The organism is Calyptranema fuscum S582 (genome assembly GCF_055793305.1).
On the sequence record NZ_JBSLYH010000031.1, the window covers coordinates 1 to 57,671 of the forward strand.

General features: G+C 48.9%; 55 protein-coding genes, 1 tRNA gene and 2 pseudogenes (1 of these 58 running past the window's edge). 15 read left to right on the forward strand and 43 right to left on the reverse strand.

What is annotated here, in order from left to right:
* The 4 genes from ACR6Z4_RS19775 to ACR6Z4_RS19790 form a co-directional block, all read right to left on the reverse strand.
* The coding region (locus ACR6Z4_RS19775; RefSeq protein WP_479719037.1) for a reverse transcriptase N-terminal domain-containing protein at positions 1-196 on the reverse strand (196 nt) is incomplete at its 3' end.
* A 624-nt stretch (positions 197-820) separates the two neighbouring features.
* Positions 821-1,015, reverse strand: coding sequence for a hypothetical protein (locus ACR6Z4_RS19780; RefSeq protein WP_479719038.1), 195 nt, complete (start codon positions 1,013-1,015; stop codon positions 821-823).
* 147 nt (positions 1,016-1,162) lie between these two features.
* Entirely contained in the window at positions 1,163-1,717 is a 555-nt protein-coding gene (locus tag ACR6Z4_RS19785; protein WP_479719039.1) for an HNH endonuclease, read from the reverse strand.
* A 74-nt stretch (positions 1,718-1,791) separates the two neighbouring features.
* Positions 1,792-2,007: a hypothetical protein gene (locus ACR6Z4_RS19790; protein WP_479719040.1), complete on the reverse strand. Its 216-nt coding sequence runs from the start codon at positions 2,005-2,007 to the stop codon at positions 1,792-1,794.
* A 99-nt stretch (positions 2,008-2,106) separates the two neighbouring features.
* Here ACR6Z4_RS19790 and ACR6Z4_RS19795 point away from each other — a divergent pair, with 99 nt between their 5' ends.
* Positions 2,107-2,526, forward strand: coding sequence for a hypothetical protein (locus ACR6Z4_RS19795; RefSeq protein ID WP_479719041.1), 420 nt, complete (start codon positions 2,107-2,109; stop codon positions 2,524-2,526).
* Between the two features lie 3 nt (positions 2,527-2,529).
* On the opposite strand, the gene ACR6Z4_RS19800 is transcribed toward ACR6Z4_RS19795, so the two are convergent.
* Both ACR6Z4_RS19800 and ACR6Z4_RS19805 read right to left on the reverse strand, forming a co-directional pair.
* Positions 2,530-3,789 (reverse strand): SidA/IucD/PvdA family monooxygenase, encoded by a 1,260-nt coding sequence (locus ACR6Z4_RS19800; RefSeq protein WP_479719118.1) that lies wholly within the window; start codon positions 3,787-3,789, stop codon positions 2,530-2,532.
* 91 nt (positions 3,790-3,880) lie between these two features.
* Positions 3,881-4,315: a Fur family transcriptional regulator gene (locus ACR6Z4_RS19805; protein ID WP_479719042.1), complete on the reverse strand. Its 435-nt coding sequence runs from the start codon at positions 4,313-4,315 to the stop codon at positions 3,881-3,883.
* Between the two features lie 61 nt (positions 4,316-4,376).
* On the opposite strand from ACR6Z4_RS19805, the gene hemB reads away from it, so the two are divergent.
* The 3 genes from hemB (at position 4,377) to ACR6Z4_RS19820 (ending at position 7,441) form a co-directional block, all read left to right on the forward strand.
* Positions 4,377-5,411, forward strand: a complete 1,035-nt coding sequence (hemB, locus tag ACR6Z4_RS19810; RefSeq protein WP_479719043.1) for a porphobilinogen synthase — start codon at positions 4,377-4,379, stop codon at positions 5,409-5,411.
* 65 nt (positions 5,412-5,476) lie between these two features.
* The gene (locus tag ACR6Z4_RS19815; protein WP_479719044.1) at positions 5,477-6,592 is read left to right on the forward strand and encodes a metal ABC transporter solute-binding protein, Zn/Mn family; all 1,116 of its coding nucleotides are present in this window, start codon (positions 5,477-5,479) and stop codon (positions 6,590-6,592) included.
* Between the two features lie 9 nt (positions 6,593-6,601).
* Complete coding sequence (locus ACR6Z4_RS19820) at positions 6,602-7,441, forward strand: metal ABC transporter ATP-binding protein (RefSeq protein ID WP_479719119.1); 840 nt, start codon at positions 6,602-6,604, stop codon at positions 7,439-7,441.
* On the opposite strand, the gene ACR6Z4_RS19825 is transcribed toward ACR6Z4_RS19820, so the two are convergent.
* A complete protein-coding gene (locus ACR6Z4_RS19825; RefSeq protein ID WP_479719045.1) occupies positions 7,400-7,774 on the reverse strand; it encodes a four helix bundle protein in 375 nt (124 codons plus the stop codon). The genes ACR6Z4_RS19820 and ACR6Z4_RS19825 overlap by 42 nt on opposite strands.
* Before the next feature lie 73 nt (positions 7,775-7,847).
* Here ACR6Z4_RS19825 and ACR6Z4_RS19830 point away from each other — a divergent pair, with 73 nt between their 5' ends.
* From ACR6Z4_RS19830 to ACR6Z4_RS19845, 4 genes are read left to right on the forward strand one after another with little or no spacing between them, the layout of a single operon-like run.
* A complete protein-coding gene (locus tag ACR6Z4_RS19830; RefSeq protein ID WP_479719046.1) occupies positions 7,848-8,681 on the forward strand; it encodes a metal ABC transporter permease in 834 nt (277 codons plus the stop codon).
* 37 nt (positions 8,682-8,718) lie between these two features.
* A complete protein-coding gene (locus ACR6Z4_RS19835; RefSeq protein ID WP_479719047.1) occupies positions 8,719-8,991 on the forward strand; it encodes a hypothetical protein in 273 nt (90 codons plus the stop codon).
* The gene (locus tag ACR6Z4_RS19840) at positions 8,992-10,047 is read left to right on the forward strand and encodes a CobW family GTP-binding protein (RefSeq protein ID WP_479719048.1); all 1,056 of its coding nucleotides are present in this window, start codon (positions 8,992-8,994) and stop codon (positions 10,045-10,047) included.
* A gap of 45 nt (positions 10,048-10,092) precedes the next feature.
* Positions 10,093-11,013: an alpha/beta fold hydrolase gene (locus ACR6Z4_RS19845; RefSeq protein WP_479719049.1), complete on the forward strand. Its 921-nt coding sequence runs from the start codon at positions 10,093-10,095 to the stop codon at positions 11,011-11,013.
* 15 nt (positions 11,014-11,028) lie between these two features.
* Here ACR6Z4_RS19845 and ACR6Z4_RS19850 read toward each other — a convergent pair whose 3' ends face one another.
* Entirely contained in the window at positions 11,029-11,277 is a 249-nt protein-coding gene (locus tag ACR6Z4_RS19850; protein ID WP_479719050.1) for a hypothetical protein, read from the reverse strand.
* A 179-nt stretch (positions 11,278-11,456) separates the two neighbouring features.
* Here ACR6Z4_RS19850 and ACR6Z4_RS19855 point away from each other — a divergent pair, with 179 nt between their 5' ends.
* Positions 11,457-12,428: a CobW family GTP-binding protein gene (locus ACR6Z4_RS19855; protein WP_479719051.1), complete on the forward strand. Its 972-nt coding sequence runs from the start codon at positions 11,457-11,459 to the stop codon at positions 12,426-12,428.
* A gap of 22 nt (positions 12,429-12,450) precedes the next feature.
* Positions 12,451-13,527 (forward strand): WD40 repeat domain-containing protein, encoded by a 1,077-nt coding sequence (locus ACR6Z4_RS19860; protein WP_479719052.1) that lies wholly within the window; start codon positions 12,451-12,453, stop codon positions 13,525-13,527.
* A gap of 5 nt (positions 13,528-13,532) precedes the next feature.
* Here the strand turns inward: ACR6Z4_RS19860 and ACR6Z4_RS19865 are convergent, their stop codons facing one another.
* The gene (locus tag ACR6Z4_RS19865) at positions 13,533-13,676 is read right to left on the reverse strand and encodes a hypothetical protein (RefSeq protein ID WP_479719053.1); all 144 of its coding nucleotides are present in this window, start codon (positions 13,674-13,676) and stop codon (positions 13,533-13,535) included.
* Positions 13,677-13,955: 279 nt separating this feature from the next.
* On the opposite strand from ACR6Z4_RS19865, the gene ACR6Z4_RS19870 reads away from it, so the two are divergent.
* Complete coding sequence (locus tag ACR6Z4_RS19870; RefSeq protein WP_479719054.1) at positions 13,956-14,387, forward strand: hypothetical protein; 432 nt, start codon at positions 13,956-13,958, stop codon at positions 14,385-14,387.
* Here the strand turns inward: ACR6Z4_RS19870 and ACR6Z4_RS19875 are convergent.
* The 24 genes and pseudogenes from ACR6Z4_RS19875 to ACR6Z4_RS19990 form a co-directional block, all read right to left on the reverse strand.
* Positions 14,384-15,217: a precorrin-8X methylmutase gene (locus ACR6Z4_RS19875; protein ID WP_479719055.1), complete on the reverse strand. Its 834-nt coding sequence runs from the start codon at positions 15,215-15,217 to the stop codon at positions 14,384-14,386. The genes ACR6Z4_RS19870 and ACR6Z4_RS19875 overlap by 4 nt on opposite strands.
* Before the next feature lie 9 nt (positions 15,218-15,226).
* Positions 15,227-15,454, reverse strand: coding sequence for a hypothetical protein (locus ACR6Z4_RS19880; protein ID WP_479719056.1), 228 nt, complete (start codon positions 15,452-15,454; stop codon positions 15,227-15,229).
* 63 nt (positions 15,455-15,517) lie between these two features.
* Positions 15,518-15,829: a hypothetical protein gene (locus ACR6Z4_RS19885; protein WP_479719057.1), complete on the reverse strand. Its 312-nt coding sequence runs from the start codon at positions 15,827-15,829 to the stop codon at positions 15,518-15,520.
* 24 nt (positions 15,830-15,853) lie between these two features.
* A complete protein-coding gene (locus ACR6Z4_RS19890) occupies positions 15,854-15,994 on the reverse strand; it encodes a hypothetical protein (protein WP_479719058.1) in 141 nt (46 codons plus the stop codon).
* 35 nt (positions 15,995-16,029) lie between these two features.
* Positions 16,030-17,415 (reverse strand): cytochrome P450, encoded by a 1,386-nt coding sequence (locus ACR6Z4_RS19895; RefSeq protein WP_479719059.1) that lies wholly within the window; start codon positions 17,413-17,415, stop codon positions 16,030-16,032.
* Between the two features lie 122 nt (positions 17,416-17,537).
* Positions 17,538-17,921, reverse strand: coding sequence for a hypothetical protein (locus ACR6Z4_RS19900; RefSeq protein WP_479719060.1), 384 nt, complete (start codon positions 17,919-17,921; stop codon positions 17,538-17,540).
* A 172-nt stretch (positions 17,922-18,093) separates the two neighbouring features.
* Positions 18,094-18,381 carry a hypothetical protein gene (locus ACR6Z4_RS19905; protein WP_479719061.1) on the reverse strand — a complete coding sequence of 96 codons (288 nt, stop codon included), beginning with the start codon at positions 18,379-18,381 and terminating at the stop codon, positions 18,094-18,096.
* Positions 18,382-18,524: 143 nt separating this feature from the next.
* Positions 18,525-19,316: a CPBP family intramembrane glutamic endopeptidase gene (locus ACR6Z4_RS19910; protein ID WP_479719062.1), complete on the reverse strand. Its 792-nt coding sequence runs from the start codon at positions 19,314-19,316 to the stop codon at positions 18,525-18,527.
* Positions 19,317-19,344: 28 nt separating this feature from the next.
* The gene (locus ACR6Z4_RS19915; protein ID WP_479719063.1) at positions 19,345-20,070 is read right to left on the reverse strand and encodes a lysostaphin resistance A-like protein; all 726 of its coding nucleotides are present in this window, start codon (positions 20,068-20,070) and stop codon (positions 19,345-19,347) included.
* Between the two features lie 41 nt (positions 20,071-20,111).
* A complete protein-coding gene (locus tag ACR6Z4_RS19920) occupies positions 20,112-21,233 on the reverse strand; it encodes an extracellular catalytic domain type 1 short-chain-length polyhydroxyalkanoate depolymerase (RefSeq protein ID WP_479719064.1) in 1,122 nt (373 codons plus the stop codon).
* A 175-nt stretch (positions 21,234-21,408) separates the two neighbouring features.
* On the reverse strand, positions 21,409-22,164 hold the full coding sequence (locus ACR6Z4_RS19925) for an SDR family oxidoreductase (protein WP_479719065.1): 756 nt from the start codon (positions 22,162-22,164) through the stop codon (positions 21,409-21,411).
* Positions 22,165-22,401: 237 nt separating this feature from the next.
* Positions 22,402-23,295, reverse strand: a complete 894-nt coding sequence (locus ACR6Z4_RS19930) for an NmrA family NAD(P)-binding protein (protein ID WP_479719066.1) — start codon at positions 23,293-23,295, stop codon at positions 22,402-22,404.
* A 356-nt stretch (positions 23,296-23,651) separates the two neighbouring features.
* Positions 23,652-24,347, reverse strand: a complete 696-nt coding sequence (locus ACR6Z4_RS19935; protein ID WP_479719067.1) for a stage II sporulation protein M — start codon at positions 24,345-24,347, stop codon at positions 23,652-23,654.
* A 53-nt stretch (positions 24,348-24,400) separates the two neighbouring features.
* A complete protein-coding gene (locus tag ACR6Z4_RS19940; RefSeq protein WP_479719068.1) occupies positions 24,401-25,072 on the reverse strand; it encodes a CPBP family intramembrane glutamic endopeptidase in 672 nt (223 codons plus the stop codon).
* A gap of 31 nt (positions 25,073-25,103) precedes the next feature.
* Positions 25,104-26,069 carry a zinc-dependent alcohol dehydrogenase family protein gene (locus tag ACR6Z4_RS19945; protein WP_479719069.1) on the reverse strand — a complete coding sequence of 322 codons (966 nt, stop codon included), beginning with the start codon at positions 26,067-26,069 and terminating at the stop codon, positions 25,104-25,106.
* A 35-nt stretch (positions 26,070-26,104) separates the two neighbouring features.
* On the reverse strand, positions 26,105-26,506 hold the full coding sequence (locus tag ACR6Z4_RS19950) for a RidA family protein (RefSeq protein ID WP_479719070.1): 402 nt from the start codon (positions 26,504-26,506) through the stop codon (positions 26,105-26,107).
* A gap of 466 nt (positions 26,507-26,972) precedes the next feature.
* The gene (locus tag ACR6Z4_RS19955; protein ID WP_479719071.1) at positions 26,973-27,260 is read right to left on the reverse strand and encodes a hypothetical protein; all 288 of its coding nucleotides are present in this window, start codon (positions 27,258-27,260) and stop codon (positions 26,973-26,975) included.
* A 119-nt stretch (positions 27,261-27,379) separates the two neighbouring features.
* A pseudogene (locus ACR6Z4_RS19960) lies at positions 27,380-27,565 on the reverse strand (helix-turn-helix domain-containing protein); the annotation flags it as partial.
* 44 nt (positions 27,566-27,609) lie between these two features.
* Positions 27,610-27,771: pseudogene (locus ACR6Z4_RS19965) on the reverse strand (cupin domain-containing protein); the annotation flags it as partial.
* Positions 27,772-27,871: 100 nt separating this feature from the next.
* On the reverse strand, positions 27,872-28,429 hold the full coding sequence (locus ACR6Z4_RS19970) for a DsbA family protein (RefSeq protein WP_479719072.1): 558 nt from the start codon (positions 28,427-28,429) through the stop codon (positions 27,872-27,874).
* A gap of 222 nt (positions 28,430-28,651) precedes the next feature.
* A complete protein-coding gene (locus ACR6Z4_RS19975; protein ID WP_479719073.1) occupies positions 28,652-29,311 on the reverse strand; it encodes a response regulator in 660 nt (219 codons plus the stop codon).
* Positions 29,308-29,679 carry a four helix bundle protein gene (locus ACR6Z4_RS19980; RefSeq protein WP_479719074.1) on the reverse strand — a complete coding sequence of 124 codons (372 nt, stop codon included), beginning with the start codon at positions 29,677-29,679 and terminating at the stop codon, positions 29,308-29,310. Before ACR6Z4_RS19980 ends, ACR6Z4_RS19975 begins: the two co-directional genes overlap by 4 nt.
* Positions 29,680-29,711: 32 nt before the next feature.
* A complete protein-coding gene (locus ACR6Z4_RS19985; RefSeq protein ID WP_479719075.1) occupies positions 29,712-36,659 on the reverse strand; it encodes a PAS domain S-box protein in 6,948 nt (2,315 codons plus the stop codon).
* A gap of 708 nt (positions 36,660-37,367) precedes the next feature.
* Entirely contained in the window at positions 37,368-37,769 is a 402-nt protein-coding gene (locus ACR6Z4_RS19990) for a YybH family protein (RefSeq protein ID WP_479719076.1), read from the reverse strand.
* A gap of 734 nt (positions 37,770-38,503) precedes the next feature.
* Between ACR6Z4_RS19990 and ACR6Z4_RS19995 the strand changes: the two genes are divergently transcribed.
* A complete protein-coding gene (locus tag ACR6Z4_RS19995; protein ID WP_479719077.1) occupies positions 38,504-40,921 on the forward strand; it encodes a CHASE2 domain-containing protein in 2,418 nt (805 codons plus the stop codon).
* 363 nt (positions 40,922-41,284) lie between these two features.
* On the opposite strand, the gene ACR6Z4_RS20000 is transcribed toward ACR6Z4_RS19995, so the two are convergent.
* From ACR6Z4_RS20000 to ACR6Z4_RS20010, 3 genes are all read right to left on the reverse strand, one after another.
* Positions 41,285-42,592 carry a hybrid sensor histidine kinase/response regulator gene (locus ACR6Z4_RS20000; protein ID WP_479719078.1) on the reverse strand — a complete coding sequence of 436 codons (1,308 nt, stop codon included), beginning with the start codon at positions 42,590-42,592 and terminating at the stop codon, positions 41,285-41,287.
* A 74-nt stretch (positions 42,593-42,666) separates the two neighbouring features.
* A complete protein-coding gene (locus tag ACR6Z4_RS20005; RefSeq protein WP_479719079.1) occupies positions 42,667-45,558 on the reverse strand; it encodes a hybrid sensor histidine kinase/response regulator in 2,892 nt (963 codons plus the stop codon).
* Positions 45,559-45,628: 70 nt separating this feature from the next.
* A complete protein-coding gene (locus tag ACR6Z4_RS20010; RefSeq protein ID WP_479719080.1) occupies positions 45,629-46,156 on the reverse strand; it encodes a diheme cytochrome C in 528 nt (175 codons plus the stop codon).
* 501 nt (positions 46,157-46,657) lie between these two features.
* Between ACR6Z4_RS20010 and ACR6Z4_RS20015 the strand changes: the two genes are divergently transcribed.
* A complete protein-coding gene (locus ACR6Z4_RS20015; RefSeq protein WP_479719081.1) occupies positions 46,658-47,170 on the forward strand; it encodes a GNAT family N-acetyltransferase in 513 nt (170 codons plus the stop codon).
* A 165-nt stretch (positions 47,171-47,335) separates the two neighbouring features.
* Here the strand turns inward: ACR6Z4_RS20015 and ACR6Z4_RS20020 are convergent, their stop codons facing one another.
* The 3 genes from ACR6Z4_RS20020 to murA form a co-directional block, all read right to left on the reverse strand.
* Positions 47,336-47,536 carry a hypothetical protein gene (locus ACR6Z4_RS20020; RefSeq protein WP_479719082.1) on the reverse strand — a complete coding sequence of 67 codons (201 nt, stop codon included), beginning with the start codon at positions 47,534-47,536 and terminating at the stop codon, positions 47,336-47,338.
* A 169-nt stretch (positions 47,537-47,705) separates the two neighbouring features.
* Entirely contained in the window at positions 47,706-48,296 is a 591-nt protein-coding gene (locus tag ACR6Z4_RS20025) for a GAF domain-containing protein (RefSeq protein ID WP_479719083.1), read from the reverse strand.
* Between the two features lie 90 nt (positions 48,297-48,386).
* Positions 48,387-49,772: a UDP-N-acetylglucosamine 1-carboxyvinyltransferase gene (gene murA, locus ACR6Z4_RS20030; RefSeq protein ID WP_479719120.1), complete on the reverse strand. Its 1,386-nt coding sequence runs from the start codon at positions 49,770-49,772 to the stop codon at positions 48,387-48,389.
* Between the two features lie 201 nt (positions 49,773-49,973).
* On the opposite strand from murA, the gene ACR6Z4_RS20035 reads away from it, so the two are divergent.
* A tRNA-Leu gene (locus ACR6Z4_RS20035) sits at positions 49,974-50,057 on the forward strand.
* Between the two features lie 276 nt (positions 50,058-50,333).
* Entirely contained in the window at positions 50,334-51,119 is a 786-nt protein-coding gene (locus ACR6Z4_RS20040) for a TrmH family RNA methyltransferase (RefSeq protein ID WP_479719084.1), read from the forward strand.
* A 22-nt stretch (positions 51,120-51,141) separates the two neighbouring features.
* On the opposite strand, the gene ACR6Z4_RS20045 is transcribed toward ACR6Z4_RS20040, so the two are convergent.
* From ACR6Z4_RS20045 to ACR6Z4_RS20060, 4 genes are all read right to left on the reverse strand, one after another.
* Positions 51,142-51,363, reverse strand: coding sequence for a hypothetical protein (locus tag ACR6Z4_RS20045; RefSeq protein WP_479719085.1), 222 nt, complete (start codon positions 51,361-51,363; stop codon positions 51,142-51,144).
* A gap of 627 nt (positions 51,364-51,990) precedes the next feature.
* Positions 51,991-53,691, reverse strand: a complete 1,701-nt coding sequence (locus ACR6Z4_RS20050; RefSeq protein WP_479719086.1) for a serine/threonine protein kinase — start codon at positions 53,689-53,691, stop codon at positions 51,991-51,993.
* Between the two features lie 436 nt (positions 53,692-54,127).
* The gene (locus ACR6Z4_RS20055) at positions 54,128-54,298 is read right to left on the reverse strand and encodes a hypothetical protein (RefSeq protein WP_479719087.1); all 171 of its coding nucleotides are present in this window, start codon (positions 54,296-54,298) and stop codon (positions 54,128-54,130) included.
* Positions 54,299-54,386: 88 nt separating this feature from the next.
* Positions 54,387-57,671 carry the 3' portion of a LamG-like jellyroll fold domain-containing protein gene (locus tag ACR6Z4_RS20060; RefSeq protein WP_479719088.1) on the reverse strand. Its footprint extends 1,866 nt past the window's final position, so 3,285 of the gene's 5,151 nt are visible here — the last part of the coding sequence; its start codon lies off the right edge, out of view; its stop codon occupies positions 54,387-54,389.

A 57,671-nucleotide genomic window follows, 5' to 3' on the forward strand; every position in this document is an offset into this window, starting at 1 on the left:
CCTTCCGCACACTTCGTAAGCGATTGGATAGGCTTCTCAGCATTAACCGTTGCAGCGAGCGGACTTGTTTCAGATTCCCTGCAATAGTAGCCCGGTAGATTCGCTGTCTCAGATTTCGCACAATCTTGTTGGTTTGTCGCCAATTAATAGCGTTCCAAAATTGCCCTTCTGTTACGTTTACAGTTTGTGGCTGCACCTAACTTTTCCTTCAGGTTGAAGCTAATCTCTTCTCATGTCTCTACGGGTGATTCACCTGTCCTACGTCAGCACTCTTTCGAGTTGGGTATTGCCCTATCCATCCGGTTATGGGTTCCCGTTACCTTTCGGTTGATGGCATTCGCTTCTTAGGACATCCTTTCCCCCCTGAGGAGTTGGGCGCACTTTACAGCTTGCTTACTGCTTTTGCAGACCTTATTGGGGTTGCCACGTTCCACATAGGGAAGATGCGGACTGGTTAGGCTCTGTCTTTACTCCGGGAAGTGTGCGGGTGCCCGTTCACAGGAATTGAAAGACCTGTTTTCCTACTCCCAACAGCCTCGTATCAATCGCTTTCGAGACTTCCTCGTAACGAAGTTTCAGATGACAGTTCACTTTCGTTAGCCGTGCAGCCCTTACCCTAGCCCTCAGATTCCTTGCGATTAGATTCTGATTAGACATTTGTTTCCGCTATGGCACATCTCCATTACTAGAAATGCACTGGAAACCGGGTACAAGTTTGGGCACTAACTTGAGAGTTTAATACTCTACTTCGTTTTATCTATGCGACTTCGTGTCGCTCTTCAGTTTTCAAGGTTCAGGGTTGCTGATGGATTAGCAGGAATTAGAGAAAGCAACGCCGTTCCAGATAATAGGTTTGCTGAAGTTGGCGGAGTACTTGTTGGTGTTGAATGAGAGATAAATTTCTCCGATTGGATGAGTCATCTTGAAGTGACCTAGAAGTGCCAGAACAATGAGTTTTTAAGAACTCTGAAAGCTTCAAGAGAACGTTGTTTTGAGTTAGGGAGTGAGTGGTCATTGGATTGCCTCCTCTGTATCTCATCTCATGCTACAAACATGATACAACATGCTACAATGTGTCAAAGGGGTACTACAACTTTTTTCGAGAAGGGAGAGGGCGATCGCTCCAAAGTAGTTAAATCATCCTCTCCCAGGGGTTTTGAGGTCAGAGTTCAATGGCTTGCTGTTCTTTCCAGAACTGCTCAGCAAATGCAATGGCAGGGTGCATCGGGGCTTTGGGTTTGGTTCTCAAGACCATTCCGGTTTCGTGTAAGAGGCGTTGGCGAAGCCTCTCTGAAAGAGAATCGCCCTTACTGGAATTACACTTCTCGCACGCAGTCACTACGTTGTCCCAGGTATGGCTTCCGCCTTTTGAGCGGGAAATGACGTGATCCAGCGTCAGGTGCTTGGTGCTGCCGCAGTACTGACAGGTATGGTTGTCGCGGCGGAAGACCTCCCGACGATTTACCGGAGGTACTTTCCAATGCCGCTCTGGATTACCACTGGTCAACCGGATGTGATCAGGGATTTGTAGTACGACGCTGGGCGAGCGTACCTCCCATTGCTGAGTGCTACTGAACTCCAGAGTCTCTGCTTGTCCGGTAACCAGCAGGACAACTGCCCGTTTAAGGTTGATTCGCGCCAGGGGCAGGTAGTTCTTAGAGAACACCACGACCTGGTTCTGAAGTATTGGAATCTTCTGTCGCTGTTCGGTCTGCATCAGTTTTCTCCTCAAAAATAACCCCCGCCTCTGAGTACCAGGAGCGGGGGTTGGGGAAGTTAATATGGCTTTCCCTATGTCGGTGCCAGGGTCGCCCTGCACCTCCCGCTGCTCGTCAGTTGATCCGGATTGAGTCGTCCGGCAATTGTGCTATCAATGCCTTCGCTGACGGATTTACCGCCGCTAAACCAATACGTCCCCTCAAACGCAAACAGCGCCGCTGCCCTACCCGAACATTGTTGGGGTCGAACATGGACGCTGCTTAAGGTGTTATGAAGGATGCGTATCATGGAAGGCTGTAGTATTTGTATTACAAATCCGAATGTCTACATACTACTCTTGTAGTATTAGATTGTCTACCCGGGAATTGAAATTTAGGATGTTCGGTTATGGATACACGCAAACGGGGTAGCACTTCGGAAATGCAGGTGACTAGTATCCGACTGGAACCGGAACTGAAAGAGCGATTGCGGGAGATTTCTGGGGAACAGGGCTATCAAACCCTAATTCGAGAGGTGCTTTGGCAGTTTGTGGAGCAACAGATGGGGGCGGATGAGGTGCGACCGTATTCAGTCGAGGATAGGCGATTACTCCAAAGGGGGAACTGCTTCGCATCGCCCTCTCATCTCCCACTGTTATCTCTGTCGGATATTCGAGCGACGTTTAGGGCGATTGCACAGCAACATGAGCAATGTGCGATCACAGGGGAGACTATTCATCCACAACAGATGATGTGGTTAGGGCTGACAATCGATGGAGCAATTGTTCCGCTCCTCCTTGGAGATAGCTTGAGCCAATCAAGGGTCTGAAATCTACACTCGTGAGAGGCTGGGTTTTGTGAGTGCTGGAACAATGCGATCGCTTGTTGCTCTTGCGCCTGATAAATTACGTGCGGTGGGACCCACTTGTAATGCCGCTAACCCACCCATGACAAATAGTTCACAACCTTGCCAGCGCAGATATTCATCGACAACGGGTAAACCATTCACGATCTCAAGGGAATGAGTGTTTAAAACCTGTTGGAGCAAGGGATGAGTTGTTGTATCTAATTGGCTTCCGGTTGCAAGCCAGATGCGTTCGCAATGCGTGTGCGAAGCACAATCGATACGTTGATGATGAATACACTCATGCACCGCTGAATTGGTGCAGCAAATTTGCCAAGCGTTGTTTATCCATTGAGCTTGGGATACCTGGCACTGTTCGTAGAAGGTAATCTTCCCATCCCGTTGCAATCGCCGGAGTTGGGTCAGCATGGCTGGAGTCATGGACCCACCATTGCGTGCCTGCTGAATCATCTGCCAGCGAGAGAACCAATTGGGTTCTGCCCAGAAATCTTTGAGGTATTTGGGACCCAGCCAGCCTGGGTCAGCATCAAATAATTTCTCATAAACGCTGCGACGAGACATCAGCATCACCTCTGCGCCCCGTTGAATCGCGCCGACCGCTAAGTGCCCACTGGTTAATCCACCCCCAATGATCAGCACCCGTTCTCCTTGGAGATGCAATCCTCTCAAATCGACTTGGTGAGAGTGGAGTAAGCGATTCTTGGGATAATTCTGCGAAATCTGCTCAACCCATTCTGGGAGATGAGGTCGTCCTCCACCGTTGGCAATCACCACCCGACGAGCAACGATCGTTTGACCATCCGATAATTCCAGATGAAAACGAGAATGGCGATCGCTGAAGGGTTGAATTTGTAACACCTGAGCCGGATATACACAAGTTTGCAGTTGCCAGCGATGAATCACCTCCTGACAAAAATCTTGAAACAGCCTGGTTCCTGGTAAATCGTAGGGCGCAAAGAGTTCGTTGGAGCGGTGTTCGGCAAAGGTGCGAAGGGCATGGGGGTTAGGAGCAGGATGATGCGCGGCGGGCGACCTGAGGTGAGGAATCTCCAGTGCTGCAAATTGATAGTTCCACTGGCGCATCCACTGACCACTGGGGTCGAAGACGATGAACCGTCCTCGCATTGATTTTTTCTTTTGCAATAGATGTGTGACCAGAGTGAGCGCATGAGGTCCGGCTCCAACAATGGCAATATCAATGGAGTGAGGTAAGGGAATTTGGGACATATTCACAAATGAGCGATCGCAAGCAACACAAATAACCATCCAAAAAGCGACTTAGATTGAGAGTCCGAAGCAGAAAATTTCAAAAGGTTGATCAACCCAGTTGCATTTGGCAGGGAGAACAAACGCCAAAGAATTCCAGGGTGTGATAGTAGATTTTGAATGAGGCAGAATGCTGCAATTGTGCCTCTAGTTCTTGAACCGGGCAGGTTTCTAACGGGAACGACTGACCACATTGCAAGCACGTTAAGTAGTGTTTGTCCTGCTCCATTGGGCTGTAGAGAAGCTCTCCGTTTGTCCCAGCACGACTCAAAACCAACCCGTGTAACTTCAAGGTTTCTAAAGCACGATAAACCGTCGCCAGACCGATCGCCTGCTGTTCTTGCAACAGACGGTATAAGGCTTGAGCCGAAATTGGATCAGACTGTTGCTCCAGTCCAGACCATACGGATTGTTGCTGCCGAGTCAAGCGAGGCAAGGATTGTACGGAATGGGAGTGGCTTTTCTGGAAGTAGGAGTTCCGTTTCACGGGACATACTGTAGAATGATAATCATTCTCATTCTACAGTATGTCACCCTCTGAGTCTTCTATGTTGGACAAATCAGTTCTTCAAGCTAGCAATGCCAGGCCACTCCAACATCCTGTTCCTCCAGTGACTCATCGTCCCCGGCGGTTGCGCCGGACAGAAACGTTGCGCCGCATGGTACGGGAGACTATATTGCGGGTCGAAGATTTGATCTATCCGCTGTTTGTGATGGAAGGGGAAGGGCAACGGGAAGAAGTAACATCAATGCCCGGTTGCTACCGTTATACGCTGGATCTGCTACTGGATGAGGTAAAGCAGGCGGATGAGTTGGGGATTGGGGCGATCGCCCTATTTCCCCTAATCCCCTATAGTCAGAAAGACAATGCTGGAACCGAGAGCTATAACCCGGATGGCTTAATTCCTCGTGCGGTGAGAGCCATTAAACAAGCTGTCCCCAATATTCTGGTTATTACCGATGTTGCCCTCGATCCTTACAGCAGCGAGGGGCATGACGGCATTGTGCAAGATGGCAAAATTCTCAACGATGAAACCGTTGCTGTGTTGGTGAAACAGGCACTCGTTCAGGCAGAAGCCGGAGCCGATTTTGTGGCTCCTTCGGACATGATGGATGGGCGCGTGGGTGCGATTCGCAAAGCACTGGATGCAGAAGGTTGGATCAATGTGGGCATCCTTGCCTACTCTGCCAAATATGCGTCTGCCTACTATGGTCCGTTCCGGGATGCTCTGGATTCTGCACCCAAGTTTGGTGATAAGAAGACCTATCAAATGGATGCCGCGAATTCGAGAGAAGCCATTAAGGAGGTGGCTCTCGATATTGCAGAGGGTGCCGACATTGTGATGGTTAAACCTGCGCTGGCATATCTGGATATTATTTGCCAGATCAAGCAGCACACTCATTTACCTGTTGCAGCCTATAACGTCAGTGGTGAATACGCCATGATTAAAGCCGCTGCGGAACAAGGTTGGATTGACGAGAAAAAAGTGGTTCTGGAAACGCTGACCAGTATGAAGCGAGCCGGGGCGGATTTGATTTTGACTTACTTTGCTAAAGATGTGGCGTTGATGTTACGGCAGTGACAAGGGTCGGGAATGGTTGTCCGCCTGATATTTTCAGGATTTTTAACTACACAAGGATGGTTTAGATGACCGATCTAAAAACACATCAATTGAATGGAATTGTGCGTCGATTGTCTATTGCTGTGATATCTTCAATCGCGCTCAGCCTGGGAAGTTGTGCATCGAATGCACCCTCAACAAACTCGGATTCACCAGCACAATCGCCGACCGCCGCAACAACTGATGAGTTGCAGGTGGTGACAACGTTTTTACCGATCACTCAATTTACAAAAGCCGTAGCGGGCGATCGGGCAGAAGTGACCCAACTGTTACCCACCAATGTCGGTCCCCATGATTATCAGGCAAAGCCGGAAGATGCTCAGAGATTGGCGAAAGCCGATGTGTTGGTACAGAACGGGCTGGAGATGGAGGAGTTTCTGGAGGATCTGGTTAACAATGCTGGGAATGCCAACCTGAAGGTGATTGATTCCAGTCAGGGCGTACAGACGATTACGGCGGAATCGATTGAAGGGGAGGCTCACGACCATGACCACGATCATGGTGCAAATGAACAGGCAGAAGCCGGACATGGACATGATCATGGGGAATACAATCCTCATATCTGGCTTGATCCAAAGCGGGCAATTCAGCAGGTCGAAAATATTCGGGATGGACTGATTGCAGCTGATCCAGCAGGGAAAGACCTTTATACCGCCAATGCAGCCGCTTACATTCAGAAGTTACGAGATCTGGATGCAGAAACCACCCAACTGCTACAACCCTACGCCGGAAAGACTTTTGTTGCTTTTCACGACTTCGCCCCTTACTTTGCTGCGAGTTACAACTTAAAAGCTAATTTTCTGGTGGACGTACCTGAAGAAAACCCATCACCAGATGATGTGAAACGGGTGATAGATACCGTGCAGGCGACCAATTTAAAGACGCTCTTGACTGAACCTCAGGGTGGGCAGGATGCCTTTGCAGCCCTGGCAAATGATTTGAATGTACGCGTCAGCACGTTTGACCCAATGGAAACGGGAGGACCTGAAGCCCTGCAACCCGACTATTACCTGATCACCATGCGAAGCAACGTGCAAGCCCTGACGACTGCATTTACAGGACAATCCACCCAATCTTTCCTGCCGCTCTGGTCAACTCAACCGATCGCACTTGTGCCCAAACGAGTTGGGATCAGGTTTTAGGAGGTGAGTTTGCAAGACATCGTGTTATCAGTCGAACAACTCACGGTTTATCGGGAAACCTTTGCAGCCGTGCAAGATGTTTCGTTCTCTCTGGCAGCAGGAACCGACACGGCGATCGTTGGTCCTAATGGAGCAGGCAAAACAACGCTTGTGCAAGCGATTCTGGGGATTCTGCCCCGGCAAGCAGGACACGTTTGCATCCTGGGACAACCTCTGTCTCGACAAGGTTTTCTTTCACCTTCCATTCGTCAACAGATTGCTTACTTGCCACAAAACTTTTTGTTCGATCGCCGTATTCCCATCACCGTCGAAGAACTGGTGGGACTGGGATGGGATAAGCTGGGCATTCAAGTCCCCTGGTCGAACCGCCGAAAACGTCAGTATGCAGTGCGCGAAGCACTCACCAGAGTTGAAGTAGACCATCTCCGCCATCATCTGATTAGTGGATTGTCGGGTGGTGAAACGAAGCGTGTCCTTCTGGCGTACTGTCTGGTGCGTCCCCGTCGCCTGTTGATCCTGGATGAAGCTCCGGCGGGATTAGATGTGCGGGGGGAGTCAGAATTCTACCAATTGCTCTATCAACTTAAACGAGAGCAAGGCTGGGCAATTCTGCAAATTTCTCATGATTTAGATATGGTGCGCCGAAACTGCGATCGCGTCCTCTGCATGAACCGCACCCTGCTTTGCCAGGGAACTCCAGAGATTGCCCTTTCACCCGACAACCTCTCTGCTGCCTATGGTTCAGAGTTTGTTCGCTATCATCATCGGCATCAAGGGGGAAGTAGGGAGTGGGGGGTGGGGACTAATTTATTGAGTTTTTTGGAGGGCGCGGAGGAGGGCACGGAGTAATTTACCTGTAGATTCACATTGAGCGAGGAGTGGTTGCCCTATTTGCATGGTGATTAATTCAACCCGGATAGCAAGTAAAAGATGAGTTTCTAATTCTTTTAGAGAACCCTGAGCAATCCGAAGAAATTGAATGTATTGATTTCGATACTCCCGTCCGTAGCCTTCAGCAATATTGGCTGGAATTGAAACCGCTGCTCTCCGAATTTGTGAAACCATGCCATAAACTTCTTCTTTCGGAAATGTTTTTGTCACGCGGTAGCAATTTTCTGCCAAAGTCATCCCCTGCTGCCAAACCTCCAAATCCTGATAAGACTGAATTTTACCATTCCCCATCTTATACACCCCAAAAAACTATTCCTATTTCCTATTCTTCCCACTCCCCACTCCCCACTTCCCCATTTCCCATATGCCTACCGAACTCACCCGCATCATCGAACTCTTCTCACTCCCCTTCATGCAACGGGCACTCCTGAGCGGTATCTTGACTGGCATTATGGGTGGGCTTTTGGGCAGTTTTACTATTCTGCGACAGTTATCGTTTTTCAGCGATGCGCTGGGGCATTCTGCCTTACTCGGTATCAGCATTGGCTTTCTACTGGGACTCAATCCCTCGTTTGTGCTGCTACCGTTCGCGGTTGTTTTTGCTTTAGCTGTGTCTTACCTACTGGAACGTACTCGTTTATGGACAGACGCGCTGCTAAATATCATTTATTCCTCCTCGTTGGCGATCGCCATCATTACCCTCAGTTTTGTCGGGCAGTACAAAGGCGGGCTGAATAACCTCCTGTTTGGCGACATTCTGGCAGTTCGAGAATTTGACCTAATCCTGAGTGGGTTGTTGCTCATCGTCTGTTTGATGTTCGTTGGATTAACCCTGCGAACGCAGATGTTGCTAACGCTGCACGAACCGTTGGCGATCGCCCGTGGAGTCTCCGTATCCATTCACCGAACTGCATTTATTGTCTTGCTGTCATTGGTCGTAGGAATTTCGATTAAGGCGATCGGGGTGCTGCTCGTCAGTGCTTTTGTAGTGATTCCTGCCTGTGCTGCCCGATTGCTCAGCCGTACCTTTACTCACTATGTCGCTGTATCAGCAGGGTTAGGCGCAATGAGTGCAATGGTTGGGATGCTGATTTCAGCCGGATTTAATTTGCCATCAGGTCCCAGTATTGTGGCAACCCAGTTAGTGATCTTTCTATTTGCAATGGCATTGCCACGTTTTAATGCACTGACTCAGTAGAGAAGATTTACAGACAGATTATTTGAGGCAATAAGGCATGAACCTATTTACCCAGAATCAATCAAAGACTGAACCCGCTAAAGTTCAACAACTTAAAACCTGGATTGATGAATTACTACGACTCGATCAGGAAACAACCATCTCGATTAGCCAACTTCAATGTAAAGAACCAGGATGCCCGCCAATTGAAACAGCAGTAACTATTCTGACGCAACCGATTCAACAATTCAAAATTCACAAAGCGATCGCTGAGATTGAGCAAAGCGATTTAGTTCAAGCGTTCAAAAGCAATCATCAACAGGAGAAATGAATGGTTTCTAGTCAAGCATCCTTACACATTCCTAAGCGAGGAATGCCAGTGACCATCATCACTGGATTTTTAGGCAGTGGTAAAACCACCTTACTCAACCAGATCCTTAAAAATCGGCAGGATCTCAAAGTTGCGGTGCTGGTGAACGAGTTTGGCGATATAGACATTGATAGTCAACTGCTGATGTCGATCGATGAAGATATGGTGCAACTCAGCAATGGCTGTATCTGCTGCACCATCAATGAGAATTTAGTTGATGCGGTGTACAAAGTTTTGGAACGGGAAGACGCGATCGATTATCTGGTGATTGAAACAACAGGAATTGCCGATCCACTTCCCATCATGCTGACGTTTTTGGGTACAGAGCTACGAGATCTGACGCGTTTAGATTCCGTCTTGACTCTGGTTGATGTAGAAACCTTCACACCAGACCATTTTGATAGCGATGCTGCACTCAATCAAATTATTTACGGGGATATCCTGCTGCTTAACAAAACAGATCTAGTACCTATGGAACAGGTAGATGAGTTGGAGCAGTATATTCATAGCGTGAAACAGGGAGCTAGACTAATTCGATGTCAACGAGGAGAGGTTCCCTTACCGTTGATTTTAGATGTTGGGTATAACGATCCAGAACACTATGCAGACTTGCTGAATCAACCGGAAACGAAACATACTCATCACCATCATGATGCTCATCACCATGCTCATCACCATGCTCATCACCATCACCACTCCGAGCATTTAGAGAATGATGGATTTGTAGCGGTGTCCTTTGTCAGCGATCGCCCCTTTTCTCTCACAAAATTTCAAAATTTCCTTGACCATCTCCCTACTAATGTCTTTCGGGGAAAGGGCATTCTCTGGTTTCAAGAAAGCCAGATGAAACACATCTTTCAACTGAGTGGGAAGCGATGTAGCCTGGAGGTGGAATCCTGGACAACCCCACCCAGTAATCAAATCGTACTGATTGGACGGAATCTTAACCCGGAACAGTTGCGGCAAGAGTTAGCACAGTGCCAGGAGTTTGAGCCAACGAAGTTGAGTATCCGCTAAACACGGCATTCAATATTCTCGATTAGCAATGTATGAGGTGCAACCATGACGACAACACTCAGGTCTAAATCGGCTCAAATTGGCGGAACTGTTCACACATTCCAGTGGCAATGGCAGGATCAGACTTTTGCGATCGCCTACGAAACACGCGGCAGTGGCAATCCAGTTCTGCTTCTCCCTGCCTTTAGCACCGTTTCCACTCGTGGCGAAATGCAGGGAATTGCCGAACAGTTAGCCCCACACTTTCAAGTGGTTGCAATGGACTGGTTAGGTTTTGGACAGAGCGATCGTCCTGCCCTAGATTATCAACCTGCCCTCTACCGCCAACTCCTACAAGATTTCCTTCAATCTCAATTTGATCAGCCTACTGCTGTCGTTGCGGCGGGTCATGCGGCTGGGTACGCGATGCAAGCTGCTCAACAGCCAAACCTTGTCTCAAAACTGGCACTGATAGCGCCCACCTGGAAGGGACCATTATGCGCGATGGGTGCGCCAACACCTGTACGGGATGGGGTGCGGGAACTGGTGCGATCGCCCGGTCTGGGGCAATTCCTCTACGGGTTAAATACGACTCCCAGTTTTCTCAAATTCATGTATCGTCGCCATGTGTTTGTGAATGAAGCACGGCTTACCCCAGACTTTATAAAAGCAAAGCACCAAATTACTCAGCAACCGGGGGCACGGTTCGCCCCAGCCGCCTTTGTGACGGGCACCCTGGACCCGATGGCTAATCGAGACGAGTTTTTGACAGTGGGGCGATCCGTTACGGATCAGCTTCGCTGCACGCTCACCATGCCTACTCTGGTTGTCATAGGCGAACAATCCCCACCTCAATCAAAGGCTGAAATGGAAGCCCTGGCGACATTATCCAATATTGAATCCGTTCGGCTGCCGGGAACACTGGGTATGCATGAGGAAGAGGCGAGTGAAGTGGCAGCGATCGTATTACCGTTTCTACGAGCTTAATTTCCAGCATTAAACTCAGAACCAGGGAATGGAGTCGAAGAAATGACCCATTTGCCGGAGAGTGCTAAATATGCCGACAATTCCTCCCAGCACCCCAAACGCAATAAGGGAAAAGATCTGGGTTGTCGTAACGTCTGAAAGATAATACCAACCATAGGAGAGGGGGATTAAAGCCAGGAAGCAGCCAATGACAGCACCCCAGAAAAATCGGATCGCTGCATCAGCTACCTTGTTGGCTGGCGGGTCGGATGGTGTAGGTGGCATTGGAAATTACTGCATCAGTGAGTTGTCGGTATTCTGACACACCTTCTCACCTGCTAAAGTTCGGTTTCCTCACCCCTAAATTGCCAGAACTCCGCCTCAACCCAAAACACTTGCTGAATCCTGGCTTTTACTTATAATTTGAGAATGATTATCATTCTTTAAGCAAAAAGGCATGACCGATGGTAACTGCCGATATTCCAAGTTCTGTCCCTGTAACCGTCCTTACGGGTTATTTGGGTGCTGGGAAGACGACACTTCTCAACCGCATCCTGACTCATGAACATGGCAAGAAAGTTGCCGTCATCATCAATGAGTTTGGCGAGGTGGGCATTGACAATCAGTTGGTGATTGATGCAGATGAGGAAATCTTTGAGATGAATAACGGCTGCATTTGCTGTACGGTACGGGGTGACTTGATTCGTATCATTGGCAATTTAATGAAGCGCCGCAACAAGTTTGACCATCTCGTGATTGAAACCACTGGGTTGGCAGATCCCGCTCCTGTAATCCAGACCTTTTTTATGGACGAAGATGTGCGATCGCAAACCAGCCTGGATGCCGTTGTCACGGTTGTGGATGCCAAGCATATTCACCAGCACTGGGATGCGGATGAAGCGATCGAGCAACTTGCGTTTGCTGATGTAATCCTGCTCAACAAAACCGATTTAGTAACGCCTGCCGAATTGGATGAATTAGAGCAACGCATCCGATCGATGAATGCAATGGCGAAAATCTACCGCACCAAAGATGCTCAAGTGGAAATGGATAGCATCCTGGGAGTCGGAGCTTTTGATCTCAGTCGCGCTCTGGAAATTGACCCCAATTTCTTAGGCGAGGATGCTCACGAACATGATGAAACTGTAGGTTCGGTGGCAATTGCGGAATCCGGTGTGTTGAACTTTGAGCGACTGAATACCTGGATGGGCGAACTGTTACGCAATCAGGGACCCGATATTTTCCGGATGAAAGGCATTCTCAACATTGAGGGCGAAGACAATCGATTTGTATTCCAGGGGGTTCACATGCTGTTTGATGGCAGAGCCGATCGCCCCTGGAAGCCCAACGAAACCCGCAAGAATGAACTGGTTTTCATCGGTCGCAATTTGGATGAAGGGGAGTTGAGGGAGGGGTTTCGGGGGTGTTTGGTGTAGGAGTGGGGAATAGGGGGTGGGGATGGCGAGGACGATTAGTCAGCAGGAGTTTAAGCAGGTTTGGCGGGGTGGATTGTCAGATTATGTCACTGCGATCGCTTGGTCAACCGATGGGCGCTCCTTAGCAGCTTGTTCGGCGGCTGGAGAAGTGGTATTGATTAGCCTGCCGGGTTTCCAATCTACTCTTCTCCAGAGGGAAACGGGGTACTCCGTCGATTGCCTTGCTTTTTCCCATGATGGGCAATTTTTGGCGATCGGGGGGCAAGATGGGCAGGTCAAAATCTGGTCGCTTCAATCGGGTGCGCCAGAACTGATCACCACGTTAGAAAACAAATCCGTTTGGGTCGATCGCCTGTGCTGGTGTCCGACAACCCATGAGCTTGCCTTCAGTCTGGGCAAGTATGTGCAGATTTGGGATGCTGATACGCAGAACGTTGTGACGACGCTTAACTTCGAGGCTTCAACGGTTCTGGATTTAGATTGGCGTAGAGACGGGAAATATCTGGCTCTGGCAGGCTATCAGGGGGCAAGAGTCTGGAATACAAACGATTGGGATGCAGAAGCAGAGGCATTAGACATTCCCTCAGCAACGGTGGCGATCGCCTGGTCGCCCGATAATCAGTTCATCGCTGAGGGTAATCTCGACAGTACTCTAAGCGTAATGGAGTGGGGTAATCCGGCTCCGTGGCTGATGCGCGGCTTTCCGGGTAAAGTGCGGCAACTGGCATGGTCTGAGGTTCCTACCAGTATCGGTGCGCCACTGTTGGCATCCTGTAGCGGAGCCGCTGTTGTTGTGTGGGAGCGCGATCGCGATGAGCGCGTGGGTTGGGCAAGCCGGATTCTGGGTAATCATCAAGGGATGGTGCAGGCGATCGCCTTTCAGCCGAATTCCCTTTTACTGGCATCGGCAGTAGAGGATGGTTGGGTTGCCCTTTGGCATCGGGGCACCCGATTGATTCAATCGCTTACAGGTGCATCCAGTGGCTTCTCCTGCCTTACCTGGCACCCGCAGGGACATCAACTGGCGGCGGGTGGGCTAGATGGCGAGTTGCTGGTCTGGTCACAGGCTCTCCGGGGTCAGGGGTTTGGTAAACGATAAGTCCCTTAACCCTCAGACTCATCTAAATGCTCGACCACAGCCTGATAGAAACTGAAGACATGATCATCCTGCAAGTGGTAAAACACATGCCGTCCTTGCTCACGAAACCTAACCAGGCAAATCGTTCTTAACGTCCTCAGCATCTCCATCTGATCGCCCCTTGCCTTCAACGGGGTGTTCCTATGCCCGATGCACCGAAGCCGAAGAACTTCTATAGATTTCCTGCTTTCTAAGCAAATTGATTCATAATCAGGTGCTGGAGTATTTGTTCAGTGCAGTCAGTTTAGTGATATTACGCTAAATTTGTCTTGGTTTGAGTGTGTTGCTCCAAGTTAGCAAGATCTCAAATGACAAATTGAATCTATACTAAATTCAACTTTCAGTTTGAGGAGCCTGTTTACATGAATCTTCGCCTAAGCTTAAAGTTAATGACAATTCCAACCCTAATGGGTTCAGTATTGGCTTTTGGAATTCTGGCGCAATTAGCATCTGCGGCTGACACAAGTTCTTCAACTGTGCTTACCAGTCAGTCTACTTGTGATTTGCCCTCTGACCGTGAACTTGAATTATCAACAGTTCGACATCAAAAAGGGATTGCGATCGCATCAGCGGACTTAGCTTCTGGTGAAACTGCAATGCTTGATTTTAGCGAAGCAGAGAGCGACGCTGCTGCTGAGTTGTTTGGTTGCGATTGTCCTTCTTGTATTAATGCGTTGCGACAACTGCAAAGTCAGCCGTTGCTTGACAATGGCAGTAGTACTGGGCATTGTTTAACTTCCTTACAACGCCGTGTGTCACCTCAGAGGATGCAAGAAGTACTCCAGAATTTAGAGATGAGAGAAGCTGAACAAGCTCGTTAAGTTTTCCAATAACAGTGACAATCAGGTTCTGCAATTAAGGATACTACGAGCGAATTCAGTGCTGTCGCTGCCAGTAGTCCACCCCCTAACGCCTCTTCGATCGTAATAAAAGGCTCACCCGATCGCATCAATTGACGTTTGGCGATCGGGGCATGGCTGAACCCAATTGGCATCCCGATCACCAGGGTAGGCTGAATGGCTTGACACACGGCTAACAAAATGGAGGGTGCATAGCCGATCACCAGAATGCATCCATCGGGGCACTTGCTCAATGCCTCCTGCCAGTCCTGATACTGCCAAAAGGCTTGCTCTGCATCGGGTGCCGTCGTGACATGAGGATCATTGATCAGGGGAGTTACCTTACAGCCCAGATACCGCAAGCAGGTGTGATCCGACGCTGCTGCCACCATTGGCACATCAGTTATCACCAAACAACCTGCTTTGAGTGTCGCTCGACTGGCAGCGATCGCCCCTTTCGAGTCAGCCACCCCTCTGCCGTAAATGCGATCGCCGACAATTGTTCCAGCAAATGGGTTGTATTGCCATTGAGAGCGATCGCCGACTGGAGCGGTATCAAGGTGGGATTGTAGCCAGATTGTTTTCGTTGCAGTTGTCGCTTGATGATGACAAATGACGGAAGGATGCTCCGGATCTCCGATCAAGTGTGGCTCGAACCCAAGAGCAGTGAGTTTTTCAGAAATGCAGGTGGCGATCGCCTGCTCCGACTCAACCGATGGAATCGAAACAAGCTGCTGAAGGAATTCAATAATGTCTTGAAGGGGAATTGGAAGAGGGATTAAAGCCACATTATGAAACCCGTGAACAATCATCGATCGCTGCTAAATGCCATGCTCCTCTAAATAGGCTTTAATTCCTGCTTCCAGATCTTGAAGTGCATCTTCCATGCTGGGGTAGCTATCCTTGCCTTCATAAACAGTGCCACCAAGATCGTATGCTCGGACAAAGGCAGAAATCATCTCATGCTGCCCAATTTCGATCCAGCCAATTTCTTCAACAAAACGGTGGATGATTGGATACTGTTTTTCAAAAGCAGTGAACTTTGGCATTGGTTTTTCGGATTTGATCTCATTGCCAAAATTCTAACGGTCTTATGATCAATTCTGCTGATATCAAGCAGACAGGGGAAAACCTGCTGCCAATAACCAACCGAAGAATAAAGCAGAGCCGATCGCATAGATCCATGCTCGATTCAACAAACCTGCAACCAGAGACAAGATTCCCATCAGAGGCGGAAATAGTGGCAACAGCAAAAACATAAATCCCAATTGAGGGAGAAAATTGAGCGTCAACACGAAGCCGCCAATCAAAGCAACGCTCTGTCCCAGCCACCAGAGAAGGCGTTTGCCGACCCCAATATTCTCTTGCACGATTCCCGCTGCCAGAAACCACGGGAAACAGGCGATCGCCACCGGCACCCACACTCTGAGCCGAATTGGAATCAGCCACTACTGAAGCCAAGTCATCTGTGCCAATGCACTAAAGGCAATCCAGAGGATGGCAAACAGCAAAACTCCCAGCCCAACGGCACGCAGGGTAGGGCGAGGTAGACGCGCCAGCACTCCCAGCCAGGTTAACCCAGCAATCAAAAAGAGGATGAGGAACAGTGATACTTAACTTGATCCTAATGCCCTCTGTTGCTATGACGAACGCCTGTCACTTTCATCCGGAGACGATCGGAGGGAGCAACGGTAATACCGCGACGGATTGGGCGGATGGGTTTGGAGTTAACCAGCGACATCTGGAAATGAGACACCATTTGAAACAGCACGAGTTTCATTTCAAAGAGGGCAAACGCCGCACCAATGCAGCGGCGATCGCCGCCACCGAAAGGTAAATACTCGTAGGGTGAATATTGCCGCTCTAAAAACCGTTCAGGTCTAAATTGCTTCGGTTCTGGATAGACGGACTCCCGGTGGTGCGCCAGATAGATGGATGGCATAATCACCGTTCCCGGTTCCAATTCATAGCCTGCAATCTCGATCGGTTGCTTAACAGTCCGTGGAAACGCACTGAGCGCGATCGGATATAGCCGCAATGTCTCCTGACAGATCGCTTGCAGATAGGGTGAGCGGGCGATCGCCATTGGGTCAGCATCAGTGCCCAGTGCCTCAATTTCTGCCAGTAATTTGGTTTTCACATCTGGCAGGGAGACAATCCAGTATAGTGCCCAGGCTAAGGCAGAGGCAGTCGTTTCATGCCCAGCAAACAGTAGGGTAATCAGTTCATCCCGTAACTCCACATCACTCATCGGTTGCCCTTCAGCATCACGGGCTGCCATCAGTAGTGCCAGAATGTCTGTTCGGTCGCTGTCAGGTTGATTGCGGCGATCGCGGATCTCGGCATAGAGCAAATCATCAACCTGCTGCCGTCGTTGCAAAAATTTTCCCCAGGGACTCCATCCCCATTCCTGCTGTAAGAACGGGTAGAACAAAAACATCGCACCCAGGGGTGAGCCAAAGCCGTCCAGCATCCGGCTCATAGTCTGACGCAATTGCTCATACCGTTGTCCTTCCTCCAGCCCAAACACCGCCCGCAAAATTACTTGCAGGGAAATGGACTGCATGATTGGGCGCACTGCAAAGGTGGTGCCAACCTGCCATGAACGGATGACTTCAGTGGTGATGGATTGAATGACCTGGGCATAGGAACGCATTCGATCGCCATGAAACGGGGGCATCAAAAGCTGCCGCTGCCGTTGGTGTGCGGCTCCTTCCAGCAAGGCAATCCCGTGTTCTCCAATCAGTTCTTGCAGGATTTGATTACCGCGTCCTGCACTGAGCTGCTCAGGCTTGGCAGTAAAAATAGCTTCTAATGCCTGGGGACTGCTGAAGTAAACCAGAGCAGGTTTTGCATCGGGTTGAGAGACGCGGTAATCATCCCCATAGGCTTGACGGCGTGCTTCGATTGTTTCAAGCGGTTGAAAGAGAAACCGCAACCCCCAAAGGCGACGCTGCCAGATAGAGGTTTTAGGCGGACCATTGAGCGATCGCAGAGAAGTACTGACCATGCGTTTAAGTTCATGAGGACGAGCGAGGGCTGAACGTGCCAGCCCCATCTTCCAGGGTAAGATCTCACACCGCTTTCTGGGCACTTCCTAATGTTATTGAGTCCGTCAGCTACCCCCAATAACTAACCTTTGTTGAATTCCAGTTGCCCGACGTACTCGTATTGCCCATACTGTTGATTGCCGCTAAACAAGCGCACTTCGTAAGTGCCGGTACCCGGTAAAGAACAAGACAACTGAGAGGCTTGGCTGATTTGCTCGGAACAGGTTTCAGCTTGCCCACTTCCCTTGACCCCATAACTCGCCATTAACCATCGCTGATTTGGAGTTTGAAGCTGGATCACAGCATTGTCTCGAACATCCGTTTGCGATCGCGTCGATGAGATGAGTTTCAATCCTTGAGCAAAGAAATTAGGGTGCAACATGGGTTGCCGTAGAAAGTCTCCGCGAGACATGGGTTGCGGTAAAAGCTGCCAAGCTGGATCATCAGGAAAGTGGCTAATAATCATGACGTCTGGTGGCGGAAAGAGATAGCTCGCGCTATATCGTTTAGTGAAACCTGGCCACCCGACCCACCAGCCCCAGCGCCCCTCCCAGCCAGTTTTAGCACGTAGAATCCAAGCGCGAGGTACAGGAACGTGAATAAGGTAAATCGTTTCATTATTTCTTCTCCGGTGAAGTTTATTCTCTGTACCAGACACGCACACATTGAAAGTAATTGACTGTAACGCCCTGGCTGATCATCACTGGGTAAACACCATGACTGACCGTTACTCCGTAGACATCATCGTTTGTGCCTTCGATGCGATCGGGTAACACAACAGTTTCAACGTTGATCACCTGGATCGTTGTACTTGCAATCCACTGATTGACCTCCCTCACAACCTCAGAGAAGGATTCGTAATCGGAAGCTCCGCCAAAGGGGCCTCGTTCAGTAATCCGAGGCGCAAAATCTTTGTACTGAATCATTTGATTGACCACCTTAAAACTGTAGAGTTGAGCATCAATTCAAGTAGTGGGCATCGCCCACCATCTTTAAAGCCTTTCTTTGTAAAACCTTTCACGGTAAAGCTTTGTGGGCAGCGATAGCCCTATGGGATCCATTTCAAAACTTAAGCCAACCTTGCCAGTAAACCGCTAAGAACAGAGGTAAAAGCATGAACGCTGATGTGGGCTAACATTGCAGCTTCTAGCGAATATTGCCAAAAGAGCCAGCCAAACGCAATTCCCGCAATCCCATTCAGTAACAATGCTCGAGTAATCACAACGGTCGTGAGGGGAACGATCGCGGCAGTCGCTGGCAGGTGTAGTAGTCCAAATACTAACGCGGCTAGAACGATCGCACCTTGATAAATTCCTTGGCTCGGCATTGTAACGCCTTGTTTTAGACCTTTCCACGCAATCCAAACAAGCAGCGACATTAAACCCCAACGCATCAAAATTTCCTCAGTGATGCCGCCATAGGACATTGCTGTGAGCAAATTCAACCAACTTCGTTCTGTATTATTGGCTGCCCGTAGTGCTTCAGGTAGGGCAGGTTGCATCAACCGATCGAGCAAAAAGAGAACAATCGCCGCCGCTGCGCCCAAACCCAAGCTCCACTTCATCTCAACAGCAAAAGATAGAGACTTAGCGGTATGAAACACCCAATGATCAATCAAATGAGAGCGTAATCCAACGCGATAGGCACAGCCAATGCCGATCAGAATGCTGATTGCCAGTAGAATTGAATACTGTAGTCCTTGCAGAAGCATTAAAATCCACAATGGAGGCACTGTTTCCAGTTTTTCTGGAGATAGTTTTGCTAACTGTTGCTCGATTAAAGGAATAGACGTGATCGTGAACATCACAATTCCCACACTGCCCAATACAAATAAAATCCCGAATTGTTTCAGAATTGCCATTGGTTTAATCTCCAGATGATCTGTCCTATTAGCCCGTGCTGCTGAACAACACCATCAACAGGAACGAGGGCAGGTTAAAAACGAAGTGGACGACGAGACCGGGCCAGATCGATCCGCTGCGGCGGAAAACCTCGGCAGTGGCGAGACCAGCCACCACAGCAGCGGGAAAGATGTTGTTGATCCCATGCATGAGAGCGAAGATCACAGTGCTGCCCACGACCCCAACGAATGGACCGTAGCGCAGCAGCGCGTTGGTGACAATGCCTCGGTAGAGCAGTTCCTCACCAAGCGGTGAGAAGACGGCAATGAACACCGTGCTCAAAACTAGAGACAGTAACCCGCCGCCAGCGCCATCTCCGTAAACATCCTGGACATTGTTCGTGTCCCCAGTGATCTGAACCCAAGCTAGCATCGCCAGACTCTTGAGCACGAAGGCAACCAGTCCTACTCCGACGCTGATCAGGAGCCAGCGTCCGGAGGTTCGACGCACGCCGAAGGCACTCAGGGAACGAATCCGCAGCCGCGCAGCCACTGCGAACGCGATCAGCGTGGCGACGCCAGTCCATGCAGTCAAGATCAGACCGTGAACCACGGGGTCAAGACCGAATTGCTCGAACAGCCGGACGCCTCCGAACCCTACGATTAAATAGACGACGAGTCCGACGATAATCTCAGGCCAACCCGGACGGGAGACTCTGTTTGGTGCGATCGCGACAGGGGGCTTTTGTGGGTGGTTAGAAGATACTTTAGACATGGTGATGACTTCCTTTAATTGAGTGAAGTTAGTTTCAACACTCAATTTCTTTCAGATTCGTATGGAGTTTCTTGCGGATGGCGCTTGGCAAAATTCCAGACTATGGCACTGGCATCGGGACCGGCGTGATCGATGTAAATGCCGTTTCCAGCAGGACCTGACCAGGCATGTCCCATATCCTGGACGAGGTACAACTCGACGACAGACGCACCATCCGGCGCAGCGAGGGTGGTGTGTGTGTAGGAATGCCTGCCCTGTTGTGAAGGCACCGTCGTCGTTTTTTCGACCAGGTTTAGGCTGTCGTTGAGTAAACCATCATCCACAAAGTCACCCACCGCAATCCAGTGTGCAACCAGACGGGTGGCAACTATGGGCGGAACGACGGTATCCTTCTCGCCCTGGATGACGAGCAGCGGCACCTGCCGCGCCCGATCGCCCATCTGCGACCACGCCTGACGTGCCGTGTAGTCCGGTGGCGTGGAATCGGGGTCGTCTTGGTTTACCTGGTTGAGTCCGTACTCACCCCCTGCGATCGATGTTGCCGTTGCAAAAACATCGGGGTAGGTCGCAGCGAGAATAACGGCAGTCCCCGCACCCGACGAGGCACCCGCGACATGCACTTGGGCTGGGTCTGCGTTGTACTTCTCGACCACCTGTCGGGCAATGCTAGCAAGCAGCGCCGGTTCTCCGCTGTAGCGGTGCTGCTCCCGTGGGTCAGACGAGTTCCAGCAGTTGATCGCGCTGCGGAATATCCGTTGTGTCGGGTAGACGACGATGAAACCTTCGCGGTCAGCCAAACTGTTGAACTGCGTCGTGGCCTTCATCGAATTCCATCCATAACCCGTCATGCCGCAGCCGTGAATCGCCATGATTACGGGCAGTTGAGTCATGCCATCGTACTGAGGCGGCAGGTGAACCTGATAACGCAGGGAACCGGCATCGCTTTCGTACAGGTGATTGTGGTCTCCCGCCTGCGTCCACCAGGGTAATCCGAACTGGAAAGCCGCAGTGCCAATGCCGATGATGGTTAGAACTGCGACGAGGATGCCGGAGATGATCCAGGGCGATCGCCGTCGCCTACGAGATCGGTCTGACCGGGGTTGAGCGGACCAAATTGCCTTGTCCAGGTTTTGTTCTCGCGAGTGATCAGAAAAATCTTTCATAGTGATCGATTCCTTTCATCCAGGTGCTGAACGTTCAGGACGCGTCTGCGAACACCATCACCGGAACTGTGGGCAGGTTGACAACAACATGAACATGGAATTAGTGGATCTATTTCAGTGTTACTTGAGTGAGTCGCTTGAAGTGCTGTATCAAACGTGTCGCACTGTCGATCGACTACTGCGCTACAAACCCACCATCCACCATCAATGTTTCACCTGTTACGAATGATGCCAGGTCAGATGATAAAAACAGGACTGCATTTGCAACTTCAAGCGGTGTTCCAATTCGTCCGATCGGGTGAAGCCCTGTTATGTAAGCTTTGGCTTCATCCTGCCCACCTGTCGCTGCTTCAAACATATCTGTTTCGATTGCCGCTGGTGCAACGACATTGATGCGAATACCCGCTTTGGCATATTGGAGCGCAGCCGCTTTTGTTAAGCCTACTACTGCATGTTTACTCGCGGTGTAGAGAGGTACGCCAGGAAGTCCAATGACTCCATTCGCAGATGCCGTATTGATGATTGCACCACTTCCCTGTTTCAACATCTGAGCAATTTCATACTTCATCGACAACCAAACGCCTTTGACATTGGCGTTCATCATGCGATCGTATTCTGCTTCTGTTTGCTCAATCAAAGAGGGATTTTCGCCGACCGTTCCTGCATTGTTAAATGCAATATCTAACCGACCAAAAACGCCAACCGCTTTATCAACCATTGCTTCAACATCGGCTTCTTTCGTAACATCTGCTTGCACAAAAATAGCCTCTCCGTCAGCTTCTTTGATCAATCGAACTGTCTCTTCACCTTCATCCATTCGACGACCCACCACTACCACCTTTGCTTGTTGTTGGGCATACGCGATCGCCGCTGCACGACCAATTCCTGAAGTTCCGCCAGTGACTAACGCCACTTTGTCTTGAAGTATCATCGTGCTTCTCCTAGCATTAATTTCGTTGTATTGATTTGAAGCGTACTGAGTTCCAATGCTTGATTTCTTCCAGATTCTTATGGTGTTGACAACATAATCTTTCAAACACGCGATCGCTTGTTCATGTAGTGGTTTTCTGGGTGATTCAGCACCTGCATTATTGAACGCACAGTCGAGTCGTTCATAGGTTGCGACTGTATGACGCATTAATGCTTTGTTCGGCGACTATTATCGGCTTTAACTTAGACTATTGCTGCTCAACCAAGAATGGACAACTTCATCGATCGTGGTTTTTCCTTGAATCCTGTTTATCCCATTTCCCTCGAAGACTAGCGTTCCATCGTTGAAGGCGCGGATCATCTCACTATACGAGCGGACAGAGGCGGGGCTGTTCCCCATTTGTGCCAGCACTGAAGACCATTCACGCTCAGACAGGGCAATCGCTTGAACATCGCGCTCTAGGGCTTTGCTAAAACTGGCGGCAACGTCATTTGGACTTAAAGGGCGTGAACCGTGAAGTTCCCAGACCTGTGTGCTTTGCCACTCTTGCATCAGCATATCTGCACAGGTCTGACCGATGTCGATCGCGGAGACCATCGGCATCGCCCGATCTAGCGGAGCATAGAAAGACGGCAACCTCCCGGTTTGTTTTGCCATCGGCAAAAGCGATCGCCAGTTTTCCATAAACCCCGCCGCCCGCACGAAGCCAATCGCGACCTCAGTTGGCAAGCTTTTGAGTTTTTCTTCCATCCTGTAGGCAGTCAGAATGTTGCCAGTTCCTCGCGGGAGATGCCCTCCAACGGAGGACAGAGCAACAATTTTCGACAAGTGTGCTCGTCGTGCCGCTTCAACGATGGCTGAAATCACTTGCTCAGCCCGTGCGAACAAATCATCTGAGGCATAATCAGGCGGATTCAGAACATACGCGCCTGCCACACCCTCAAAAGCGCGAGCTAAGGCATCTACATCGGCAATATCTTCGACAATTGCAACCTCAGCCCCTTGCGCTTTCCACGCGGCACCTTTGCTTTCATTGCGCACCGCTACACGCACCGTTGCATGTCCTAGCAGGGCATTTGCCGTAGCTGAACCAGTCTGTCCTGTCGCTCCCAAAACAACATATTTAGCCATGATCATTTTCCTAAGGATCGTGGATTAAATTAAGATCGAATATTGAATCGTTTGGAGGGGCGAACGGCCGTTCGCCCGTACGACACATCACCGGAGTTATTTAATTCTTATTCCTAAGTGATTGGTCTGAATAGATTCACAGTAGCGGTAGCAGTAAGATTGCTAAATACACAGACCTCGCAGCCCACCATTCTGTAAAACCTCTCACAGTAAGGCTTTGTGGGCAGTGCCCACCCTACTGGCTTGAACGGATTCCGATCGCATGATGCCAGCATTGTGAATGACCACATTTAGATTCGGGTGGTCAATCTTGAGCTAACGCACCGAAACAATGGTGGGCGGTGCATTACTACTGGCTACAACAACCATTGGGTCAGCGGATGAACCAGGTAGCGGAGCGAGAACGCCTCCCAGATCGCACCGACGATGAACAGTGGGAGTGTGGACAGACTCAGCCAACCGAGCTGTTCCAGCCCACGGACGTAACCCTGACGATGGCTCCGAGTCCCGATGGTTGCGGGGCGAACCCAAGACCGACCCAGGATGTATGCGCCAAACATCAGGAGGGCGTAAGCTTGGAATTCGATGAGTATTGTCAGCGAGTGCGGGATCAGTGCCACCGCCATAATCTTGGTAGTCGGAGCCATCACTAAACCGAGAGTGAACGTCTTATACGCAAATATGGCGATGCCAGCGAAGGGAACGATCAGCGAAGGGAGTACGATTAATAGTGCGCCGCTTGTGACGTTGACTCCCAGGATGGTCAGCGAGAACAGCCACGGGTTATTGAATAGCGATCGGACAAGATCCGCCGTTCCGTTGTCTTCCTGGATGGCTACCTGAGTTGCGTTCAGGTTGGGGAAGACCATCGCCGCTACCAACCCGATGATGACTAAGCCATACACAATGGCGTTGATGGTGAGGTAGGCGCGAAAATTAGTGCGAATGATTTGAAAGGGTTTGCGAAGCAATCGCCGAAGCGGGTGTTTGGCACTGGGAGTAAGTGGTCGTTGTGGAGACTGGTCTTTGGTGGCGATCATTTTGCGTGACATGTTTTAGCTCCGATATTTGGTAATAGATGCAGTGATGCTTGCCAGCAAAAAGCTTAGGCAAATCTTGCCAGCAAAAGACTAAGAACAAAGGACAAGGCATGAAAGCTGACATGGGATAACATCGCAGCCTCAAGCGAGTATTGCCAAAAGAGCCAACCAAACGCGATGCCAGCGATCCCATTGAGTAATATCGCTCGGACGATCACAATTGGAGTGAGAGGAACAATCGCGGCAGTTGCGGGCAGGTGTAAAAGTTCAAATACCAGCGCGGCTAGCACGATCGCACCTTGGTATATGCCTCGGTCTGGCAACGTAATGCCTTGTTTTAAGACCTTCCACGCAATCCAAACAAACAGTGACATCAAGCCCCAACGCATTAGAATTTCCTCAGTGATGCCGCCATAAAGCATTGCTGTCAGCGAACTCAGCCAATTTGATTCTGTGTTGTTGGATGCCTGTAGCGCTTCAGGAATCCCAAATTGTTTCAAAACTGCCATTGATCTAATCTCCGTTGGTAGCATCACCGTCCGATCGTTTGATTCTCCAACTAGCTCGTCGAGTAATGTATTGAAGATGCGGTGGAAGGTTATCCCTTGAAATGGATCGGTTCGCTGTGAGTTAACCATTAGCGATCGAAAATTAACTCGCTGTATATCCACCATCGTTGGCGTAGCCTCTCCTACAGGAGAATCGCCAAGGACAACCTGTGATGTAGCTCGTAGCATCAGAACAGAGAAAAATAGCAGCGCGTTTTTATCACTCAGTCAATTGCAGAACAATCTTGCCTCGCATTCTTCCCTGTTCTAAACGTTGATGAGCTTGAACGATGTCGCTCCAGGGCAGAACTGAATCAATGACGGGTCGAATCTGATCGCGTTCAATCAGGTTCCTCAGTGCGTTCAATTTGTCTCTATACTGAGGGCTGAAAACGAAGTGAATCGTCAAGTTTTTACCCCAGGCATCAAGCAGTGTTTGAGGAGTTGCAGTATCGACAATTGTGACCAGTTTTCCAAATGGACGAATCGCCTCTGAGCTACGTTCAATCGTGTTTCCTCCAACCGTGTCTAAAACCAAATCAACACCCCGACCATTCGTTTCTCGCCCAATCACTTCAATGTAATTTTCATGCTTGTAGTCGATGGGATAATCTGCACCCAGCTTCTTAACGAAGTCAAAGTTTTCTGCACTGCATGTTGTATATACATAAGCACCCATTGCTTTCGCCAGTTGAATTGCGATCGAACCGACTCCACCCGCTCCAGCATGAATTAGAACTGTTTCACCGACTTGTACATTCCCTCTAGTTACAAGGCAATCCCAAGCGGTTCCTCCTGCCAACGGCAAGCAAGCTGCCTCAACATGGGTCAAATTAATCGGCTTAACTGCAACAATGCTTTCCTCTGCAACGTGGTATTGAGCATAACTACCAAACTCGCCAAAAATCTGGGGTGAGTAGTAAACTTCATCTCCAACCTGGAAATGAGTGACTGCCTCTCCAATCGCTTCAATCACACCCGAAACGTCAACTCCGATAATTGCAGGGAGACGAACTAAATCTTTGTAGTCACCTCGACGGGTTTGATAATCAAGGGGATTGAGCGAGGTTGCATATACTCTTACCAGAACTTGGGTCGCTTTTGGAACTGGTTTCGGTATGGTTTGAAATTCAAACACCTCAGCGCTACCAAAAGCGGTCAGTACCGCAGCTTTCATGTACTCCATATCAGCTTCCTTGCGTCTAAAATGATTGATAGGTTTTAGTTGATGATTGCAGTAACGCGGATCTCAATCCTCATCGTTGGCAGTCCAAGCGCCGCGACTCCTACCTGCGTCCAAATGGGGGCATGATTGGGCATGTAATGGCGATATAGCCTGACCATCACCTCATTAACTTCTGGGGGTAACCCACCAGCATGGTAAGAATTGATATGAACAACATGCTCCCAACCCGCACCAGCAGTTGCCAGGGTTCGCTCTACGTTCCGAAACGCCTGGGCAATCTCGTTCTCAAGCAATTCGGGAATTTGCAGATTGTCATCCCAGCCGCCTTGTCCTGATGTCTCCACGCGATCGCCAATTTTTACGGCTTGCGAGTAATGCAATTCATTCAGCATGTATTTCCCATAACCAGGGGTAACAAAAAACTCGGGCTTATTCATGGTGTTCCTTTTCTTCCAAATTCTTACAATGATTTGTCGAACTCTTATGGTGCAGAGCGAGTTCGTAGGGTCATCCGATTTAGACATCAATGTTCAGAATTCACTTGTCATGCAATCACAATGATTTCTGCAAATAGTAAGACAACGATTAGCCACGAAAACACTTGTAAAATGGCTTCTATTGCCCAGTTCTGACTCTGATCTCCCAGATCATCCAAATAATATTGAATCCAACTCCGAGCGCGAGGTACAGGAAAGTAAAAAAGGTAAGTCGTTTCATTTCTTACTTCAATAGAGGTTATCCTGTGTACCACATACGCACGTATTGAAAGCAAAGGATTCATAATCGGAATCTCTGCTGAAGGGTTCTCGTTCAGTAATCCGAGGCGCAAAATCTTTGCACTGAATTGTTTTATTCACCACCTTAAAACTATAGAGTTGACCCTCACTTTGTACTGGATTACTTCTAAGGACTGGTAAACGGCTTACATTGAATCGCTTTCACATTTCGCCGATAGTTCAACTCTGGCTCGAAGTTAGTGGGACAGAAGACATAAACATTGTCCTGAGATTGGCTAATAACTAAACGGTAGCTGGGTGGAATTCCCTCGGAACCTTCGATCACTTCGATTCTGGGAATCACTTGTGGACTGACTTGAGCGAAGGATAGAGAATTGAACGGTAACAGTACGCCGGACAGAATTGTGATTGTAATTGCGATTATGGTTGTGGTTGAAAGAATCTTTCGGTTCATTAGAAATCTCCTGCGGTTTGTGCTCCTGTACTCAGGATTGTGTAATGTTCCTATTGATTTTGATGAGTAAAGCTTGCATTGTTTTCACCACCATAATTTCAACCCAGTTTCCGACGAAATTAAACTAATCCTATTCGCAATGCAACAACCGCTGCCTGCACCCGATGATTGACACCCAACTTGTTCAAGATTCCACGGACGTGAGTCTTTACCGTGCTCTGACTAAGGTAGAGTATTGTGGCAATTTCAGGATTGCTATGTCCTGCAACAATTAGCTTTAAAACTTCATGCTCTCGACTAGAGAGTTTTGTTGGTGTAATGACAGTTGAAGAAGTGAGTTTTGCTGTGTTCATACATCCTTCCTGAAAATCAACGGTTGATGAATTGTTTCGTCTTCTTTGCGCCAAGCTGGATCAACTAGACAAACGAAAACAAGGGGTTCGTCGCTGTCGTTGTGAAGGAACTGGATGGCATGTGGAGGAATGTAAACCGCATCACCTGGTTCAATGCGGCTCAAGTTCAGGATTTGTGAATTTCGGCAGAGAAAGGGTCACTGATTATTTCTGCTGAAGAAAGTCCAGCAACACGGGATTGACCTGATCAGCTTTAACTTAATGACTTGCAGCAACGATGGCAGTCATCAACTCCGTCGTGTTCCAGCGCCCGCTATACCGACTTCCATTGATAAACAGGGCTGGGGTAGTCGTCACTCCACTTTCTATTCCGCCTTCAATATCTTCATTGATGCGATCGACATGCACTTGCTTAGACAACTCTTTGAGAAATTGAGGAATGTCAAGCCCTAAATCATTGGCGTACTCAACCAGATAACCATTCTCCAACCTTTGTTGATGGTCAAACAAAGTATCGCTCATCAACCAAAACTTTCCTTGGGCAGCGGCGGCTTCGGCGACTTGGGCTGCCCGTTGAGCATGGAGATGAATCTGTGTTTGTGGAAAATGGCGGAAGATGAAGCATAAATAATCTTCTCCAAAAGCAGCACTCAGTTTTTGTTTAATTCCTCTAATCAGCTTGTAAACGTCCGCACTTCTGGAGTCTTGATAATCTCCATACATCACCAGCACGACCCTGGCACTCAGCACACCTTGCATCCAGTCTTGGTTTGAAGGTGGGATAAGTAAGGAACTCTGGCTACGATCGTTGCTCATCTTTCTACATCCGTAGCAGACAGGAAACCTTGCAATTCACTTGCTCGATTCACTTGACTGCATCTCTATTTGCATAAATTCAATATAGGAGATCGCTTTCAAGCCGTCGTCTATAGTGAGTTAACTCTTTTACAGTACAAATTGATAGAGTAACTATGCGATCGCAACGTATAAGGCTGGCTCTAACTTAAGGTAGAATCCGAATTCGATCGAAAGTACAGCCTATAAACTAACAATGCCGCGTTTAACAGCAACAATCACAGCTTGAGTGCGATCGCTCACATCTAACTTATTCAAAATCCGATTGACATGGGATTTAACAGTACCTTCACCGATGCTCAAAGCAGCCGCAATATCGGCGTTACTCATTCCCTGAGCCAACGAGCGGAGTACCGCCAGTTCTCTTTCACTCAGTTCTGGATTGCTGAGCCGCTGTACCAACTTTGCTCCCACATCGGGCGGAATGTACTTCTGACCCCGATGAACGGTACGAATCGCATTGAGAAGCTCGTCCGGTTCAGTTTCTTTCAACAGGTATCCTTTTGCGCCTGCCTGCAATCCTCGATAAATATCTTCGTCACTATCATACGTGGTCAGTACAATAATCCGAGCCGATTTAGCAGCAGTACAAATTACGCCGATGGCAGCAACTCCTTCCACTTCCGGCATTCGCAAATCCATGAGTGTAACATCCGGTTGATGTTCCCCAAATAGCGCGATCGCTTGTTCCCCATTTTCGGCTTGGGCAATCACCTGCATCTCTGGATCACGGTTAATAATCGTGGCTAATCCTTGCCGAAAAATGGCATGATCGTCCGCAATCAGAACCTTAATTGGGGGTGTGGGGTGTGGGGTGTAGGGTGTGGGGTGTGAAGTAGTCAATTGTTATCTGTTCCTCTTTGAAGACTTTGACGAAGACGGTAGAGTAATCGTCCTACGCTTTCACACAAACTCATCAATTCAGTAATGTCATTCATGTAATTTAAGTTATTGGCAAGCAGCAGCAGAGTTTCCAGTTCTTTGAGACTTCCATTGGCAATACCAAGAAACTGGATGTATTCCTTACGATGATTTCGTCCATATCCCTCAGCAATATTGGCAGGCACAGAAACACAAGCTCTACGAATTTGCGAAGTTAATCCATAAATTTCATGCTTAGGCATCACTTCTGTTGCTTGATAAACTGCCTTTGCCAATCGCATTGATACTTTCCAAACCTCCAAATCCCGATAACTCTCTAACTTACCCATACCCCGCCTCCTACACCCTACACCCTCACACCCTACACCCCAACGACTACAATAATCTCTGTTCCCTGCCCAGGTTGACTTCCAATCGTCAGTTGTGCGCCGATGCGCTCTGCCCGTTCGCTCATGCCGAGTAAGCCAAAACCCTCAGAGGCTGGAATATTCCCGACTCCAAAGCCCTGCCCATTGTCTTTCACGCGCAAGCAAACCTGATCGCGATCGTAGATTAGCTCCACTCGAATTTCGTCAGCATTGGCATGTTTAATCGCATTGGTTAAGGCTTCCTGCCCCATCCGCAGTAGGTTACTCTCAACTTCAGTGGGTAGAGAATATACTGCACCCTCGATCTCATAGTATAAAGTGGTATCCATTGCAGCAGTTCTGATTTGAGCGACGAGACGATGGAGAGCACTCTGTAAACTGCCCTCCTCTAGAAGCTGAGGACGAAGTGCACCGACCGATCGCCGTGCTTCAATCAGTCCAGTTCGCGCCAATTCTTTGATCAGGTCTAAGTGTGCCCCAGTTGCTTCTACATCATCCGTTAGCACCTGTTTTGCCGCTCCCACCTGAGCCAGAATGCCTGTAAACGCCTGAGCGAGTGTATCGTGAATTTCACGCGCCATGCGGTTGCGCTCCTCTAAAATTGAGGCTTCTTCTGCTTGCTTCAGCGCCGTAATATCTCGCGCCAGCCAAATCACCTGCTCGTGGCGGAACGGTGCAATGCGAGACGAAATCCAGGTTTCTCGTCCATTCAGAAACATACTGTACTCGACTGTGAGGATTTGTTGGGTTCTCAGCACCTGCTGAATATACCCTAGAAATTCATCGGCTTGTTCCTTTCCGAGTTGATGCATGGTTTTACCAATCATCTCCTCAGTGGGTTGACATTGCAGATGCGGATCCACTACGGTCATTTCGAGGATTTTCCCTTCAGCAGTCAGTACAAATAACGGATCGGGAATGGCTGCAATTAAAGTTCGTAACTCTGTTTCTGAGGCTTGTAGAGCAGCTTCTGCCTGTTTGCGATCGTCGATATCCGTATAAACTCCCAACGCTCGGATGGGTTCACCAGATTCATTCCAGGTAACAATTTTGCCGACAGAAAGAATCCATTTCCACTGACCATCCCGGGTACGCAGGCGATACTCTGCTTGATAGTTGGGGACTTCTCCAGTCATAAAACCACTGTAAACTGCAAACATTGATTCTCTGTCATCAGGATGTAAACTCTCAACCCACCTAGATTTGGTCTCGCGAAATGTTGCTGGATCGTAGCCCAGCATTAAAGCGTATTCTGGGTTAACCACGATTTCTTCAGTTTTGAGATTCATATCGTAGAGTCCCTGATTTGAAGCGGTTAATGCTAAGCGTAGTCGTTCTTCACTCGTTTGTAGAGCCGCTTCTGCTTGTTTGCGTTCGTCTTCGACGCGCTTCGCTTCGCTAATATCTACAACCACCCCTTCGATGTATCCATCGGTTGCATTCAGATAAGAAGAGAAAAGTACCCAAAACAATGTCCCATCTCGTTTCCGCATCTGGGCTTCAAAGTTTCGCACTTCCCCATCCCGCTTCAGCAACTCAAGGAATTGTTGGCGATCGCTGGGATTGGCATAGTAGCCTGCGGTGTGCTCAATCCCAATGATCTCCTCTGGTGAGTCAAAGCCATACAGATTGGCAAAGCGCTGATTGGCATCGAGAAGTAATCCATCTGAGAGGCGGGTTCGGTAGATGCCGACCTGCGAGTTTTCAAAGATAGTTCGGAACTTGGCTTCACTTTGTCGTAACGCAGCAGTTCGTTCTGCGACCTGTTGCTCTAAAGTGCAGTTGTAGTCAGCCAGGAGTTTCTCGGCTTGTTTGCGCTCTGTAATGTCCTGAAACGTAGCGATCGCATAAGTGATATTGCCCTGTTGATCAAAAACGGGTGTTCCCCGTGCCTCAAGTAGAATTGAGACATGATCTCGACGAATTTCTATATCTTCAGTCCTAATGCGTTCGCCCCTTAATGCCCGCACAATAGGCAAGCTCTCCGCTGGATAGATTTGATCCGTTCCCGCTACATAAAGCTGATAAGCCTCTGAGATCTGCTCCGGTGCTAGGGAAGTATCAGTTTCTTTGCCCGTGAGTTGATTGCCGCATTGGTTGATGTAGTAAGGGCAACCCGCCGCATCTACGATCGCAATTCCCACCGGAATCGCTTCAAGGAACTGGGTGATCTTGCTTTCCTTAGCCTGCAGTTCTGAGTAAAGGTTGGCATTTTCGATGGCGATCGCTGCTTGAGTCGATAATAGCTGCAAGACCTGCGATCGCTCTGGTGTAAATACTCCAGCTGCTAACCGATTCTCTAAATACAATACACCGACCAGCTTGGCTTGATTTAGCAGCGGCAAACAGAAAATAGATTGAGGCTGATTCTGTTGAATGTATGGCTCATTAATAAAAGCACCTTCACGAGTCGCATCATTTAAGGTGACAGGCTTCAGAGTCCGAATCACATATTGAATGATTGATTCTGGCAATCGATCGGCAATTGGAATAGACTGCAACACCTGAGTCGCACAAGCATTCTCATCGGCATTGAGTTCACAAGCTGCTTCAATCGACCATTCTCCTGAGTTTTCTAAAATCAGATATCCGGTTTGTGCGCCAGCATTCTCAATTAAAGTTTGCATCAGTAATCGCAGCAGTTGCTTCAGTTCAATTTCACGAGAAATCGCCTGTGAAGCTTTCATCACTGCTGCTAAATCGAAAGTAGTATGGAAGGGATTAGTGATAGTTTCAGCAGTAATAGGAATTGACGTGGAAGCGGCTCTAGACGACTGGGAAAAGAACTGTGGATAGCGAGTTTCTAAATCTTTAACTTTAGCGGTTGCGCCCCAGCGATCGTAGCAATAGTGCGCCTCTTTCATGTAGGTTTGAGCAATTTTCTCTCGACCTCGCGCCAGATAATGTTTAGCCGCTAATTCATACGCTAATGCTTCTTCCTGGATATACTCATGTTCAGCAGCACCTGCGATCGCCCGTTCATAAAACTCTTCAGCCTCAAAGAATTGCCCTGAGACTCGCGCTTTCTCTGCTTCGACTAAATAAAATTTATGGAGATAATTCATTGGGGCATGACTCGCCCATTTTTGCATCTTTTCTTGGTTGGAGCTAACATAACTTAGCCAAGCTGCTTTTTCAGAGTTTGAAGCCTCAAGCGATAGGCTCAAAAGCGCCAGAGAATGATAGAAACAGAATATAGGCAGAACCGTTACTGCTGTCACCTCTTCAAAATGTTGCCCTGCCGAAATAGCAGTCTGTACAGCTTGATGGTGTTCTCCAAATAGATAACACAACATGACTTTGTGCAAATAGAGTATTTGGATTGCAGTTCCATCTTTAATTGCAATAGCGTGTGGCAACGCCTCCTCTTCATTACATAGCCTACCGATTAAGCGACTGGGATTCTCAGCCCTGTCTAGCAAATTAAGAATGGTCTGCCGCAATATTGCCAGCCAATTCGAGGGGCTTTCTCGTCTGATTTGATCGATCGCTTTGCTGTAGGTTGATGTTTTTTGTTCCAGTTGGGTGAGTTCTTCTCCAGCAAGAAACGGGTAATAGCACACGTAATATGCAGTATAACCAGCAGTTTCAAAGTCTCCAGTTTTCACTCCATTTTGATAAGCATCAACCAGCATGGGTATTGTGTTCCTAAGATGCACCTTCCAGTGCATGATATGGACATTCGAAAACATTAAGGTCCTAGCATTTCCTCTGGTATTCAATCGTTCTGCCAAACTGAGAGCCAATTTGCCGAACTCATAACCGAATTCAATATCTTGAACAACTCCACATAGAACAAATCCGTAGCCAGCATAAAACACTGATGACCAGACAGCATTCCCGTAGTTGATTGATAAATTTACCGCTTTGCAAGTAATCAATATAAATAGTGCTGGTGACCTGATAAATGCAGCAGACCTCATACTCGCCAGAATTGACATAGCTGCCAGCGGTTCTGGTGCAGTCATCTCTGTTAAACTAATCAAGTTTTCGATTTCTCGTTCAGCGAGTAATGCAGTCGTTGACTTCAATTCCCTTTGAACATCTGCCTGACTTGGATTTTCTATTAAATCTAGTCCCAAAAGCTTTAACGCTTTTGATCCAGTTTTTAACGCTTCTTTCAGGTTGCCCTGTGACAAATATCCTTGAATTCTGCTGTCGTAAGCCTGCACTTTGTCAACCACTGTCCTAGCGCGATCAAGTACCACTTCTACCAACTGTTCCATCTCATCAAAGCGACCCTGAAGATACGCCGCTTCTGCTGCTTCTGAATACAGCGCTAAGGTCAGCTCATACTCACTCTGCCAACTCTCTGTATCAAGAAGTTGAAGACCTGTAGTGCAATACTTAAAAGCTGCTTCATAAGCCGTTGCTGCCTTTGCTTTCTGACCTGCCATTAAATTCAATCTGGCAATTTCAGTTCGTTCTGATCGAGCAGTGACTAGCTCAAGTCCTTGATTGAGATGATCGATGATTTCAAACAACCGATCAGATCGTTGCTCTGGTGAAGTTTTTTCGAGCAAATTGCGACCGATTTGGAGATGAACCACTTGTTTGCACGACTCATCAATTAGGGCATAAGCGGCTTGTTGAACGCGATCGTGCAGAAACTTGTACTCTCGAACCAACAAATCTTCGTCCAAGTCAGACAAAGGTTGAATTAATCCCGCTTGTATTGCTGCTAGTAGATCCCGGAAAGTCACTTTTGGTGATTTTTCGCAAACGATTCCTTCGGAGTTGCGCTCTGCGCTAAACGCCAACGTTTCTAAATCAAACTCAGCCCCGATACAAGCCGCGATGGAGAGAACTTGCTGTGTTGCTTCCGGCAATTTCTGCAACTGACGCAGCAGCAGATCCACCACATTATCGGTGATATCTTGGGCTTCAATCTCAGCCAGGTTCCACTGCCACCCCCCTTTACTTCCCCCCTTACCAAGGGGGGATTGAGGGAGGGCAAAGGTCAACAGATTTTCGCTATGCAGCAACTTCAAAAATTCACCAACAAAGAAAGGATTGCCCTCGGTTTTACGCAACACAACTTGGGCTAAGGAACGAACGGTGTCAGGATTGCGATGTAATGTCTCAGCCACCAGTTGAGTCAACGGTTCCAGTGTTAAGGGAGTCAAGGTGATTTCCTGAAGTACTGCTCCCTGGTTTCGCAGGCTCTCTAGCGTTAAAACCAACGGATGCATTGGAGTCAGTTTGTTATCTCGGTAGGCTCCGATTAAAAACAGATACTGGATTTGCTCATCCAGTAAGATGAGTTCGATTAACTTCAACGTCGCAGAATCGATCCACTGTAGATCGTCTAAGAAAATGACCAGGGGATGCTCTTTTGCACAAAACGCCCGCACAAACCTTTGAAACGTGAGATTGAAGCGATTCTGTGCTTCTGTTGCTCCAACTTCGGGCACAGGGGGCTGTTTGCCAATGATGAACTCAACTTCGGGAATGACATCTACGATGATTTGTCCATTGTTTCCCAGAGCCGTGAGTAGACGCGATCGCCACACGTCCACTTGCTCATTGGGTTCTCCCAATAGTTGCTGCACCAATTTTTGCAGGGCATCGACGATCGCGCTGTAGGGAATATTGCGCCGGAATTGGTCAAATTTACCCCAGATAAAGTAGCCATTCTTTGCGGTGATCGGTTTATGGAGTTCCTGTACCAATGCTGTTTTGCCAACGCCAGCGTAACCAGAGACCAGCATCATTTCGCTGCATGAGGGTGTAGGGTGGTGGGGTGATGGGGTGTGGGGTGTGGGATCGCCTTCTACTCCTCTACTCTTCCACTCCTCTAACCCTTTACCTCCTGCCACTTGCTCAAACGCCGCCAATAATGCTTCAATCTCCGCGTCTCGCCCATACAGTTTTTGAGGAATGCGAAACTGCTCGGAAACATCTTGCAGTCCCAACGATAGGGCATTAATCTGACCCACTTCTGCCAGTTGCTGGGCACAGCGTTCTAAGTCGGCTTTGATACCCCAGGCACTTTGATAGCGATCCTCCGCATTCTTCGCCATCAGTTTCATCACAATGTCGGAAACTGCTTTAGGAATTGGGGTGGGTAGGGTAGGGTGTGGGGTGTGGGGAAAATCGGTTTGACTCGTATCTTCTATCTCCTGTTTTCTGCCCTCTGCCTTCTGTCCTCTGCTTGTTGCCTCCTGCCCTCCTTGCTCCCCCACCCCCCACGCCCCACCCCCCACAACCCACGCCCCACCCCCCACACCCCTAACTTCGTGTGGAGGAGTCGGCGGTCTAGCAATGTGACAGTGGACTAGTTCCAGGAGATCACTGGTGGGAAACGGCAATTGTCCCGTCAATAGTTCGTAGAAGGTTGCACCCAATGAATAAAAGTCGGTGCGATAGTCGAGCATCCGGTTCATTCGCCCGGTTTGCTCTGGCGACAAATAGGCGGGGGTTCCTTCTAGAAGATGGAGGCTTTTGAATGTGGGATTGGTGCGACTGAAGCGAGTGGCAATGCCAAAATCAATGATTTTGACAACACCAGTCCTCGGATTAAAGACAATGTTGCCAGGATTAATGTCTTTGTGGATGACATGAGCCGCATGAATTTTGCCTAGAGTATCCGTAATGGCGATCGCCATATTCAAAAAAACTGACAGCGGCATGGGACAGAAGTCTGATTGCTGCCGCATCCAGCATTCTAAAGACTCTCCACCAAAGTCTTCCAAAAGAATAACCCGCGTGCGCTGGTAGTCTTGCTGGCTGTATGCCTTGACTACGCCTTCAATATTGAGAGAGCGAGTAATTTCATACTCCTGCCGATAGCGAGTTATTTCCTGAGGAGAAGGATAATCCTGCTTGAGAACTTTGGCGATCACGGCACAGTTATCTTGCTCTCTGATGCCCCGATACACCAGAGAAGCTAAGCTCTCATAAATTTTGCTGTGGATAGTAATTCCAGGCAGGGTCATCATTGAGTGCTCCCCAGATAAAGGACTGTCGTCCGTTTCCCAAAGTATATCGCTTGCAAAACTCCAGAATATAAAGCTTCTTGTGTTGTATGAATGTACTTTCGATCAAATTCGGGTTCTAACTTAAGTTAGAGTCAGCCTTCTACTCCGCGATGGCATGGTTACTCTATCAATTTGCACCGTAAAAAATTTAACTTGCTGTAGGCGACAACTTGAAAGCGACCACCTATATTGAATTTGTGCAACAGTCATGCAAATGGATCGAGCCAGTAAATTGCACGGTTCTATGTTGAAGGCATGAATATTCAAGGTGCAACTGGATTAACGCACACTCAAGCAGCGACGTTGCAAGCATTAGGAGAAGTTTCACGCCTAACATCCCATATACGGCGATCAGGTAGAAAATTTCTGCCTAAGATCCCCCGTGAGGTGATTAGGATTGTGGATTTAATAAAACCGAAGATTTATTTTTGGAAGCGCGGCTCCGCCGCGCTTCCAAAAATAAACTTCCGGGTTTTAATTAATTTGTGCTCCTTAGGGGGAATAGTTCAATATAATCATCCGCCAAGCAGGCATGAGGAAAGCTTAGTTTTTATTTAGACTTCAGCGATCGCCCGATTGTCCACAACACAAACTCCCCAGGAACTGCTTTACAGTTACCTGGAGAGTTAATGGCAACGCCGCACGATCCCTAAAATTTTTCAGGCATTGTTAAGTGTTTGTATTTAATAGCTCTACACCGTATGAATTATCGATCGCACATAACCACTTGCCATCAGCAGACTTTTTGTAGACGTAGATTGCTTCTCGTTCACTAGAAAACTCTGAATCTACTTTTTCAGGAGATTCAATGTAAGTTTTGGATAACACCAATGCTATATCGCCTGCTTCAATAATCACCATGTCACCTTGTGACACACTGAGACTATCGTTGAAGTAGTCAGAAATTCTCTGATGCGCTACTTTAATGGCGTCACGACCTTGTACTAACGTCCCAGGCTTAACGACCAACACGGCTTCTTCTGTATAGCAATTGGCTACCGTATCAAAGTCACGCTGGTTGATTGCTTTGTCAGCTTTTGCTATTTCTTGTTTTAAGGGATGCTCAGTCATATCTTATGTCCTTTGGATGGTTCAACCTTTTTTCAACAGCAACAATAAAACCTATATTACTTTGCGCTCGGATAGATTACATCTGTTGTGTGAGAGCCGTGCGGAGAGCGGTTATCACCTGATAACTTGTACTTCATGCAATCGAAGATTGCTGAATACTTCACACGTTAACTGACACATTCAAACATACCAGAGTTATGCCTCTCTCGCCTATAGCGCTTGGTGTGGGGTGATTCAGTGCGGTTTTGAGGGACGCTCTGCGCTCTTCAACACTGTTTCTGTACTTAATGAACTTGTGCACTGCTGACGCAATGCCCAAAACTTTCAGTTCCGTGTCCTAGAGCTTCCGGTTAATCAGCAAAAAACCTGTATCAAGATTCAGGCATAGCATTTTCAGGAGGTTGTTATTCTCTGCTTAATCTAAATCTATGTTCATAGAAACACGCTGAAAGAATGAAGCCAAGTTTGCCCTTCACCTCTAAAATTGTCAATGCTTAGGATCGTAGTTTGAATAAACCCCCAATTCTTTTTGGGAAAGCGACAGCAGAGCTGTCGCTTTCCCAAAAAGAATTACAGGTCTGTGATCCTGAGGATCACGGATCGGAGCAAACCTAATTCTCTGGAAAGGACAGATTTGCCGCTGCTCTTTCAAAAAGATGAACCGTCAAAACTAGCCTGCCGATTTATTCAACCCATGCCCCTTGCCGTTTGTGCCTTGAAGCTACTCGTCGCTAATGTCTAAAGGAATTGCTACTCCTACCATGCCTCATCGCCCGTCTGGAAGTTCACATCGAGACACAACCGGATTTGTTGGCCGTCGTTGGCTGAACCTGGCGGGGAACATTCTTACGGGATTTTGGATCGTAACGGCGGGAACGATTACAGGACAGGATTTAGGATTAGCGCAATTATTTGAGCGGCAAACTCAAAGTGTTTTCTTTGATCTACGTGGGGTTGTGTCCCCCCCTCCGTCGATTGTGATCTTAGAAATTGACGAAAAATCGATGAATCAACAGCAGTTTTTTCTCGATAATCCAACCCAACGTGCTTATTTGGAACCGATTCAAAGCTGGCCCTGGAAGCGAGTTGCCTACGCGACCGTCATCGATCGCTTACTATCAGCCGGTGCCAGATCGGTATCGCTAGACATTGTGTTTGACAGTCCCAGTCAGTATGGTGCAGCTGATGATCAAGCTTTTGTTGCAGCGTTGCAGCGTCATCGCGATCGCACGGTTTTGGGCGCTCAATATAGCTTGTCAGAGTCTTCGGAAACCGGATTTACGGATCAACTGATCTCTCCCATTCCCCAATTGCAGGTTCAACATCAGTTGACAGGTTCAATCAACTATTTGATTGAAGCCAATGGCAAAATGCATCGGTTGGGCAATCAAGTGCTACTTGAGCATCAACGCTATCTTTCAGCGCAACAAGCCGAAGAATTTAGAAAGCGTATCCCGATCATTCCTAGCTTTGCAGAAGCGACCCTGGATGCGTCTCATATCCAGTATCCTGCTCCTGAAGGCACCCATATTTTTTTCTACGGCCCTGGCTATGTCTTTCCCCATGTTTCTTTTGTCGATGTATTAGATCCAGATACCTGGGACAAGCAATTTCAGTCGGGAGAATTCTTTCGAGACAAGATTGTGATTGTTGGCTCAACGGCCAAGATTTTGCAAGATTTTCATGCCGCGCCGTTTGATCGTCAGGGCGCTCCACTGGCAGGCATTGAGATTCATGCGAATGCGATCGCCACATTGCTAGAAGGTCGATCGATGCGGGATGTGATTCCTCAAGCGCCACTGCGAGGCGTATTTGTGTTGCTGCTGGTGGGTCTTGCGGGGTGGTATACGAGCCGCCCGCAACAACCTTTGCGGCGATGGTTTTGGGGTATGGGTTTGGCGATCGCCTGGATCTGTTTGGGCTATGTCAGCTTTGTCTATGGTCGCGTGATTCTGCCCGTTGCGATTCCTGCCGGTGCGATCGCCCTGAGTGGGTTCTCCCAATTGCTCACGGGCACGGCTAAAGAACAAATGCGCAAAAAACAATTGCGGGAAGCTTTACGCCAGTATGTTACGTCTCCGATTGTGCAAGAAATCATCAGCCAACAAGATGATCTACAAGACCTCTTGCGCGATCGCGAGTTAGCCCTTGCCGGAAAACTATTGAGCAGTCGCTATCGCATTATCCGCGTGCTGGGGTCGGGTGGATTCAGTGAAACCTATGTTTCAGAAGACACCCAGCGTCCGGGCAATCCGTTATGTGTGGTCAAACAACTGCGGGTTACCAGCAACAATCCTAATACTCTGAAAATGGCGAGACGCTTGTTTGCTACTGAAGCCGAGACGTTAGAAAAACTCGGTCAGCACGAACACATTCCCCATTTACTGGCGTGTTTTGAAGAAAACGAAGAGTTTTATCTAGTCCAAGAATTTATTCCGGGGCATCCCCTGCATCAAGAGCTGCTACCCCATCGCCATCTCCCTGAAACAGACGTTCTCAAGTTATTGAATGAATTGTTACTGATTTTAGACTTTGTTCATAGTCAGGGGGTGATTCATCGTGACTTGAAACCATCTAACATCATCCGTCGCAAATCGGATCAACGGTTGGTATTGATTGACTTTGGGATTGCCAAAAAAATTACGACTCAACTTGCCAATGTCGAACACGATGCCAAATTTACAGTTGCGGTCGGCACTCCGGGCTATATGCCCAGTGAACAAGCCGCAGGCAGACCGTTTTTTAATAGTGATATCTATGCTCTCGGCATGATTGGCATTGAAGCATTAACGGGTGGCTCGCCCCATTTATTAAAACAAGACGCCCAAACCGGAAAAATCCTCTGGCGCGACCAGGCGACCCAAGTCAGTTTAGAGTTGGCAGACATTCTCGATAAAATGGTTCAACAAGATTTTACCCAACGCTACTTCTCTGCCAAAGAAGTGCTTGATGATTTAAGAGAGCTTCCCAGTTTTATTTCAGCCCCCTGGGTGAGAATGGGCACCCTTAACGCTACGGCTCCCAATCAGACATCCGTCATAGAACAATTACATACAGAAGCCGATGACTGGGATGCTGATACCCAGATGGTAGATGGATTGGATGCTGACACTCAGACCGTAGCGCTACCCGATGATTGGGACAACGGGTAATCCTCTGGTATTGCTGAATCTCAGCCTGAATTTGCTCCCCCATTGCAGAGTTTTTGATTGTATTTAATGAAGTCTACTTCAGCGATCCTAAATCAGCTGTAGGATAGGTGGATTATGATATAGCGCTACGCATCAGGGTTAGGACGGGGTGCAGGGGTGGAACCCCTGTGTGGGGGCACCGCCCCCACCCCCTAATGTCTTAACTGGATTGCGTAGAACCATACCAATCTTTTAGGAAGTTGCGCCAAACTAGAACCCCCTGTGGTTCCCCCTGGCAAGGGGGACGGCGACAGCCGGGGGTTGAATAAGGCGCAGCTTCACATTAAATCGGTATGAGAGGCGCACCCCTTCGGGGTGCGCCTCTCATACTCCATTGGAAATTGCTATAGCAGGGTTGGCATCAGTGGTAGATGACAACGGCAGTGTAAACCAAAAATTTGATCCATGACCGGGTTTGCTGTCTACTCCGATTTCACCACCATGCGCCCGAACGATTTGCTGGCAAAGATATAACCCCAGTCCCAATCCGTGGGTATGTCGTGCATTGGCACCTCTACGGTAGAGTTCAAACAGTTGGGCAGATTGATCGATGGGGATGCCAACGCCGTTATCTTTGACGTTGCAACGAATGGTCTGATCTTGAATCAGAGCTTCAATCTCTAATGCTAAGCCAGGGGGGTTGTGTTTCAGGGCATTGCTGATCAAGTTTTCTAAGACGCGCCACAATTGGTTGACATCACCATTAATCACAGGCAATTGGCTGGGAATATGGCTATTTAGCGTTGCCCGATTTTTGAACAGTAAGGGTTGTACATCCTGGATCACGTTGCTGATCAGTTCACTTAATTGTAAGGGTTCGCAATGCAGCGTGATTCCCTGCGTCTCGATCGCATGAGCTTCTAATAGAGAATTAATCAGGTTCAGTTGGCGATCGCCACTATCAATCATCCGTTCCAAAATAATTCGCGGCACCGAAAGCATCGCTGTTGGGGCTTTCAGATCGATGCTGGGCGTAGAGAATTGGCAACCCGAAAGCGGGTGAGATGGTTCATTGATTGGTTGCTTGATTAGAACTGGAGCTACACCAGATTCAGCGACCGTTGGATCGGAGCAAGTACAGGTTTTGAGCAAATTCTTTAAAACCATCAGCATTCCCGTGACCGGGTTGCGCAGATCATGAGAAACGGCATGGAGTAATACCCGCAGCGATTGTTCTGCCTGTTCGCGATCGCGAATTTCTTGTTGCAGCGTCTGGTTTTTTTGCTGAAGCTGGTGTTGCAAATGCTGGATAGCTAGATGAGTCTTGATCCGGGCTAATACTTCTTCGGTCTGAAACGGTTTGGTGATGTAGTCTACGGCACCCAGGCTAAAGCCTTTGACCTTATCAATGGTTTCCGTTAAGGCAGTCATGAAAATGATAGGAATATCTTGAGTTGCCGGATTTGCCTTCAGCAAACGGCAGGTTTCAAAGCCATCAATTCCCGGCATCATCACATCCAGCAAAATAATGTCGGGTCTGAGATAGTTGACCTGGGCGATCGCACTTTCCCCATCTTGCGCTGCCAGCAACTTAAACCCAGAATCACTCAGCGAGTCAAATAAAACCCCCAAATTTGTAGGATTATCATCGACTAACAGGACAATTCCTTTCACGGCAGCTTCAGCGTTCATAAAATCAGTCAAGGGGTGTAAATTCGTTTCATCACGGGTATGGTTTGATATGCAGTGCGCCTCAAACCATAGCCTTATCTTTCTTTATACTGAGCAATAAACAGTTGGATCTTCTTGATTTGGAAAGATTTTGCCAGACGACGCAACTCTGAGGCAAACGGTAGCCACTGCTGATCGTGCTGCTCTAGCAGATCTGCTTGCTTTAGAATGCCCTGAATATCGCCAATTAAAGCCATCTCTTGTAACGTGGTCAAGTGTTCAATGTTGGGTGCCACGAGAGATGTCGATGCCTCCTTCCTGATCGTAGTCGATTCATCCGCAGTCCGTTCGGTTGCCGTTTGTTCATAGACCCATTCCAACCCCAAATGCTGCTGCAATCGATCGAGCAAGATATTGATTTGAATGGGTTTTGCCACAAATCCATTACAACCCGCCGCCAGACTGCGCTGTTGGTCGTGGTCAAAGGTGCTGGCAGACGTGGCAATGACAACGATATCTTTTAAGTCAGGCGACTGCCGAATTTGCCGGGTGGCTTCAAATCCATCCATCACGGGCATCACCAGATCCATCAAAATCACATCGGGTTTAAATTCAGCCGCAATGGTCAGGCAATCTTGTCCATCCACAGCTTCTCGCACCTCAAAGCCAACAAACGACAAGAACTCGACCAGTACAGCCCGATTTTCTTTGCGATCGTCGGCAATCAGTGCGCGTCGGGCTCTGCCTTTAAATCCCACGACCATGCGATCGCTGGTTTGACTTGATTCCTGTTTATCAACCACTTCGGGGAGTGCCAGATCTAACCAAAATATGCTGCCTTTACCTACCTGACTTTTCACCTGCAACGTCCCCCCCATCATCTCGCTCAGCCGTTTACTGATGGGCAACCCCAATCCTGTTCCTTCGGTCGAATGGCGATTTTCACCCACCTGCTGAAATGGCTGAAAAATCTCATCCAAAAACTCTGGGGCAATGCCGCACCCCGTATCTTCGACTTGAAAGCGAATTTTATCTGTATCCGGCATCAAACCAACTTTGAGTACGACACCCCCCTTAGGGGTGAATTTGATCGCATTACTCAATAGATTGATCAGCACCTGTCGCAGTCGTTGTTCATCGCCCAACACCCACTGAGGTAATGGGGATAGTGGTTCATACAGAAACGAAATGCCCTTTTGGGTTGCTCGCATTTGAAACAGATGGGTGATGTTGCGCAGCAATTCGGGTAAATCAAATTCACTTAAATGAAGCTCCATTTTGCGGGCTTCAATTTTGGACAAATCGAGAATATCGTTGATCAACGTCAGCAGATGTTCGCCACATTGCTGAATCACCCCAACCCCCTCTTGCTGCGAAGCTGTAATATCTTTTTGTCGATTTAAAATCTGAGCATAGCCCAAAATGCCATTGAGTGGTGTTCTTAGCTCATGGCTCATATTTGCCAAAAACTCACTTTTTGCCCGATTTGCCACTTCTGCCGCTTCTTTAGCCTGGCGCAATTTTTCTTCAGCTTGCTCTCGCTCGATGATTTGCAAGCGCAACTCCTGGTTTGTGGCTTGAATGTCGGCAGTGCGCGCTACTACCTTGTTTTCCAGTTCCAGATTAATCGTTTCCAGTTCTAAATTGCGTTGCTCTAACTCATTGAAATAGGCAAACAACTGGTCTGCCATTTGGTTAAATGCCTGTGCCAAAATCCCCAATTCATTTTCTCGATCGACGGGCACCCGGTTTTCCCAATCTCCCTGGGACAGAGCTTGAGCCGCTTTACTCAGTCGTCGGATGGGACGGACAATCCACTGGGCAGTAAGCAACCCGATCAAAATCGCACTGCTCAATGCCGCTAACGACAGCCAGGTAATGAATCGTGTATTTGCCTGAATGCGTGACATAAACTGGGCTTCGGGCACCACCACCACAATCAGCCAGTTCAGCCCCAAGCTATCTGAGAATTGGGTCAGTTGCACAAATTGCTTTTGCCCGTTGATCGTAAATTCCAGCTGATGGTTGCCCCGAATGCGGCTGAAGTCACCTAACTGATCTTGCAAAAACTTAGCGGTACTGCTGACTGAGGTGTCGTAGTTGTCGCACTGACCGAGATTGGAGTAAACGGTTTCTTCCAAAGGCACTTCTTCGGTAGCTCGGATGCGGCTGACGGCTCCATTGGTAATCGTAAAGGGACGACTGCGGGTGGAACTGGCAACCAATAAACCCTCGCGATCGACGATAAACGTCTGCCCACATTGACCAATTTTGGGTAAAAAGGTGCCGATTTGCGACAACAGTAGATCCGTTGCCAAAACCCCTTGCAAATTACCGGCTTCGTCATAGATGGGCTGGCTGGCAGTGATCACCAGGCGGGGATCGGCAAAGTCGTGATAGACCTGGCTCCAGAGGGGTTTGCCAGCTTTTTCGGCGTCTTGGTACCAGGGACGACTCCGGGGATCGTACGGGTTCTTAAGTTCAGGCGACCCGATGCGATCGCCACGATCATCAATCGAATACGTCACCAGACGCCCTGCTGTTTCCTGACCCGCTGTACTGATTTTGAGCAGGGGAAATGCCTCATTTCCCGGTCTGCCAACGGCAGTAAATTCTCCATCGGGCGTCCCCACAGCGATCGAAATGACGGAGCCAAACAGCTGAATTTGTCGCCAAAAATGCCGTTCCAGACTATTAAAATCTTGCAGATTTAGCTGCCCCAACCGAATCGCATCAGCATTAATTTGGTTAACCTGTTGGGGAATCTGCATGTAGGTTTTGAGATGCTGCTGAATCCGCACGGTTACTTCATTCCGTAACTGCTGCGCCACATCATTAACCGCACTCGTGCCATTCCACAACGACAACCCGCCAATTAACACCACGACCAAAACGATCTGGATGAAAAAAGGGACAATCAAAATAAAGCGCAGGGGAATCTGGCTTAAGCGTTGAGAGATCGATGAAATAGGAGACTTCCACACCATCTCAAACATTGCAGGGGAATTGGGTTGCGACCGTTGATATCAGCCGTTCATATCAGCAAAATTAGCGCATTTAAGGCGCATTTTCCCATTCTGGGGCAAGGTTATAAAAATCATAGTGTGCAGCACCCGGATGACAGGTGACACAGCCATTGAGTTGCACAGGACGGGGCACATCCACCCTGGGGTGTAGCGCTCGGAAAAAGCGAGAATTTTCTAGCTGAAAGGGAACGACTTCAGCATCGGTATAGGATCGAGAGAAAGTTTGCAGATAGTTCCAAACAATTGCCAGGGTTGGGTTGAGCAGCAGGGGTACCTCGACGCCATAGTGACGGGGATCTTCTAAAAGTTGTTGCCAGGTTTGCCGGGGCAGCACTGCCGGAGGGATAGCAAGATGGCAGGTGCCACAATTTTCGATATACAGCTGTTGCCCCAGTTGGTGACGAGCAGGCAGGGGATCAACGGTGCCTAAGCCTGTGGGCGATTCTGTGGGCGGTTCTGTGGCGTATGCTAACCCCCACCCCAAAACCAAACTCCAAACCAACAGTAAGGAAAGCAGAATCAATGGCGATCGCTTTTTTTGGCGTGGACGAAGACCCATCGACTGACCGATGAATTGTCTAGCTTGGAATAGAAAAGGCTGAAAAGAAAAGCGCATAGGGGAAATGATGGGGGTTGATGTTGCCGATAACTACCTGTAACAATGACGTCCAACTTATGGTTTGAGACCCTTGCTTTCTACAGTTTTTGAGGATCGGGGATGGAATCCAACTCAATTTTTTTAAAGAGAGCGACGGCTTCGCCGTCGCTCTCTTTAAAAAAACGACAGGTTCATTCATCTGCGATCCCGAACAATACCTGTGTTCTATCTTAAGCGCCAGGCGCTGGATCAACGATAACGAGCCAATTTTGCCCTCAAATCTAATTCCAATGTTTGTCATGAATTCCATACTTAGCATGAATTCCAACCTACCCCAGATTTATAAAATTGGGTCTATGCTAAGTAGTCGTGGACTTCAAATATTGCGAACTGTTTCTTGACTGACTCGGTAAGTCCATTCAAGTTTCAAACCAGTTTTGAATAAGGAAGAGGAAATTGGGCATGAAAGATTGCCGTCACGTTCAGTTTTACATCCACGATGATTCGTTAGAACAATCTAGCTGTCCACTTCCAATTGATTTGCTACAGGTGCAACAGCTGTTTCAAGCAACTGCTTTCTGGGCACGCGATCGCCAACTCGAAGACTGGGCAATTGCGATCGCCAATAGCAAACCTGTTGTCACGGCCTGGGATAGCGATCGCATGATCGGTTTTGCGCGCGCCACCTCCGATGGCATTTATCGAGCGACCATTTGGGATGTTGCCATCCATCCCGACTATCAGGGGGCTGGCTTGGGACGCAAGCTTGTAGAGACGGTCTTGATGCATCCCCATGTCAATCGGGTAGAGCGGGTGTACCTGATGACCACAAACCAAAAACAATTTTACGAACGCATTGGGTTTGAAGAAAATAAAACAACGACGATGGTGCTGTTTAATCAGGAAACCATGGTGTTGCACAATCAACCCATCTCTCAAGAGGGATTACCCCAAGCCATGGAAATTTCTCAGTAGCGTCCTGTAGGCTCGTTAATTAATTCAAATCTACCCATTGACTTTAGGTAGTGCGGCGACGCCGCACTACCTAAAGTCAATGGGCGGGTTTACTAAAGCTACGCTTTTGAGTTAAATCCTCAATGTTTGACCTGAGAAATGGCGATCGCCTTTCTTCGTGTTTTTCTATTCATGGACAATATTTGTTTCATAGGGAGCATCGGTAACAATGCCTGCGAGTTGCAGTAGCCCGGCACTATCTTTTGGCACCCATTTCATCGCTAATGCGGTCTGAATTAAGCTGGAGATGCTTTCGTCCGGATGTTCCTTGAAGTAAATCTCTAAGGATTCTGCCAGTTCATCCGGCAAATCAATGATTTTTTGCATGAGTGCCACCTATCGCGATCGCAACTATGGCAATTTTATCGAATTAAATATGGCAATCCCAGATGGATTGTGAGAGGCGCACCCTTTCGGGGTGTGCCTCTTACAGCCTGCTCATCTTACAACTCATTTAGGATTGCTATAGATGCCCTGGAATTGCGTATTCCATAAGCTACGGAACGTAAGGTGGAATTGGGCTTTCGGTGCCCGAGTTGGTTAATTTTTCTGTGGCGATCGCATCGATACCGGCGGCTTTAACATAGGCAACTGCCAGGGGTGTCAGTTTAGCTTCGAGGTCGCTGACAATAGCGCGATCGCTCTCAGACCAGATTCTGGGTTGCCCAAACAAACAGGGCTGCAAAATTCCCCACATCTCACCTTCATGGCACAAGTGGGCATGGATCAACGCTCGATGCCCAAAGTATCGCCGTTCAAATTCCAGATTCACAACCTCGGGGCTGGCAGTTTCCACGTCTTCCACATAAACCGATGGCTCTGTGCGCAGGGCAGCGGCAAATAGCGGATCTTCCTGGGCTAATGAGTCCGGTTCTATCATCCAATCGGCATCGGTGACATCTGGAACAGTCGGATTGCGCCGCCAACAATAGGCAATTTTGCCAATTTTGTACTGGGGATGCCGTAAATATAGAAAACAGCGATCGCTCTGCAATACCTCGCACAAAGGCGGCAACAACGCTGTGAAGACGGCATCCGGGTCGCTCGTTGGATTGAGAACGTCCTGCAAAATGGGGGGAAGGGTCATAAAGACAGTAACGAGAGGGTAGAGAAACGCTGAAACGCGTATCCACGCCCGTCGGGCGTGGATACGCGTTCTAGATCGGTTCTTCAGAAGTTAACGCGAAGGCATCAGACCGGGTGTCGAAATCACATCACTGGTGTCCGAGTCATCGGTAATCCGTTGTAAGCGAACGCCCAGCTTGCTCAGCTTGACATCCAACCCTTCATAGCCCCGATCGAGGTGATACAGTCCGCGAATGGTGGTCACACCTTCTGCTGCCAGTGCTGCTAACACCAGGGCAGCTGAGGCACGCAGGTCGGTCGCTAAAACAGGTGCGCCTGATAGCTTTGGTACCCCTCGAATAATGGCGTGGTTGCTCTTCACGCGAATGTCAGCGCCCATGCGGTTGAGTTCTGCCACATGGCGTAAACGATTTTCAAACACCGTCTCGCTGATCACACTATCACCCTCACTCAGGGTCAGCAGTGCCATAAACTGTGCCTGCATATCGGTGGGAAACCCAGGATAGGGCAGCGTTTCGATATCGGTTGCACTATGGTGTTTACCGCCGATAATTCTGAGTCGATTGGGCGAATCAGCAATCACGTCGGCACCAATCGTCCGTAATTTGGCAATGACAGCGGTAAGGTGATCTGGAATCACAGGAGACAGACTCAGTTCAGAATGGGTGATAGCACCGGCAACTAAAAAGGTGCCTGCCTCAATGCGGTCGGGGATAATGCTGTAATCGGTGCCGTGTAAACTGGGCACACCGGAGATCACGATGGTGTTAGAGCCAGCGCCGCGAATACGGGCTCCCATGGCTCGGCAGAAATTTGCCAGGTCAACAACTTCGGGTTCTTGAGCCGCATTTTCGATGGTGGTTTCGCCGTCGGCTAATGTGGCTGCCATCATCAACGTTTCTGTCGCTCCCACACTGGGGAAGTCCAGATAGATTCTGGCACCCTTCAGGCGTTTGCTAGACCCTCTGACATAGGCATGAACAGTACCATGCTCAATATGAACATCTGCTCCCATTGCCTGTAGACCACGAACATGCAAGTCAACGGGTCTTGCGCCAATGGCACATCCACCCGGTAGAGGCACTCGTGCAACCCCCATACGAGCCAGAATGGGACCAATGGCAAAGAAACTCGCCCTGAGTTTGCTTACCACTTCGTAGGGAGCCTGAGATTGAGTAATATGGCGGGCGTCAACTTCGAGTGTGTCGCCATGTCGTTCCAGTTTTACCCCTAGCGCAGTCAAAACGTCGCCCATGCGATGGACATCGACCAGCGAGGGAACGTTACGGATAAGGCATTGGTCAGCACAGAGCAAGGTACCAGCCATAATCACAAGTGCTGCATTCTTTGCTCCGCTAATCTTGACCTGTCCTTCTAAGGGAGAACCGCCCCAGATTCGTAACGCGGAATTATCTTCCTCGGCAGGCGAGGGTGGGCTGGTTTGACTGATGGAAGCAGTAATAGGACTTTCCTCCAGATAATGCAAATGGCTTTTACAACTTCAAATTTGGTTCTGATTCTACCGGAAAGAACCAAAATATCCACACTATGAATCTGAATGATAAATGCTTAAACTCATTAGTAATTTAATTCAATCTAAAAAATTCTTGTTTAAGTCTCTTGACTGATGCGATCGATTGAAGGATGATTATGAATCGCAGTGTCCATTTGCACTGATGCGGAACTGGCGGAATTGGTAGACGCGCTAGATTCAGGTTCTAGTGTCTGCAAAGACTTCCGGGTTCAAGTCCCGGGTTCCGCATGGATGAGTATCCTCATATAACGCTTTCCCGACTCTCAGTTGTATGAGCAGTCGGGAAATTGTTTGGGTATCTTTTTCGAGTTGCCTGTTAAATTTAGCTTATGGGTTTTTACATTTCGTAACAAAATTTTGATGATTGCATAGGTCTAATTTCCTCAGGGTCGGCAAAGTTTCTGGATGCGGTTGCACGGCATAGCATAATTCGATACCTGTCCCCTGACAAAATCTTTATTCAGTCCACGCTCCTGAGTTTGCGCCTTGAGGCGATCGCCAGGTATGTTAACCAGTCTACAAAATCCCTTAGTAAAACAGCTGCGGAAGTTGCATCGTTCTAAAGAACGGCATGAGCAACACCTGTTTTTATTGGAAGGCACGCATTTAATTGAAGAAGCCTGTGCGGTGGGTTATCCGTTGGCGATCGCCTGTTATACTGCCACCTGGCAAGAGCATCATCCGCAGCTATGGCAGCAGTTGGCAGACCAAACTCAACGGCTAGAGCTAGTTAGCCCAGAGGTGTTAGCGGCGATCGCCACCACAGTGCAACCCGATGGCGTTGTCGCTGCGGCTGAACGGGGATCGCTCATCCAGCCGCCCAGTTCTGATATCCGTCTGGGGGTGATGCTGGAGACGATTCAAGATCCAGGTAATTTAGGAACCATTATTCGCACCTGTGCTGCAGCGGGTGCTGATGGCTTGTGGGTCAGCGGCGGAAGTGTTGATCTCGATCATCCGAAAGTGTTGCGAGCAACGGCAGGGCAATGGTTTCGTTTACCTATGGCAACCAGCACCGATACAGAACAGCAGCTCCAGCAGTTTCAGCAAAGCGGGGTGCAGGTCATTGCGACGCTACCCGATGCACCGTTGACCTATTGGGAGATTGATTTAACCCAGCCCAGTGTGATCGTGCTGGGCAATGAGGGTGCAGGGCTATCAGACTCACTCGCTGCGATCGCCAATGTTTGCGTCAATATTCCATTGGCAGCGGGGGTGGAATCTTTAAATGTGGCGATCGCTGCCGCTCTATTGCTCTACGAAGCCAAGCGACAGCGGTCTGCATTCTAACGGGCTTTACAAAGTCTGAGCTTTACAAACTCCGGGTTTGCATAAATTCTTCGATGTCTGCGGCAGCCTCTTCCCAGGCTTTTTCGGCATCCTTGATCGTGCAATCTGCCGATCGCCTAAACTTGGCAGACGGTTCGGGGTCAGGCACCGTTTCGGGGCAGTCAAGATTTTTCCCTAATTGGTTGAGCGACTCTAGAAATGCGTCGGCTGCTGCCCGTCTTAACTCTCGCTGACTTGGGTTCATAAAGCTTGACTCCTATTTAAGGTTCAAACAATTCAACAATTGGGTACGGCGTCATTGAGCGGTAGACTTTAACCCGACCTGATTCAACTAACAGACAACTCCCTGAGGAGGGATTTCTCTATCTAAGCTGAGAGTAGCCTCAGCCTAACAGCGAATAATCGCTGAGATGACGCACCAACATTTACTAAACGTCGGTAAATGTTCTGTCAATTCAAGGGGTTGATTTGAAACTTTCCGTATTATAAGAACCGATTTGATTTTCGCAATTGATCTGACGCACATGATGAACTTTGTTCATATCAAGCATACAATCTCCACAGAATTGCTTCAGATCCGTACATCATTAAAAAGCATAACGTTTTGGGAGAGTTCGGCGGAGCCGAACTCTCCCAAAATGTCATTCAAACTATTGTTATCAGAATCCGTTCGGATCAAGAAGTTTATAAAACCTCATTTGTTTTACAGCCATTTTCAATAGCTTAAGCGACAGATTTTTTGTTGTGTGCCGCGCTCCGCGCGGCACACAACAAAAAATCTAAACATATCCCAGCGCGAAGCGCTGTAAGAGAGCGACGGCTCTGCCGTCGCTCTCTTAAAACAAATGACAGGTTAATTGATTTAGGATACTTAATGCAAATCTGCATCCCAAACGCCGACGTAAATTCGATCTTGATCGTTGCGCTCGATGACCCCTTCGACTTGCCCTAGCTCAAACGTATAGCGATCGCTTTGCCGACTGCGTACCTGGGCTAACCCTTGTTCAATATCTGTTGTCAATCTGCCGCTGAGCATTCCATTTAAGGTGACTCGAATGACGAGGGGATCAACCGCTTGCACAAATGAGGCTTCACTTTGCCGGATTTCTCCGCTGGTGCGATCGATAATGTAGCCCAATGTGACGGTGTTGGGGATGACCTCATATAAATCAGCGCGAGTGTTTGCCCAATAGCCATCGCTAGAACGGGTCGGTTCTCCTAATCTCGATCGAAGACTGTCCTCGGATATGCCCAAGGGCAGACCTGGAATACTGCGATTGAGGTTGGCATTGCCGGGAGGGGGTGACGGAGGTGACGGCTCGGGAGATGGAGAGCGATCGCCCCTGTCTACACTGCGAGAAGGTTCGGGGGTTGGAGTGACCGTGGCAGAGGGTTCGGGGTCGGGTGACTCTTCAACCGGCGATGGTTCTGCCGTGGGGCTGGAACGGACTGATGGAGAGGGTCGGGCTGAAGGCGTTTCAGCGTTGGTAGGTGTTGTGGCGACCTGTTGCGATCGCAGCCAGACGGCAACCACGGCGGAGCCGCTAATGATGGCGATCGCTACAACACCCAAAATAGCAAACACTTGCCAATCGGATTGGGAAGAGCGGGTAATGGCAGGAGGTGGGGCAGGTCGCGGAGAAACGGGCGATCGCGCGGGTGGTTGGGGTGCGGCTGCCGCAGCCCGCCTGCCCACTGCCAGGGTTGGCACTGCCGATGTGGAGCTGGGTAACGGAGCCGATGCCGCAAACGGGGCTGGAGCTTGATTGGGGAGTACATCTAACCAATCGGCGATGGTATGAGGACGATGTTGCGGTTCGACAGCCATGCCTCGCATGACCGCCTGATTAATTGCCGCACTTAGCTCTGGATAAAGATCTCGGGGTGCAGGCATGGATTGACGGTTGCGTAAAATCGAGGCGATCGGCACATGAGCCGTCAGCATGGCATAGAGCGTTGCGGCTAAGCCATAGACATCCGTGGCAGGGGTTCGCTGTGCCTCCGTTTCATATTGCTCAATCGGTGCGTAGCCCGCTGAGAGAATGCTGGTATGCGCTTGAGTCACACCGGGGGTAAATTCGCGAGCAATGCCAAAGTCAATCAGCACCACTTCCTGAGTACCTTCCCGCAAGATAATGTTTTGCGGTTTGACATCGCGATGCAACATACCTTTTTGGTGCACGACTTGCAGGGCGGCGGCAACCTGACGAATGTAGTGAATCGCCAATGGCTCGGGCAGGGGATTGTCGGGAAACACCAACTCTTGTAACGTCTGACCCGGAATGTAATCCATCACCAGATAGGGCACGGTGTCTTCGATAAAGAAATCACTCACCCGCACGATATTGGGATGGACGCACAGGGCTAACCGCCGTGCCTCATCACGAAACCGTTGCTCTGTCTGGGCATATTGCGGATCACGCCGCAGCTCTGGATTAAGGGTTTTGATCACGACAATTTGATCAAGATAGTGATGGGTTGCTTTGAAGGTAATGCCAAACCCACCCTGTCCCAACGGCTGATCTAGGGTATATTTGCCTCCCTGCAATGTTTTACCTACTAGCACATCCATAAGCGCGACCTGTTCAAATTGCGTCTATCCTATCTCAATAACGACACTCAGCCCTCTGATTTTGTTCAGGACTATATTCAGAATCATAACTCTAGCGCTTCGTGCCGCTTTTCAACACGTTATACCGTTTCTATACAAAGACACGCTGGAGTGAAAAAGGGGGTGAAGGGGGCGTGGTTTTATTTAATCCACAATCCCAAATTTTGTGGCTGGCTCATTGCTGAATTCAGCCTTACCGTTTAAGTCAGGGGAACTAGTATTACAAACACTAAATTTTGCAACATGGGGGTTTGAGGGCTGCGCCCCCAAGAGGGGGTTTCACCCCCTCCACCCCCTCTAAAACTTTTAAGTTGGTGTACTAGCAAGAGCAGAAACAGGGAATCACAACGTTACAAAAATTTCTTGCAAGGTTGGCACTGGCGAAGCTGGGTTTCTGTTAAATAATGTAGACACTGGGCGGCAGATGGGGTGGGTCACTGTCCACTGTCAGCGTCCGGGGGACTGCATCTACAGGAATCCAGTAGAACCGCACGTCGTCTTCGGCGGGTTTAACCTGGCGTGTAATCTTGAGATGCAGAGCTTCATTTCCGGTAATGATAGGAAACACTCGAAGACACTAGACCTCTTACAAATTAAGACTTTTAGGATTTTTTTGGCGGGGGCAATGCCCCCGCCAAAACGAATTTCAAAGAGGTTTATTGAGCCGAAACCCTGACAATATTGGGGGAAGCGATCGCCTTCACCTTTTTCTGTATCACCAATCCCTGATAGATCATGGCTACGACTTCTGCACGAGTTACAGCTTGAGTAGCCCGCATCTGGCGAGCAGTGGGATAGTTGTAGCTCACGACCAGTCCTGCTTCGGTAGCCGCTGCGATGTGTTTTTGTGCCCAGGTAGGAATGTCGGTTTGATCACTATAGACCTTCAAGGTTTTAAGATTCCCATCCGGTAAACCTAAAAGTGCGACCAGGGCTGCGATCGCATGAGCACGTTGAATTGCCAGCCCCACCCCAAACTCATTGCTCTTAATCCCAGACATGACTCCACTGCGATAGATCTGCTGAATGGATGAAAAGTAAGCGTGGTCAGCAGGCACATCTGTAAACTGTCGAGCAATATTGACATTGCGGCGATCGCGGCGGGGGGGTGGGTTAAATGCACTTACCAATAGAGCTGCATAATCTCCACGAGTTATACCCACGTCGGGTTTGAAAGAACCATCTGGAAAGCCATTCACCACACCCAGATCCACCAGCCCTCGGATAAAGTCAGCAGCCCAATGCTTTCGGGGTGCAGGGGTTTCAGGAATATCTGTGAAAAGAGGCAGTGATGGAGGTAGGGTGACGAGATGAGGAGAGGCGATCGCTTTAGCTTTCCCTTGAATCACCCAAGCTTGATAAATCAAAGCAGCAAGCTCAGCTCTATTAATATTGCGGGTTGGCTCCAGACGGTTGGGCTGTGATGGGTTAATGATGGCTAACCCTCGACGCCGTGCCGTGGCGATGACCCGGCGGACATTGACTGGAATGTCGTTGCGATCGCTAAACGAACTCAGCAGATTAACCGTACCACCCTTGAGATCCAGCCCCCTGACCAGAGCCGTCATCACTTCCATGCGATTGAGAATGCGATTGAGATCAATCGAGTTGTCTGCCGATCGCAGCACAAAACCCATCCGGTATGCTTTTTGCACGTTGGTATAGGACGGGTGGTTAGTGGGTAGATTGCTAAAGGCGATCGCCTCTAATTTCAACGGCACATCAAACGCTTTGACCACAGCGGTAACAAAAGCATCCAAAGGAACGCGATCGTCTGGTTTGAACAGACCATTGGCTTGAGGTGACAGGATTTTTTGAGTCAGCAAAACCTCGATAAACGGTTTAGCCCAATGGTTCGCAATATCACTGGGACTCGACGGAGTTGTACCTGTACCAGAACCAGGATTCGACGTACCAGAACCAGAATCCGATTTACTAGAACCGGAATCCGATCTGCCAGAACTGGAATCCGATTTGCCAGAACTGGAATCCGATTTGCCAGAACCAGGGTTCGATGTGTCAGAATCACGAGAGTTTAAAACAGGAAACCAGTTTGCCCCGTGAATAACACCGTGGTAAACATCATCGGTTCTTCCTTGCCAATCTGCGATCGCATTACGAGCAATGCGATTCATCTCGCCCCCATCATCCAAATGCCAGTAGCCGACCAGTCCGTTCTCAGTTCCCTGCAACCGCCGTGCCATGTTGGCTTTGATCTCATTCTGAGTACGGACAACTTTCCAGAGGCGGACTTCGGCAATGACGATATGGAAATACTGGGCTGCATCCAGTCTGCGTCCGATTTGTAAAGGGGATGGCAGGCGATCGAGCGTTCCGGCAAACAGCCCAATGCTTTTGTATTGCCCGTCGATCAGGATGCTCCTGAATTCGCCTTCCACCACGACCGTATCCTGTCGTCTGCCATCGATATAGATCTGAATCTCTTGAGAGTTTTGCTCCCAGGTAAACGCCACATGATGACAGGTGCGATCGACGGGAGCAAAGCCTTTCGTTTCAATCACTGTTTTTTCAGCCGCATTCTTCCCCTGAAGCGTCACCCGCAGCTTGTCATTCCACCAGGCGAGAGAGTAACCCGGTTTGCCCTCGCCCCCTCGGTTTACGATCACCCCCTCTCCAGCCAGGTGTTTTACCCAGGCTTCTACCGTCATTGCCTGCGGGGTGTTTAGGCTGGCATCCTGCCCAAAATCGACATAACTATCTGGCTGATTGAATTGCAGCCCATACGGCAGGGGTAGAGAAGGGGAATCGAGTTTGGTGACGCGCTGACCGCCTCCCACAATCATCCCGTAATCTCCCTCCAGCGCCAGGTTATAGACTCTGGTGCCGTCGTTTTCGTCGAATCGCCAGTATCCCACCAGGTTTTTGTGATCCCTTGCCCTGAGGCGGCGACACCAATTGGCTTGAATTTCTGCCTCAGTCCGTGCCGTATTCCAGAACCGCACTTCGGCGATCGCCCCCTTGAAATATTTGGTTAATTGACCTTCTACAAATTGGTCGCTGGTCGCTGTGGGCGGCTGATCTGCTCTCCCGACCAAAGTGGCTCCAATCAAGACGGGAGTCTCGGAAAGAACTGCATTTGGGGAGAAATACCTCGCTGGACCAGTCTGAAACAACTCACCGTCGAGGTAAGACTTCAGATTAGTGCCATCGCAGGTGACAGCAATGTGGTGAAACCTCCCATCACTAGCGTTGACTCCGCGTCCAAATGTGTCAATCTCTCCTGCTAAACCGCTAAAAAAAACCAAACCAGAAGCAACTAGCTCGTATTCAGGATTACTAACACTTTGTCCTTTGAAAATCAGGGTGCCCGTCTCCTCCCTCCCTGAATCGTGCCTGAACCAGGCTTCAAGGCTGAACTGGGGCTGATCTGCCAGCGAAAATCGGTTGCTGTAGGTCGCAGCGGGATTAAAGCTGATCAACTCGGGACTAGCCATGCGGCTTCCCTGACTCAGAGTTTTGAGCCATTGCCCGTCTATACTCCAGAGGTTGATAGTACCTTCGTAATCAGTCGTCGCCAGGGTTTGACTGTCGGAACTGAAGCTGACATTGGAAAGGCTGCCACTGTGACCATGTGCTGCTTGTACTTCTATGCTTTTAACCAGAGTTCCGTCGGCTGTCCACAGTTTGATAATGTCGATTGAAATAGATGCCACCCGTTGACCGTCGGGGCTGAATTTGATGGTTGTAAAATAATCCGAGCTGTGAGCCTGTTCAATCTCTTTTATCCGGGTTCCATCCTCCACATTCCAGAATGTGATATGTCCCCACCTATCTATTGTCACCAGGGTTTTACCGTCGGGGCTAATGCTAAAGCCCCCAGCTGGAGGATTATCTGCCCACTGACCATATAAGGGAGTTTCGCGGACGGTACCATCCAGGTTCCAGAATTTAACAGAAGAATTATCAATGTCATTACGATT

Coding starts and splice junctions, on each gene's coding strand:
- ACR6Z4_RS19845 (WP_479719049.1), top strand. CDS start 10,093: ATGACGACAACACTCAGGTCTAAATCGGCTCAAATTGGCGGAACTGTT.
- ACR6Z4_RS19940 (WP_479719068.1), bottom strand. CDS start 25,072: ATGCTACGAGCTACATCACAGGTTGTCCTTGGCGATTCTCCTGTAGGA.
- ACR6Z4_RS20025 (WP_479719083.1), bottom strand. CDS start 48,296: ATGACCCTTCCCCCCATTTTGCAGGACGTTCTCAATCCAACGAGCGAC.
- ACR6Z4_RS19785 (WP_479719039.1), bottom strand. CDS start 1,717: ATGCAGACCGAACAGCGACAGAAGATTCCAATACTTCAGAACCAGGTC.
- ACR6Z4_RS19855 (WP_479719051.1), top strand. CDS start 11,457: ATGGTAACTGCCGATATTCCAAGTTCTGTCCCTGTAACCGTCCTTACG.
- ACR6Z4_RS19835 (WP_479719047.1), top strand. CDS start 8,719: ATGAACCTATTTACCCAGAATCAATCAAAGACTGAACCCGCTAAAGTT.
- ACR6Z4_RS19800 (WP_479719118.1), bottom strand. CDS start 3,789: ATGTCCCAAATTCCCTTACCTCACTCCATTGATATTGCCATTGTTGGA.
- ACR6Z4_RS19895 (WP_479719059.1), bottom strand. CDS start 17,415: ATGGTCAGTACTTCTCTGCGATCGCTCAATGGTCCGCCTAAAACCTCT.
- ACR6Z4_RS20020 (WP_479719082.1), bottom strand. CDS start 47,536: ATGCAAAAAATCATTGATTTGCCGGATGAACTGGCAGAATCCTTAGAG.
- ACR6Z4_RS19910 (WP_479719062.1), bottom strand. CDS start 19,316: ATGGCAATTCTGAAACAATTCGGGATTTTATTTGTATTGGGCAGTGTG.
- ACR6Z4_RS19950 (WP_479719070.1), bottom strand. CDS start 26,506: ATGAATAAGCCCGAGTTTTTTGTTACCCCTGGTTATGGGAAATACATG.
- ACR6Z4_RS19850 (WP_479719050.1), bottom strand. CDS start 11,277: ATGCCACCTACACCATCCGACCCGCCAGCCAACAAGGTAGCTGATGCA.
- ACR6Z4_RS19870 (WP_479719054.1), top strand. CDS start 13,956: ATGACAATTCCAACCCTAATGGGTTCAGTATTGGCTTTTGGAATTCTG.
- ACR6Z4_RS20010 (WP_479719080.1), bottom strand. CDS start 46,156: ATGGGTCTTCGTCCACGCCAAAAAAAGCGATCGCCATTGATTCTGCTT.
- ACR6Z4_RS20040 (WP_479719084.1), top strand. CDS start 50,334: ATGTTAACCAGTCTACAAAATCCCTTAGTAAAACAGCTGCGGAAGTTG.
- ACR6Z4_RS19825 (WP_479719045.1), bottom strand. CDS start 7,774: ATGGGGAATGGTAAAATTCAGTCTTATCAGGATTTGGAGGTTTGGCAG.
- ACR6Z4_RS19815 (WP_479719044.1), top strand. CDS start 5,477: ATGACCGATCTAAAAACACATCAATTGAATGGAATTGTGCGTCGATTG.
- ACR6Z4_RS19935 (WP_479719067.1), bottom strand. CDS start 24,347: ATGTCACGCAAAATGATCGCCACCAAAGACCAGTCTCCACAACGACCA.
- ACR6Z4_RS20045 (WP_479719085.1), bottom strand. CDS start 51,363: ATGAACCCAAGTCAGCGAGAGTTAAGACGGGCAGCAGCCGACGCATTT.
- ACR6Z4_RS19955 (WP_479719071.1), bottom strand. CDS start 27,260: ATGAACCGAAAGATTCTTTCAACCACAACCATAATCGCAATTACAATC.
- ACR6Z4_RS19795 (WP_479719041.1), top strand. CDS start 2,107: ATGGATACACGCAAACGGGGTAGCACTTCGGAAATGCAGGTGACTAGT.
- ACR6Z4_RS19925 (WP_479719065.1), bottom strand. CDS start 22,164: ATGATACTTCAAGACAAAGTGGCGTTAGTCACTGGCGGAACTTCAGGA.
- hemB (WP_479719043.1), top strand. CDS start 4,377: ATGTTGGACAAATCAGTTCTTCAAGCTAGCAATGCCAGGCCACTCCAA.
- ACR6Z4_RS20000 (WP_479719078.1), bottom strand. CDS start 42,592: ATGAACGCTGAAGCTGCCGTGAAAGGAATTGTCCTGTTAGTCGATGAT.
- ACR6Z4_RS19840 (WP_479719048.1), top strand. CDS start 8,992: ATGGTTTCTAGTCAAGCATCCTTACACATTCCTAAGCGAGGAATGCCA.
- ACR6Z4_RS19985 (WP_479719075.1), bottom strand. CDS start 36,659: ATGATGACCCTGCCTGGAATTACTATCCACAGCAAAATTTATGAGAGC.
- ACR6Z4_RS19860 (WP_479719052.1), top strand. CDS start 12,451: ATGGCGAGGACGATTAGTCAGCAGGAGTTTAAGCAGGTTTGGCGGGGT.
- ACR6Z4_RS19980 (WP_479719074.1), bottom strand. CDS start 29,679: ATGGGTAAGTTAGAGAGTTATCGGGATTTGGAGGTTTGGAAAGTATCA.
- ACR6Z4_RS19970 (WP_479719072.1), bottom strand. CDS start 28,429: ATGAGCAACGATCGTAGCCAGAGTTCCTTACTTATCCCACCTTCAAAC.
- ACR6Z4_RS19865 (WP_479719053.1), bottom strand. CDS start 13,676: ATGGAGATGCTGAGGACGTTAAGAACGATTTGCCTGGTTAGGTTTCGT.
- ACR6Z4_RS19905 (WP_479719061.1), bottom strand. CDS start 18,381: ATGATTCAGTACAAAGATTTTGCGCCTCGGATTACTGAACGAGGCCCC.
- ACR6Z4_RS19790 (WP_479719040.1), bottom strand. CDS start 2,007: ATGATACGCATCCTTCATAACACCTTAAGCAGCGTCCATGTTCGACCC.
- ACR6Z4_RS19900 (WP_479719060.1), bottom strand. CDS start 17,921: ATGATTATTAGCCACTTTCCTGATGATCCAGCTTGGCAGCTTTTACCG.
- ACR6Z4_RS19780 (WP_479719038.1), bottom strand. CDS start 1,015: ATGACCACTCACTCCCTAACTCAAAACAACGTTCTCTTGAAGCTTTCA.
- ACR6Z4_RS19830 (WP_479719046.1), top strand. CDS start 7,848: ATGCCTACCGAACTCACCCGCATCATCGAACTCTTCTCACTCCCCTTC.
- ACR6Z4_RS19995 (WP_479719077.1), top strand. CDS start 38,504: ATGTCTAAAGGAATTGCTACTCCTACCATGCCTCATCGCCCGTCTGGA.
- ACR6Z4_RS20050 (WP_479719086.1), bottom strand. CDS start 53,691: ATGGATGTGCTAGTAGGTAAAACATTGCAGGGAGGCAAATATACCCTA.
- ACR6Z4_RS20005 (WP_479719079.1), bottom strand. CDS start 45,558: ATGGTGTGGAAGTCTCCTATTTCATCGATCTCTCAACGCTTAAGCCAG.
- ACR6Z4_RS19880 (WP_479719056.1), bottom strand. CDS start 15,454: ATGCCAAAGTTCACTGCTTTTGAAAAACAGTATCCAATCATCCACCGT.
- ACR6Z4_RS19945 (WP_479719069.1), bottom strand. CDS start 26,069: ATGGAGTACATGAAAGCTGCGGTACTGACCGCTTTTGGTAGCGCTGAG.
- ACR6Z4_RS19930 (WP_479719066.1), bottom strand. CDS start 23,295: ATGGCTAAATATGTTGTTTTGGGAGCGACAGGACAGACTGGTTCAGCT.
- ACR6Z4_RS19875 (WP_479719055.1), bottom strand. CDS start 15,217: ATGATTGTTCACGGGTTTCATAATGTGGCTTTAATCCCTCTTCCAATT.
- ACR6Z4_RS19920 (WP_479719064.1), bottom strand. CDS start 21,233: ATGAAAGATTTTTCTGATCACTCGCGAGAACAAAACCTGGACAAGGCA.
- ACR6Z4_RS19990 (WP_479719076.1), bottom strand. CDS start 37,769: ATGACTGAGCATCCCTTAAAACAAGAAATAGCAAAAGCTGACAAAGCA.
- ACR6Z4_RS19915 (WP_479719063.1), bottom strand. CDS start 20,070: ATGTCTAAAGTATCTTCTAACCACCCACAAAAGCCCCCTGTCGCGATC.
- ACR6Z4_RS20015 (WP_479719081.1), top strand. CDS start 46,658: ATGAAAGATTGCCGTCACGTTCAGTTTTACATCCACGATGATTCGTTA.